The organism is Streptomyces sp. NPDC044063 (assembly GCF_056434285.1).
The window spans coordinates 164500-205710 of record NZ_JBWKFM010000014.1; the positions used below are offsets into that span (position 1 = coordinate 164500).

A 41211-nucleotide genomic window follows, 5' to 3' on the forward strand; every position below is an offset into this window, starting at 1 on the left:
CCGCCGCCCGGCGGCTCCTCGCGGGTCCAGACGACGGGGCGGGCCGTGGGGCGGCGCGGCCCGACCACGACCGTGCGCCCGGCACCGGCGCAGGCGCCCAGGACCCGGTCCAGCAGCGTCCGGCCGCCGACCCGCACCCCGGGCTTGTCCGCCCCGCCGAGGCGCCGTGCGGCGCCTCCGGCGAGCACTACCGCGTCGTAAACCGTCATCCGTCGAGTATGGCCGCGGCCCGGGGGTCGCGGGCCGGTCGGGCCGCCCCCGTCGGACCGTCCGCGTCAGCCGTCCAGGTCAGCCGTCCGCGTCGGGCCACCCGTACCGCCCGCGTCGGACCGTGTCAGACCGTCCGCAGCAGCACCGCGGGCTGCTCCACGCAGTCGGCCACGTACCGGAGGAACCCGCCGGCCGTTCCGCCGTCGCACACCCTGTGGTCGAAGGTGAAGGACAGCTGCACCACCTGCCGCACCGCCAGCTCGCCCTCGTGCACCCAGGGCTTGGGGGCTATCCGGCCGACGCCGAGCATGGCCGCCTCCGGGTGGTTGATGATGGGCGTGGAGCCGTCGACGCCGAACACCCCGTAGTTGTTCAGGGTGAACGTGCCGCCCGTCAGCTCGGCCGGGCTGAGCTTGCCCGCCCGGGCGGCCTCGGTGAGCCGGGCCATCTCGACCGACAGCTCGACGGCGTTGCGCGCGCCGGCGTCCCGTACGACCGGCACGACCAGGCCCCGGTCGGTCTGGGCCGCGAACCCCAGGTGGACGTCGGCCAGCCGGACGATCTCCTGCGCCTCGACATCGACGGTCGCGTTGAGCTCCGGGTATTTCGCCAGCGCCGCCGTGCAGATGCGCGCCAGGAGGGCCAGCAGGGACACCTTGGCCCCTCCGGAGGCGTTCATCGCGCGGCGGGCCGCCAGCAGCTCGGTGGCGTCCGCGTCCACCCAGCAGGTCGCGTCGGGTATCTCCCGGCGGCTGCGGCTGAGCTTCTCCGCCGCGACGCCGCGCGCGCCGCGCAGCGGGACGCGCGGTCCGTCGGCCGTCCGGCGGCCCGCCGGGCCGCGGCGGCCGGTCCGGGCACCCGTACGGGCCGCGGGGCCGGCGGGCGCCTCCAGGGGCGCCGGGGCCGCGGACACCACCCGGGCCGCCTCGGCCGCCCGGTCGACGTCGGCGCGCAGGATCAGCCCGTCGGGGCCGCTGCCGCGCACATGGGCGAGGTCGACGCCGCGCTCACGGGCGAGCCGGCGGACCAGCGGGGAGATGACCGCCAGGGTGGTGGGCACGGGGACCCGCTCGGCGGCGGGCGCTCCGTCGCGGGCGGTGGGCCGGACCCTGCGGCGCCGCGCGGCGGGCGCCTGCGTGCCGTAGCCGACGAGCACATTGCCCGAGCCACCGCCGTCCTCGCCACTGTCGTCACCACCGCTGTCGCCGTCGCCGGCCACGCCGGCGGGGGCGTCCGGGGCGTCCGGGGAGCGTTCGCCCACCGCGACCGTCAGCAGCGGTGCCCCGACGGGCAGTTCCGTGCCCTCGTCGCCGAAGCGGGCGGTGACCACGCCCCCGTAGGGACAGGGGACCTCCACCATCGCCTTCGCCGTCTCGACCTCGACCACGGGCTGGTCGACGGTGACGACGTCGCCGACGGCCACCAGCCAGCGGACGACCTGTGCCTCCGTGAGTCCTTCACCCAGGTCGGGCAGCGTGAACTCGCGCACGACGGCCATCAGCGCGCACCACTCTCATCCTCGTCGACGGTCCATTCCGATTCCCACTGCAACCGCGCCACCGCGTCCAGCACCCGGTCCACGCCGGGGAGATGGTGCTTCTCCAGCATGGGCGGCGGATACGGGATGTCGAACCCCGCGACGCGCAGCACCGGTGCCTCCAGGTGGTGGAAGCAGCGCTCGGTGACCCGGGCGGCGATCTCCCCACCGGGACCGCCGAAGCCGGGGGCCTCGTGGACGACCACGGCCCGGCCGGTGCGGCGCACGGAGGCGCAGACGGTCTCCTCGTCGAAGGGCACCAGCGACCTCAGGTCGACGACCTCCAGGTCCCAGCCCTCGGCCGTGGCCGCCTCCGCCGCCTCCATGCACACGGGCACCGAGGGCCCGTAGGTGATGAGCGTCGCGGAAGTGCCGGGGCGGCGGACGACCGCGCGGCCGATGCCGGGCACCGGCTCGGGGTGCTCCGGGTCCCAGTCGGCCCGGGACCAGTAGAGCCGCTTGGGCTCCAGGAAGATCACCGGGTCGTCCGAGGCGATCGCGGCGCGCAGCAGTCCGTAGGCGTCGGCCACGGTGGCGGGGGCGACCACGTGGAGGCCCGGTGTGGCCAGGTAGTAGGCCTCGGAGGAGTCGCTGTGGTGCTCGACGCCGCCGATGCCGCCGCCGTAGGGGACGCGCACGGTGATGGGCATGGGCAGGGCGCCGCGGGTGCGGTTGCGCATGCGGGAGACGTGGCTGATGAGCTGCTCGAGCGCGGGATAGGCGAAGGCGTCGAACTGCATCTCCACGACGGGCCGCAGCCCGTACATGGCCATGCCGATGGCCGTGCCGAGGATGCCGGCCTCGGCCAGCGGCGTGTCCGTGCAGCGGTCCTCGCCGAACTCCTTGGCGAGCCCGTCGGTGATCCGGAAGACGCCGCCCAGGGTGCCGACGTCCTCGCCGAGGACGTGGACGGCAGGGTCGTCGGTCATGGCGTCGCGCAGGGCGCGGCCGAGGGCCTGCGCCATGGTGACGGGCTTGCGGCCGGTGGCGGCGGGCGCGGTGGTCATCGCTGCCTTCCTTCCTGGGGGCCGCCCTCCTGGAGGCTGCCCGGGAGCTCCCCCGCGGCAGTCAGCTCAGCACGCAATTGTGCTTGCTGCCGGCGCAGTTGGGCAGTCTGCTCGGCGTAAACATGTGTGAACAATTCCATCGGGTCGAGCACCGGGTCGCGATGCATGCGCTCGCGCAGATCGGCGGCCATGTGCTCGGCGGCGTCCCGCGCGGCCCGTATCCCGTCCTCGTCGAGGAGGCCGCGACGGGTGAGCTCGCGCTCCACCAGGTCGACCGGGTCGTGGGCGCGCCAGGCCTCGACCTCGGCGTCGCTGCGGTAGCGGGTGGCGTCGTCGGCGTTGGTGTGGGCGTCGACGCGGTACGTGACGGCCTCGACCAGGGTGGGCCCGCCGCCGGCGCGGGCCCGGTGCACGGCCTCGGTGAGGACCTCATGGACGGCCGGGGCGTCGTTGCCGTCGACCAGGCGACCGGGCATGCCGTAGCCGACGGCCTTGTGGGCGAGGGAGGGCGCGGCGGTCTGCTTGGCGAGCGGGACGGAGATCGCGAAGCCGTTGTTCTGGACGAGGAAGACGACCGGGGCCCGCCAGACGGCGGCGAAGTTGAGCGCCTCGTGGAAGTCGCCCTCGCTGGTGCCGCCATCACCGACCATGGCCAGCGCGACGACGTCGTCGCCCTTGAGCCGCGCGGCGTGGGCGAGGCCGACCGCGTGGGGCAGCTGGGTGGCCAGCGGGGTGCACAGGGGGGCGACGCGGTGCTCGTGGGGGTCGTACCCCGTGTGCCAGTCGCCGCGCAGCAGGGTCAAGGCCTGGACGGGGTCCAGGCCGCGGACGACGGCGGCCAGGGTGTCGCGGTAGCTGGGGAAGAGCCAGTCGCGCTCCTCCAGGACCAGGGCGGCCGCGACCTCGCAGGCCTCCTGCCCGGTGGAGGAGGGGTAGACCGCCAGCCGGCCCTGCCGGGTCAGAGCGGTGGCCTGGGTGTTGTAGCGCCGGCCGCGCACGAGGTGGCCGTGCAGCAGCTTCAGCAGCTCCGGGTCCACGCGGTCGGCGGCCTCGGTGCCCAGCAGACGGTAGGGCTCCGCGTCGGGCAGCAGCGGCGCGGGGTCGGTACGGGGTTGCCAGGCCGGGGGCGGGGTGGGCCGGTACGAGCCGGGCTGCTCCAGAACCGTCATGGCGAGCACCTCCTCTTGGGGACGAGCTTGACCGGAAAGCGTCCTGCGCTCTCCCTACCGATTGTTCGGTCGTCGGCACTTTTTGGCTACAGGCGGCCCGAGCCTGTGGACAAACGGTTCTCCACAGCCTGAGATATGGGCAGGGCGTCCATGAAGGGGAGGCATGGCGGTATGCCGGACGAACAGATGGCCATGTCGGGCGGCAGGCCACCCGCCCGTCCGCTCGACGAGATCGACCGCTCGATCCTGCGCATGCTCCAGGCCGACGGCCGGGCCTCGATACGGTCCGTGGCCGAGCGGGTGCACGTGTCCCGGGCGAACGCCTACGCCCGTATCAACCGGCTCATCGACGACGGGGTCATCCGCGGCTTCGGCGCCCGGATCGACCAGGAGCGGGCCGGGCACGGCGCGTCGGCGTACATCACGATGAAGATCGTCCAGAATTCCTGGCGGACGGTCCGCGAACAGCTCAGGGAGCTGCCGGGGGTCGCCCACATCGCCCTGGTCAGCGGCGATTTCGATGTCCTGATGCTGGTGCACACCAAGGACAACCGGGCGCTGCGCGAGCTGGTGCTGACCCGCATCCAGGCGATCGACGACGTGCTGAGCACCCGGACGCTGCTGGTCTTCGAGGAGACGGACCTCAAGGAGGACCGCCACGCCGACCGGGACCGTCCCCTCGACGTGGACCGTTAGCGATAGTGGACCGTCAGCGATACACGCGCAGGCCGGAGAACGCCGTGTGGACGACGGCGTCGGCGACCTCGTCGCTGGTGGCGGCGTTGCCGCGGTCCGGGCGGTACCACTCGACGACCGAGTTGATCATGCCGAAGAGCAGCCGGGTGGCGAGCCGGACGTCCACGTCCGGCCGGAGGTCGCCGTCCGCGGCGGCCTCCTTCAGCAGCGCGGCGACCCGGTGGTCGAACTCGCGCCGGCGCTCCATGGCCCACCGCTCGGTGCCGGTGTTGCCCCGCACGCGCAGCAGCAGCGTCACATAGGGCAGCTCGGCCAGGAGCACGCCCACCGTGCGCCGGGTGACGTACTCCAGCCGGTCGATCGCCGGTCCGTTCACCGCCCCGGGCTCGTCCAGGACGGCGAAGAGGCCGTCGAGAGCGCGGCTTATCGCCAGCCGGAGCAGCTCTTCCTTGCTCTTCACGTGGTGGTAGATGGAGGACTTGGAGATCCCGGCCGCCTTGGAGAGGTGCTCCATGGACGTGCCGTCGTAGCCGCGCTCGTTGAACACCGTGACGGCGACCGCGAGCAGCGATTCGGGCGTGTAGGTGTCTCGCTTGGCCATGGTCATGATTACAGCAGGCTCTCTTCGACGGCCGCACGGCGGCGGAGGGGCTGGCAGGCGGCGTAGCGGCCGCCCGGGTACTCGTGGTCCATGTTCCGCAGGAACTGTTCGAGCCAGTCGGTGTCCAGCTCGCGGGCCCACTCCAGGGGGCCGCGAGGATAGTTCACGCCCGCGCGCATGGCGATGTCGACGTCCTCGCGGCTCGCCACGCCCCGCCCCACGGCGTCCTCGGCGAAGTCGACGAGCAGGGCGACCGTCCGGGCGACGATCATGCCCGGGGCGTCCCCGATGACGCTGACCTTCTTGCCGAGGGCCTGGAACAGGCCGATGGCCGCCCGCACGTCCTCCTCCGGGGCCGTCTCGGACGGGGCGAGGGCGACCCGGGCACAGGAGCGGTAGTCGAGCGCGAGGTCGAAGTGGATGCGCGCCGGGGCGGCCTGCGACGTGGCCGCCTCGCCCCGGGTGAGCGTGAGCCGAGTGCCGCCGGGCAGGGCGATATACCAGTCGTCCCCGTGCGGAGCGCGGTCCGCGGCGACCTTGACGCCCGCGTCCTCGATCATGGCGCGGAGCGGTGCGCACACGCCCGGGGGCGTGCCGTGCCAGCCGATCTCCGCGGGCGCCTCGCACGGCGCGGCGGTGTGCGGCTCGGGCCGCACGGCGCCCTCGCCGTGGTCATACCAACCACGGCCCGTCTTGCGCCCCAGCAGCCCGGCCTGCACCAGGCGCCCCTGGGCCAGCGACGGCGTGAACTTCGGGTCGTGGAAGAAGGCCTCGTACACCGAATGGGTGACGGCGTTGTTCACATCCTGGCCGATGAGGTCGGTGAGTTCGAAGGGGCCCATGGGGAAGCCGCCGCACTCCCGCAGCACCGCGTCGATGGTCGCGTGGTCGGCCCCGCCCTCCTCGTACACCCGGAAGGCCTCGGCGTAGAAGGGCCGGGCGAGCCGGTTGACGATGAAGCCGGGGGTGTCCGCGCAGCGCACCGGCGTCTTGCCCCAGGCTGCCGCGGTGGCGTGCGCGCGGTCGGCGGCCGCCGCGTCCGTGGCGAGGCCGCTGACGACCTCCACCAGCGGCATCAGCGGGGCGGGGTTGAAGAAGTGCAGACCGACGAGACGTCCGGGCCGGCGCAGGGCGCCGCCGACGGCGGTGACGGCGAGGGAGGACGTGTTGGTGGCGAGCAGGCAGTCGTCCGGGACGACCGATTCCAGCTGTGCGAACAGCTTCTGTTTGACGTCGAGTTGTTCGAGAATCGCCTCGATGACGAGCGCCGAGTCGGCGAGTTCGGCGAGCTCCTCGGCGGGGCGCAGGCGCTCCAGCGCCGCGTCCCGGCGAGCGGCGCCGAGCTTTCCCTTCTCCACGAGGCGGCCGAGGCGGGCGGCGATGCCGCGTCCGGCCTCCGCCGCGCGGCCCGGTGCCGCGTCGTACAGCCGCACGGTGTGCCCCGCGAGCAGGGCGACCTGGGCGATGCCCTGGCCCATGGTCCCGGTACCGACGACCGAGACGGTGCGGGCCGGGTCGATTGCGGTCATGGCAGTGATCCTCCCCGATGAGTTGTCCACAGGTTCGCCGGGCCCCCTTGTCCCGACCGATCGTTCGGTTACTGTATCCACCGGGGGTGCTGTCGGTCCCCCGTATCGGAGCCCCGCTCGACGAGGAGTTGGTCAGTCGTGACCGCCGCACTCACCACCGCGCAGTTGACCGAGAAGCACCTCCCGACGCTCGACCAGGCGCTGGCCGCGATCCGCGCCCGCGCGTACTGGTCCCCGTACCCCGAGCACCCCAAGGCCTACGGCCCCGAGGGCGTGCCCGGCAGCCTGGACGCCGCCGCGGGCAAGGCCGCCTTCGACGCCCTGCTCGGCGGGCGCTTCGAGCTGGACCAGCCCGGCACCGACGGCTGGACGGCCACGGAGTCCTCGCCCTACGGCCTGGAGCTGCGCGTGGAGTATCCGCACGCCGACATCGATGTCCTGCTGCCGGCCCAGCGGGCGGCCATGCCCGCGTGGCGGGACGCCGGCCCCAAGGCCCGGGCGGCCGTCTGTCTGGAGATCCTGGCCCGGATCAACGCCCGGACGCACGAGTTCGCGCACGCCGTCATGCACACCAGCGGACAGGCGTTCATGATGGCCTTCCAGGCCGGCGGCCCGCACGCCCAGGACCGCGCCCTTGAGGCGGTCGCCTACGCCTACGACGCCCAGACCGCCGTGCCCGCCTCCGCCCGGTGGGTCAAGCCGCAGGGCAAGCGCGACCCCCTGGAGCTCGACAAGCGGTTCACGGCCGTTCCCCGCGGCGTCTCGCTGGTCATCGGCTGCAACACCTTCCCCACGTGGAACGGCTTCCCCGGGCTCTTCGCCTCGCTCGCCACCGGCAACGCGGTGCTGGTCAAGCCGCATCCGCGCGCGGTGCTGCCGCTCGCGCTCACCGTGCGCATCGCCCGCGAGGTGCTGGGGGAGGCCGGGTTCTCCCCCGACCTGGTGGCGCTGGCGGCCGAGCGGGACGGCGAGGGGATCGCCCGGACCCTGGCCGTGCGCCCGGAGATCCGCATCATCGATTACACCGGCTCCACCGCCTTCGGCGACTGGCTGGAGGAGAACGCCCTCCAGGCCCAGGTCTTCACGGAGAAGGCCGGGGTCAACACGGTGATCGTGGAATCCACCGACGACTACCGCGGCATGCTCTCCAACCTCGCGTTCTCCCTGTCGCTCTACAGCGGCCAGATGTGCACCACCCCGCAGAACCTCCTCGTCCCGCGCGACGGCATCGGCACCGACGCCGGGCACAAGACCTTCGACGAGGTGGTGTCCGACCTGGCCGGCGCGGTGGACGGGCTGCTGGGCGACGACGCCCGGGCCAACGCCCTGCTGGGCGCCATCGTCAACGACGGCGTGAAGTCCCGCCTCGACGACGCCGCGCGCCTCGGCGAGGTCGTGCTGGCCTCCCGGCCCGTGGCCAACCCCGAGTTCCCCGGGGCCACGGTCCGCACCCCCGTCATCGTCAAGCTGGACGGGGCGAAGCCGGACAGCGAGGCGGTCTACCGCTCGGAGTGCTTCGGGCCGGTGTCCTTCGCCGTCGCCGTCGACTCGGCGGCGGACGCCGTGGAGCTGCTGCGCTCCACGATCCGTGACAAGGGCGCCATGACGGTCGGCGCCTACACGACGTCGCCGGACGTCGAGCGGATGGTGGAGGAGGCCTGCCTGGAGGAGTGCGCCCAGCTCTCCCTCAACCTCACCGGCGGGGTGTACGTCAACCAGACCGCCGCCTTCTCCGACTTCCACGGCTCGGGCGGCAACCCGGCGGCCAACGCCACGCTGTGCGACGGGGCGTTCGTGGCGCCGCGCTTCCGGATGGTGGAGGTGCGCCGGCAGGGCTGAGCGGTCCACGGGCCGGCTCAGGCGCCGCCCGGCCCGCCCCAGTGGAAGAGCGCCATGGCGACGCTGGTGGCGAGGTTGTAGCTGGACACCTGGGGCCGCATGGGTAGGGCGACCAGCCGGGTCGCCCGTTCCCTGAGGTCCGGGGAGATGCCGTGGCGCTCGGAGCCGAAGGCGATCAGCGCGTCGTCGGGGAGGGGGACGGACCGGATGTCGTCGCCCTCCGGGTCCAGCACGTACAGCGGCCCGGGCGGCAGCTCCTCCAGGGGCAGCCGCTCGACGGCCGTGGCGTAGTGGAGGCCGGCGCCCGACCGCACGGCGTTGGGGTGCCACGGGTCCATGTCGCCGGTGGTGACCACGCCGGTGGCGCCGAAGCCGGCCGCCAGACGCACGACCGCGCCCACGTTGCCGAGGTTGCGGGGGTTGTCCAGGACGACGACGGGCGCCGTCCGGGGCAGCCGTGACATGGCGTCGAGGTTGGCCCGGCGGTCCCGGCGGCCGGCCAGGGCGGCCACGCCCGTCGGATGGACCCGGGGCACGAGCTCGCGCAGCGTCCGCCCGGGCACCTCGACCAGCAGCTCGTCGAGGACGCCCGTCAGGTCGTCGGCGAGATCCGCCGCGAGCGCCAGCGTGGCCGTTTTGTCGCCGGTGAGGGCCACCCGCACCGGGGCCCCGAAGCGCAGGGCGTGCTTGAGCGCGTGGAAGCCGTCGAGCAGCACGGCGTCGCCGGCGGCGGCCGCCCACTGTCGCAGCGCGGCGGTGCCGGCGTCGTCCTCGGTCATGCCGATCAGCCTACGGGGCGGTCCTCTCCGCCTCCGGCGGCGCCTCCTGGCGCGTGCCGGGAACGGCCGGACGGGTTTCCTCCCCGGCGGGCGGCGCGGCAGCCGGGGAAACCGACGGCTCGGTGGGCACCGCGGACCGCCGGCCGGGGCGGGCGCGGGCGGACAGCCGGAGCACCGCGTCCCCCAGCCGCCTCAGGAAGGACGTGGGCAGGAAGACCGCGTCCGCCACGATCATCGCCAGGGAGAAGAACGGCAGCCCGAGCAGCACGGCGATGCCCACGTGCTCGGCCATCATCAGCGCCAGCAGGACGTTCTTGACGCGCCGGTTCAGCAGCGTGAAGGGGAACGCCACCTGCGCGGCCACCGTGCCGTAGCTCAGCAGCAGCACCACGACCCCGCCGGCCGCGAGCAGATGGGAGAGCCCGGGCCAGGGCGAGAAGTAGTCGAGGTGCATCGGGTAGTAGAGCGCGGTGCCGTCCTGCCAGCGCGAGCCCTGCACCTTGTACCAGCCGGCTGTGGCGTAGATCAGGCAGACCTCGACCATGACCACCAGCAGGGCGGCGTTGTGCGCCAGATGGGCCAGCGCGTCCAGGACGGCACGGGGCTCGCCGGGAGCACGTCCGGCCAGCCACCACAGGGCGTGGACCACCCACAGTCCCCACAGGGCGGCCGCCCAGCCGATGCCGGGCAGCGGGCCGCCCGCGGTCCACGCCAGTCCGGCCGCGCCGGCGCTCTGGGCGGCGAGGAGGGCGAGACCGCAGAACGTCCACAGCACGATGCCGGTCACGTCCGGGTCCGCGGGGCTCCCCTCCGGCCGTCCTGCCCGGCGTGCGGCGCGCCGGGCGTCGAGCGACCAGACCTGCCCGCAGCGGGTGAGGACCATGTACATGGCCATCAGATGGACGACGTTGTCGCCGCCGTCCCCGACGAAGACGCTGCGGTTCTGCAGCGACAGCACGCCCACCATGAACAACACGGACATGGTGCGGGTGCGCCAGCCGAGCATCAGCAGCGCGCTGGAGACGATGGCCAGCAGGTAGACCGTCTCGAACCAGGCGCCGCCGCGGGACCACATCAGCGCGGTGAAGGCGTGGTTGCCGGTGGTCAGTTCCCGGGCCAGGTCCCAGCCCCAGGGCGCGTCGGGACCGTAGAGCTCGTGGCGGTTGGGCCACTCGCGCAGCAGGAAGCACAGCCAGACGAAGGAGATCCCCACCCGGAGCAGGGCCGTCTGGTACGCGCCGAGGGAGGAGCCGGTGACGCGGGCGAAACCGCGCTGGAGGGTGGCGTTCATCGCTGCCCCGCCTTCGCCAGGTCGGCGCTGGTGACCGGCCACCAGGGCAGCACCCGGTGGACCGGCCGGGTGTCGGCCTTCTCGTCGCTCCACGGCGGCGGGGCGACGGCCACGGTCACCGACCGCACCTGGACGCGGTCGACCGGCCGGCCGCCCCGTTCGGCGCCCAGCCGGGAGACGACGAGGCGGCGCACATAGGCCTCGGAGAGGCGGCCGCGCGGGCCGGTGGGCCGCTCCTGCCCGTCGTGGGTGCCGGCGTAGAAGTCCCAGGCGCGGCGGAGTTCGTTCTGATGGACGTGGCTGGGCAGGGGGTTGTGGAGGATCGCGGCGCCGTCGCGGGCGGACAGGTCGGTCCAGGGCGTCACGGTGACGCCGCCGTCGGGTCCGCGCAGCTCGGCACGGGCCTGGACGGCGATGTTCTGCTGCAGCGGGTTGGGCGCGAAGAACTTCCAGTTCTGTTCGAACTCGGGGAGGACGTAGTCGTCGATCTCCGCCGCGTGCCGCTTGCTGATGGTGTTCTGGGGCGCCACGTGCAGGAACACCATCGCCAGGTGCGCGGCCGTGACCACCGCCACCACCGCCGCGCCGGCCGCGACGACGACGCGTGACAGGGGGGACAGCCCGTCCGGTCCGGCGCCGCCGCCCGGCCGCTCGCCTCCGACGTCCGTCTCCATACCCGCCCCGATTCGTGTGTGCCGCGTGTGTGCCGCGCCCCGTGCGGCGCGTCCTATGCCATGTGCACGCCGGGTGGGCGTGCACCCGAACGGTACCGACGACGTCCCACGAGGCACAGCGCCCACGGGTTTTCCACAGGCTTGACACGTCACCGGGCTCGCTCCACCATTGAACCGAACGATCGGTCGGTAGGGAGTTTCGGCACCAACGACACGAGGGGGCACGGCATGACCACGACTGCGCCGGAGGCACGAGCGCCGGAGGCGGTGTTCGACGCCGCTGTCGCCGCCGACGAGCGCATCGAGCCACGCGACTGGATGCCCGACGCGTATCGCGCCACCCTCGTCCGGCAGATCGCCCAGCACGCCCACTCCGAGATCATCGGCATGCAGCCCGAGGCCAACTGGATCACCCGCGCGCCCTCGCTGCGGCGCAAGGCCATCCTGATGGCCAAGGTCCAGGACGAGGCCGGCCACGGCCTGTATCTCTACAGCGCGGCGGAGACCCTGGGCACCAGCCGCGAGGAGCTGCTCGACAAGCTCCACAGCGGCCGCCAGCGCTACTCCTCGATCTTCAACTACCCCACGCTGACCTGGGCGGACGTCGGCGCCATCGGCTGGCTCGTGGACGGCGCGGCCATCACCAACCAGGTGCCCCTGTGCCGCTGTTCCTACGGCCCCTACGCCCGGGCCATGGTCCGCGTCTGCAAGGAGGAGTCCTTCCACCAGCGCCAGGGGTACGAGCTCCTGCTGGCCCTCAGCCGGGGCACCGAGGCCCAGCACGCCATGGCCCAGGACGCGGTGGACCGCTGGTGGTGGCCCTCCCTGATGATGTTCGGACCACCCGACGACGAGTCCGCGCACTCCGCCCAGTCCATGGCCTGGAAGATCAAGCGCCACTCCAACGACGAGCTGCGCCAGCGCTTCGTCGACATCTGCGTCCCCCAGGCCGAGTCCCTCGGACTCACCCTCCCCGACCCGGACCTCCGGTGGAACGAGGCCCGTGGCCACTACGACTTCGGCCCCATCGACTGGGAGGAGTTCCACCAGGTCCTCCGGGGCAACGGCCCCTGCAACGACCAGCGGCTCGCCCAGCGCCGGCGGGCCCACGAGGAAGGCGCCTGGGTGCGCGAGGCGGCCGCGGCGTACGCGGCCCGGCATGGGAAGGCGAGCGCATGACCGGCACCGACTGGCCGCTGTGGGAGGTGTTCGTGCGCAGCAGGCGCGGCCTGTCGCACACCCACGCCGGCAGCCTCCACGCACCCGACGCGGAGATGGCCCTGCGGAACGCCCGCGACCTCTACACCCGCCGCGGCGAGGGCGTCTCGATCTGGGTGGTGCCCGCCGCCGCGGTCACCGCCTCCTCCCCCGACGAGAAGGACCCCTTCTTCGAGCCCGCGGCCGACAAGCCCTACCGCCACCCCACCTTCTACGACATCCCCGAGGGGGTGCAGCACCTGTGAAGGCCGCACTGGCTCTGGGCGACGACGCCCTCGTGCTCGCCCACCGGCTGGGTGAGTGGGCCGGGCACGCCCCCGTGCTCGAGGAGGAGGTCGCCCTCGCCAACATCGCCCTCGACCTGCTCGGACAGGCCCGCGTGCTGCTCTCCCTCGCCGGCGACGAGGACGAGCTCGCCTACCTCCGCGAGGAACGCTCCTTCCGCAACGTTCAGCTCGTCGAGCAGCCCAACGGCGACTTCGCCCACACCATCGCCCGCCAGCTCTACTTCTCCGCCTACCAGGAGCTGCTCTACGAACAGCTGGCCGACGAGGGCCGCTCCGCGTTCGCGCCGCTCGCGGCGAAGGCGGTCAAGGAGGTCGCCTACCACCGCGACCACGCCACGCACTGGACCCTTCGCCTGGGCGACGGCACGGCCGAGAGCCACGAGCGCATGCAGCGCGCCCTGAACGCCCTCTGGCGGTACACCGGCGAGCTCTTCGAACCGGTCGAGGGGCTCCCCGTGGACTGGTCCGCGCTGCGCGACGGCTGGCTGAGCACGGTCACCGACGTGGTCTCCCGCGCCACCCTCGCCCTGCCCGACGGCCCCGCGGCCGGCGCGTGGTCGGCGGGCGCGGGCCGCCAGGGCGTCCACACCGAGCCCTTCGGTCGCATGCTCGCCGAGATGCAGCACCTCCACCGCAGCCACCCGGGGGCGTCATGGTGAGCGCCCCCACCCCCCTGGAGGAGGAGCTCCGCGCGCTGGCCGGGGCCGTCCCCGACCCCGAGCTGCCCGTGCTCACCCTGGCCGAGCTCGGCGTGCTGCGCGACCTCCACATCACGGGGCCCGGCCGGGTGGAGGTGGAGCTCACCCCCACGTACACCGGCTGCCCCGCCATCGAGGCGATGTCGGCGGACATCGAGCGGGTGCTGCGCGACCGCGGCCAGAGCGAGGTCACCGTCCGCACGGTCCTCTCCCCGGCCTGGTCCACGGACGACATCAGCGCCGAAGGGCGGCGCAAGCTGGCCGAGTTCGGCATCGCTCCCCCGGGCCCGGCGAGCCGGCCGGGCGGCCCGGTCCCGGTCGCCCTCGCCATCCGCTGCCCCCACTGCGGCTCCACCGACACCACCCTGCTCAGCCGCTTCTCCTCCACCGCCTGCAAGGCCCTGCGCCGCTGCGAGGCATGCCGCGAACCGTTCGACCACTTCAAGGAGTTGTAGATGGCAGCGGCCCGCCATGGCGCCTTCCACTCCCTGCGAGTGGCGGCCGTCGACCCGCTCACCGACGACTCGGTCGCCGTCACCCTCGCCGTGCCCCCGGCACTGCGCGAGGACTTCCGCCACCTCCCCGGCCAGCACCTGGCCCTGCGCCGCACCGTCGACGGCCGGGAGATACGCCGCACCTACTCCCTCTGCGGGCAGGCCCCCGGCCCCGAGGGGCCGCGGACCCTGCGGGTGGCCGTGCGGCTGGTGGACGGCGGCGCGTTCTCCACGTACGCCCTCAAGGAGCTGGCCCCGGGCGACACGGTGGAGGTGATGGCCCCCGCCGGCCGGTTCGTGCTCGAACCCCGCCCCGGCCACTTCGCCGCCGTCGTCGGCGGCAGCGGGATCACGCCCGTGCTGTCCATGGTCTCCACGCTGCTGGCCCGGGAGCCCGAAGCCCGGTTCAGCCTGGTCCGCGGCGACCGCACGACGGCGTCGACGATGTTCCTGGACGAGGTGGCCGACCTCAAGGACCGCTATCCCGACCGGTTCCAGCTCATACAGACGCTCTCCCGCGAGGAGCGGCAGGCCGGCCCCGCTTCCGGGCGGCTGGACGCCGAGCGGCTGACCCGGATGCTGCCCGCGCTGCTGCCGGTGGAGACGGTCGACGGCTGGTTCCTGTGCGGCCCCCACGGCCTGGTGCTGGGCGCCGAGGAGGCGCTGCGCGCCCTGGGCGTGGCCCGCGAGCGGATCCACGAGGAGATCTTCCACGTGGAGGACGCCCCCGGCGAACGGACCACCGGCGCCGCGCCCGCCCCCGAGCACAGCGCCGTGACCGCCACGCTGGACGGGCGCAGCGGCAGCTGGCCGGTGCGGGACGGCGAGTCCCTGCTGGAGACGGTGCTGCGCAACCGCCCCGACGCGCCGTACGCCTGCAAGGGCGGCGTGTGCGGGACGTGCCGGGCGTTCCTGGTGTCGGGCGAGGTGCGGATGGACCGCAACTTCGCGCTGGAGCGGGAGGAGTTGGACTCCGGCTACGTGCTGGCGTGCCAGTCTCATCCGGTCACGGAGCGGGTGGAGCTGGACTTCGACCGCTGACACCGCCGACTCCGCTGACACCGCCGACTCCACCGACTCCACCGGCAGACGGCTCGCTCCCGGCCGTTCCCAATTGCCGCCCACTGCCTTAATGTGACGATCCGTCAGATCATCCGTACGGCACCCCTGGGCTGCGAGCGGAGGGCCGGACCGTGGACTTCACCTTCACCGAGGAACAGCAGGCGGCGGCGGAGGCGGCACGGGCCGTCCTCTCCGGCGTCTCCCCCGACGCCGTGCCCAGCCCGGCGCTGGTGCCGGGCGCCGTCGCCGAGGACTTCGACCGCTCCCTGTGGCGCCGCCTGGCCGAAGCCGACCTGCTGAGCCTGATGGTCCCGTCCCGGCACGGCGGCGCGGGGCTCGGGCCGATCGCGCTGTGCCTGGTGCTGCGCGAGGCCGGGAAGGCGCTGGCGCGCGTCCCCCTGCTGGAGACGAGCGCGGCGGCGCTGACGCTGCGCGAACACGGCGGCACCGGGCCGGAGCGGCTGCTGCGCGCGATCGGCCGCGGCGAGCTGGTGGTGACCGCCGCCGCCACCGGCCGCACGGGCCACGACGCCGCCGAGCGGGCCGTCACCGCCCGCCCCGACGGCCGCGCCCACTGGCGCCTGGACGGCGCGCAGACGGCCGTCCCCTGGGCGCGGAGCGCCGATCGCGTCCTGCTGCCCGCGCACACCGGCGACGACCACGCCGTCCTCGCCCTCGTCCCCCCGGACCGCCCCGGAGTGACCCTCGCCGACCAGGTCTCCACCAACGGCGAGCACTACGACCACATCCAGCTGGAATCCGTCCGCGTCCGCGCCGACGAGCTGATCACCGCGCCCGGGGCGTGGGAGCTGCTGCGCTCCGTGCTGACCGCCGGCACCTGCGCCCTCGCGCTCGGTGTGGGCGAGGCGGCCGCGGCCATGACCAGCGCGTACGCGAGCAAGCGCGAGCAGTTCGGGGTGCCCATCGCCACGTTCCAGGCGGTGGCCGTCCAGGCCGCCGACCGCTACATCGACCTGCGCGCGATGGAGGCCACCCTCTGGCAGACCGCCTGGCGCCTGGAGCCGGGCACGACGGGCCCGTTGCCGGTGGCCGCCGACCTCGCCGTGGCCAAGGTCTGGGCCGCCGAGGGCGTACGCCGCGTCGTCCAGACCGCTCAGCACCTGCACGGCGGCTTCGGCGCGGACACCGAGTACGCCCTCCACCGCTACCACGCGTGGGCCAAGCAGCTGGAGCTCCAGCTCGGCCCGGCGGCCGCCCACGCGGAGGCCCTGGGCGACCTGCTGGCCGCCCAGGACACCCAGGACACCCAGGAGGATGCCCAGGACACCCAGGAGGATGCCCGAGGCGCCCAGGAGGACGCCCGAGGCGCGTCCTAGACGACCACGCCCGGGGCGCCGTCGGCGGTCACCACCGGGCGGCCCGCGGCCTCCCAGACCTGCATGCCGCCCTCGACGTTCGCCGCGTCCAGGCCCTGCTGCACCAGATAGGCCGTGACCTGCGCCGAACGCCCGCCGGACCGGCAGATGACGTTGATGCGACCGCCGTCGGGGGCCTTCTCGGTCAGCTCACCGAAGCGCGCCACGAAGTCGCTCATGGGGATGTGGAGCGCGCCCTCGGCGTGCCCCGCCTGCCACTCGTCGTCCTCACGGACGTCCAGCAGGAAGTCGTCCTTCGAGAGGGCGTCGACGCCGACCGTGGGAATCCCGGAACCAAAAACCATGCCCCCGACGCTACCCGACCCACGGGACACCGCCCCCGGCCCGGGGGACTCCCTAGCCCGTCAAGGAGGCCAGATGAGCCTCGCGCTCGGCGATCTGGACGACCAGACCGTCGGCGATCTCCGCCAGCAGCCCGTCCGGGTCCTCCGGCGCCATCCTTATCATCGCGCCGATCGCGGAGGCCTCCAGCTCGGCCGCCACCGTCGACAGCATCTCCTTGCGCTCGGCCAGCCACTCCAGCCGTACGTACAGCTCCTCGGCGTGGCTGGGCCGCCGCTGCGCGGGCACCGGACCGGCGGCCCACTCCGCGGTCAGCTCGGCCAGCAGCGCCTCGTTGCCCTCGGCGTAGGCGGCGTTGACCCGGACGACGAAGGCCTCACGACGCACCCGGTCGGCCTCGTCGAGCGCCAGGTCGGGGTGGGCCTTGCGGACCAGGTCGCGATAGGCGCGGCGCACCTCGTCGCTGGGCCGCACCCGCCGCGGCGGCTGGACCGGCTTCTCGGTCAGCATGGCCTGCGCCTCCGGCGAGAGCCCCTCGCCGTCCAGCCAGCCGCCGAACAGCTCCTCCACCCCCGGCATGGGCTGCACCAGCCCGCGCGCCTCACGGGCCCGCTTCAGGTCCTCGGCGTCGCCGGTGCGGGCGGCGACGGCCTCGGCGATCAGCGCGTCCAGCTCGTCGAGGCGGGCGTACATCGGGCCCAGTCGCTGGTGGTGCAGCCGGGAGAAGTTCTCCACCTCCACCCGGAAGGTCTCCACCGCGATCTCGAACTCGATCAGGGCCTGTTCGGCGGCCCGTACGGCACGCTCCAGCCGCGCGGTGTCCTCGGCGGGGCCGGTGTCGGCACTCTGCTCAGCTTCCGGGTTCATCACCAGCCCAGCGTACGAGGTGGCCCCCACCCCCGGACACGCCTTCCGGCCGACCACCGGCCTGCCCGACCACCGGACCGGTCACCATCGGCCCGGCCCACCGATCACCGGACCGCCCGGCCGCACGCCCCGCCGACCGCCCGCCTACACGCCCAGCTCCGCCGCCACCCGGCCCGCGCGCACCGCGGCCAGCAGGTCGGCGTGGTCGGCCTCCGTGCGGTCGGCGTAGGCCACGGCGAAGGCCGCCACGGCCTCGTCGAGCTCCTCGTTCTTCCCGCAGTAGCCGGCTATCAGCCGCGGGTCCGCGCTGTGGGCGTGCGCCCGGGCCAGGAGCGCGCCGGTCATCCGCCCGTAGTCGTCGAGCTCGTCGCTGGCCAGGGCGGCCGGGTCGACGCTGCCCTTGCGGTTGCGGAACTGCCGCACCTGGTACGGACGCCCCTCGACGGTCGTCCAGCCCAGCAGCACATCGCTGACCACCTGCATCGACTTCTGCCCCAGCACCACGCGCCGCCCCTCGTGCCCCTCGTCCGGGACCTCGAAGCCCGCGGTGCGCGCGTACGGCAGCAGCACCGAGGGCCGGGCCTCCTTCACCTGGAGGACCAGCGCCTCGCCACGGTGGTCGAGCAGCAGCACCACGTACGAGCGCAGCCCCACACTGCCGGTGCCGACGACGCGGAACGCCACGTCCTGCACCTCGTAGCGCGCCAGCAGGGGCAGCAGGTCCGGCGGCAGGGTGCCCGTGTACGTACCCAGCGCGGCGGCGACGGCCGCGGCCTCCCGGTCCGGCACCCGGCGCAGCACCGGCGGCGCGTCCACGAACCGCCGCCCGCCGGCGGCGTCCTTCTCCGTCGCCCTGGCCGCGAAGCGCGCGCTGGTGTTGCGCCGGGCCTTCTCCCCGACCCGCTCCAGCGTGCCCACGAGCTGGTGGGCGTCGGCGTGGGAGACGAGCGCCTCGTCGGCGATGGCGTTCCACGCCTCGACGGCCGGCATACGGGCCAGCAGCCGCATGGTGTGGCGGTAGGCCCCCACGGCGTCCCGGGCGGCCTCCCGGCAGGTGAGCTCGTCGGCGCCGGCCTCCCGCCCGGCCAGCACCAGCGAGGCGGCGAGCCTCTTGACGTCCCACTCCCACGGCCCGTACACGGTCTCGTCGAAGTCGTTGAGATCGATGATCAGTTCGCCGCGGGCGTCACCGTAGAGCCCGAAGTTGGCCGCGTGGGCGTCGCCGCACAGCTGCGCGCCGACCCCGGTGACGGCGGTGGCCGCCAGGTCGTGGCCCATGAGACCGGCCGAGCCGCGCAGGAAGGCGAAGGGCGAGGCGGCCATGCGCCCGACGCGTATCGGCGTCAGCTCGGCCAGCCGCCCGGCGTTGGCGGCCTCGACGGACTCCACGGCGCCGGGTCGCCCGTCACCGGGCTTCCAGTCCCCGTGCGCCGCGCGCGGCACCCTCTCCCGCAGCGCCTTACCGGCGGCCTTCCCTCCGGTCCGCGCCGCCTGACCGGCGACCGGACGAGCGAACCCAGGTACGTACGGCAGTCGCGACATCGCGGCGCCACCTCCCCCTTCACCGCGGCGCGGCGACCCACCCCCGCGCGGCGTCCCGGCGTCAACTGCCGAGAAAGGTACCCGCCCGGTACACGGCCCATGACGGCGGAGGACGACGGAGGAGAGAAGGAGAAGGGAAGGAGGAACGGACCACGAAGTGATCATGGACACGTCCGAGGGCGACGGGCGATCGAAGGACGACGGGTGGCAGGGTGACCGGGTGGCCGGGTGACCACCCTGAACCCGCACATAACGAAACAGACCCCCTCGGTGACTTCCGTCACCGAGAGGGTCTGATCCTCTGTGCGCGAGGGGGGAGTTGAACCCCCACGCCCTTGCGGGCACTGGAACCTGAATCCAGCGCGTCTGCCTATTCCGCCACCCGCGCATGGGTGCGTCTTCCGGTCTTGGGCGTTTCCTCCGGCGTTTCCGCCGTTTTCCTGCCCGTCGGCCTTCCGACATGCAGAACATTAGCACGCCCCTGGGGGTGGGTTCACACTCGTCGTCCCCGGCCCACGCTCAGGGGGGCCGCGAGGACGGCTCCGGTTGCGGGACACTGGCGTCAGGGCGGCTCTACGATCCCCCCGTGGGAATCGTGGGCGACCGTAGGTCGCCGGCAGGGCGACACTCGTCACTCATGGCGTCGAAGGGGAACCAGCTGTTTTCCCGACGCGTGGATACGATCAGTAAGCAGTATCAGGAACGACACTGAGCATCAGAGACGTCACTGAGGGAAGGAGGTGCCCCGTGGGAGTACTGAAGCGCTTCGAGCAGCGACTCGAGGGTCTCGTGAACGGCACCTTCGCCAAGGTGTTCAAGTCCGAGGTGCAGCCGGTCGAGATCGCGGGCGCACTCCAGCGGGAGTGCGACAACAACGCGACCATCTGGAACCGCGACCGCACCGTCGTCCCGAACGACTTCATCGTGGAGCTGAGCGCGCCCGACTTCGAGCGGCTGAGCCCCTACTCGGGACAGCTCGGCGACGAGTTGTCCGGCATGGTCCGCGACTACGCCAAACAGCAGCGGTACACCTTCATGGGGACGATCAAGGTCCACCTGGAGAAGGCCGACGACCTCGACACCGGTCTGTACCGGGTCCGCAGCCGCACCCTCGCCTCCAGCGAGTCGCAGGACCCGCAGGCGCGGCAGCAGGCCGCCGCCCCGCGCGGCGGCGCCCCCACCGCCGGGGCCGGATACGCCTCGCCCGCCGGTGCGCCGCCCATGCCCTCCTCGCCGCCGCCCGGCGTCCGCCCCCTGCCGCGCACCGGCGGTCCGGGGCCGGGAGCCGTGCCGGGCACCCAGACGCGCCGCTGGATCGAGATCAACGGCACCCGTCACCAAATCTCGCGGTCCACCCTCGTCCTGGGCCGCAGCACCGAAGCGGACGTACGCATCGACGACCCCGGCGTCTCCCGCCGGCACTGCGAAATCCGGGTCGGCACCCCCGCGACGGTCCAGGACCTGGGGTCGACCAACGGCATCGTGGTGGACGGGCAGCACACCACGCGCGCTACGCTCCGCGACGGCTCACGCATCGTCGTGGGCAGCACCACCATCGTTTATCGGCAAGCCGAAGGGTGAAGCGGGGGCAATGTCAGAGCTGACCCTCACGGTCATGCGGTTGGGTTTCCTCGCCGTACTGTGGCTGTTCGTCATCGTGGCCGTCCAGGTCATTCGCAGCGATCTTTTCGGCACCCGCGTGACCCAGCGCGGCTCGCGCCGGGCCGGCGCCGGTGACGGCCGCGCCCAGCGCGCCCCCGCCGCGCCGCCCCAGCAGCGCCAGCAGCAGGCGCCGCCGGCCGGTGGCGGCCGGCGCGCGGACCGTGGCCGCCGCGGCGCGCCCACCAAGCTCGTGGTCTCCGAGGGCACCCTCACCGGCACCACGGTGGCCCTGCAGGGCCAGACCATCTCCCTCGGCCGCGCGCACGACTCGACGATCGTGCTGGACGACGACTACGCCTCCAGCAGGCATGCCAGGATCTACCCCGACCGCGACGGCCAGTGGATCGTCGAGGACCTCGGGTCGACCAACGGCACCTATCTCGACCGGACCCGGCTGACCACCCCGACCCCGATCCCGCTCGGCGCGCCGATCCGTATCGGCAAGACCGTCATCGAGCTGCGGAAGTAGTAGGACCATGACGACCGGAGGGTGGGCAGCGTGGCTGGGAAGGGGCTGTACCCGGAGCCGACGGGCGAGGTGCGCATGAGTCTGTCACTGCGCTTCGCCGCCGGATCGCACAAGGGCATGATCCGGGAGGGCAACGAGGACTCCGGTTACGCCGGCCCCCGCCTGCTCGCCATCGCCGACGGCATGGGCGGCCAGGCCGCCGGTGAGGTCGCCTCCTCCGAGGTGATCTCCACCCTGGTCCAGCTCGACGACGACGTCCCGGGCTCGGACATCCTCACCTCCCTCGGCAGCGCCGTGCAGCGCGCCAACGACCAGCTGCGTGTCATGGTCGAGGAGGACCCCCAGCTGGAGGGCATGGGCACCACGCTCACGGCCCTGCTGTGGACCGGTCAGCGCCTCGGCCTCGTACACGTCGGCGACTCCCGCGCGTACCTGCTGCGCGACGGCGTCCTCACGCAGATCACCCAGGACCACACCTGGGTGCAGCGCCTGGTCGACGAGGGCCGGATCACCGAGGAGGAGGCCACCACCCACCCGCAGCGCTCCCTGCTGATGCGCGCGCTGGGCAGTGGCGACCACGTCGAGCCGGACCTGTCGATCCGCGAGGTGCGCGTCGGCGACCGCTATCTGATCTGCTCGGACGGGCTCTCCGGCGTCGTCAGCCATCAGACGATGGAGGAGACGCTCGCCAGCTACCAGGGCCCGCACGAGACCGTGCAGGAGCTGATCCAGCTCGCCCTGCGCGGCGGCGGCCCGGACAACATCACCTGCATCGTCGCCGACGTCCTCGACGTCGACGGCGGTGACACCCTGGCCGGCCAGCTCAACGACACCCCGGTGATCGTGGGCGCGGTCGCCGAGAACCAGATGCAGCTCGGCGACGCCGGCGCCATGCAGACCCCGGCCGGCCGGGCCGCCGAGCACGCCCGCGCGCACCGGCCGGTGCCGCAGCAGGACGCCTCGGGCGGCTTCGGCCCGCCGGGCAGCGGCGACGCGGCGATGGGCGGCGGCATGCCGGACGGCTCCTTCGGGCCGTTCACCGACGAGGACTTCGTCAAGCCGCGCCGCAAGGGCACCTGGGTCAAGCGGTCACTGATCTTCGCGCTCGCGCTGGGCGTCATCGGCGGCGGCCTCTACGGCGGCTACCAGTGGACGCAGACGCAGTACTACGTGGGCGCCAAGGACAACGACCACGTGGCCGTCTACCAGGGCATCAACCAGGACCTGGCCTGGGTCAGCCTCAGCCGGCTCCACCAGGACCATCCCGAGATCGAACTCAAGTACCTCCCGGTCGACCAGCGCAGCCGTGTGGTGGACACCATCACGGTCGGCAGCCGCGACCAGGCCCTCCAGAAGGTCAAGGAGCTCGGCACGCTCGCCGGCGCCTGCAAGAAGGAGGACGAGCGCCGCAAGGCCGAGGCGCAGCAGCGGGAGAGCGAGAAGCAGAACAGCGACCGCACCGGCGGCACGGCCAAGGAGCCGAACGCCACCGAGACCCGCGGCGGCACCGCCGCCCAGGCCGGCCCGGCACCGTCCCCGGGTCCCACCCTCAGCGAGGAAGAGCAGAAGTTGGTCCCGCAGTGCAGCAGCGCGTCGCAGTGAAGCCGTAGGGGGCCATCAAGCCATGTCAGCCATCTCTCCCATGCCGAACATGCCCAACACCACCAACACCACGACGATCAGTACCGAGGGCCCGCCGAGCCGGCGCAACACCGAGCTGGCGCTGCTGGCCTTCGCCGTGCTGATCCCGTGCTTCGCCTACGCCAACGTGGGCCTCGCCATGGACGGCGAGATGCCCTCCGGTCTGCTCGGCTACGGCGTCGGCCTCGGCCTGATGGCGGGCGTCGGGCACCTGGTGGTGCGGAAGTTCGCCAAGTACGCCGACCCCCTGCTGCTGCCGCTGGCCACGCTGCTCAACGGCATCGGTCTGGTCATCATCTGGCGGCTCGACCAGTCGCCGCGGCTCCAGGCCCGGAAGTTCTTCACGGCCAGCGCCACCAACCAGCTGATGTTCTCGGCACTGGGCATCGCGCTGTTCGTGGCCGTGCTGATCGTCCTGAAGGACCACCGCATCCTTCAGCGCTACACCTACATCTCGATGGTGGGCGCGCTGATCCTGCTGGTCGCGCCGATGTTCTTCCCCGCGAAGTTCGGCGCGCGCATCTGGATCACCATCCCCGGCCTGGGCTCGATCCAGCCCGGTGAGTTCGCGAAGATCGTCCTGTCGATCTTCTTCGCCGGCTATCTGATGGTGAAGCGCGACGCGCTGGCGCTGGCCAGCCGCCGCTTCATGGGCCTGTACCTGCCGCGCGGCCGTGACCTCGGCCCGATCCTTGCGGTCTGGGCCTTCTCGATCCTCATCCTGGTCTTCGAGACCGACCTCGGTACGTCCCTGCTGTTCTTCGGCATGTTCGTCGTGATGCTGTACGTCGCGACCGAGCGCACCAGCTGGATCGTCTTCGGTCTGCTGATGTCCGCGGTCGGCGCGGTGGCGGTGTCCACCTTCGAGCACCACGTCCAGCAGCGCGTCGACGCCTGGCTGCACCCCTTCGACGCGTTCAAGGACGGCAGCTCCGACCAGATCGCCCAGGCCCTGATGGCCTTCGGCTCGGGCGGCGTCTTCGGCACCGGCTGGGGCCAGGGCCACTCGGACCTCATCGGCTTCGCCGCCAACTCCGACTTCATCCTGGCCACGGTCGGCGAGGAGCTGGGCCTGGCGGGCGTCATGGCCATACTGCTGGTCTACGGGCTGATCGTGGAGCGCGGCGTGCGTACCGCGCTGGCCGCCCGGGACCCCTTCGGCAAGCTGCTCGCCACGGGTCTGTCCGGCGCCTTCGCCATCCAGGTCTTCGTGGTCGCCGGTGGCGTCATGGGCCTCATCCCGCTGACCGGTATGACCATGCCGTTCATGGCGCAGGGTGGTTCCTCGGTCATCGCCAACTGGGCATTGATCGCCGTTCTCATCAAGATCAGCGACACCGCCCGGCGCCCGGCGCCCGCGCCCGCCCCGTCCCCCGACGCCGAGATGACCCAGGTGGTCCGCCCGTGAACAAGCCCGTGCGCCGGATCGCCATCTTCTGCGGTCTGCTCATCCTCGCGCTGATGATCCGGGACAACTGGATCCAGTTCGTCCAGGCCGACGAGCTCAAGGCCAACAAGCACAACCGCCGGGTGACGATCGCCCGCTACAGCCAGCCGCGCGGCAACATCATCGTCGACGGCCAGGCCGTGACCGGCTCCCAGGAGACCGGCGGCATCGACTTCAAGTACAAGCGCACCTACAAGAACGGCCCCATGTGGGCGCCGGTCACGGGCTACAGCTCGCAGGTGTTCGACGCCAACCAGATCGAGAAGCTCGAGGACAAGGTCCTCACGGGCGACGACGACCGGCTGTTCTTCAACCGCACGGTCGACATGATCACCGGCAAGGGCAAGAAGGGCGGTGACGTGATCACCACCCTGAACACCAAGGCCCAGGAGGCCGCCTTCAAGGGCCTGGGCGACAAGAAGGGCGCCGTCGCCGCCATCGACCCGCGCACCGGCAAGATCCTGGCGCTCGCCTCGACGCCCTCGTACGACCCCTCGACCATCGCCGGGGCGCAGGACGACAAGGCATGGAAGGACCTCCAGGCCGACAAGAACCAGCCCATGCTGAACCGGGCGCTGAAGCAGACCTACCCGCCGGGCTCCACCTTCAAGGTCGTCACGGCCGCCGCGGCGCTGGAGAACGGCCTGTACTCGGACGTCGACTCCAAGACCGACTCGCCGCTGCCGTGGATCCTCCCGGACACCCGGGTGGCGCTGGAGAACGAGGGCAAGATCCCCTGCAAGGACGCCTCGCTGCGCGTGGCCCTGCAGTACTCCTGCAACACCGTCTTCGGCAAGGTCAGCGCCGACCTGGGCAACAAGAAGATGATGGCGACGGCCGAGAAGTTCGGCTTCAACAAGCCGATCGACACGCCCGTGCGCGCCGTCCCCAGCGTCTACCCCAAGGACAACCGCCCGCAGAACGCCATGGCCGGCATCGGCCAGGCCTCGAACCGCGCCACCCCGCTGCAGATGGCCATGGTGGCCGCGGCCGTCGCCAACAACGGCAAGCTCATGGAGCCGTACATGGTCGACAAGCTGCGCGCCCCGAACCTCAACGTCATCGAGCACCACCAGCCGAAGCAGATGAACCAGCCGCTGTCCGCGGCGAACGCGCAGAAGCTGCAGAGCATCATGGAGACGGTGGTCAAGGAGGGCACCGGAACCGCGGCGCAGATCGACGGCGTCACGGTGGGTGGAAAGACCGGTACCGCCCAGCACGGTGTCGACAACAGCGGCAACCCCTACGCGTGGTTCATCTCCTACGCGAAGACCGGCGACGGTTCGCCGGTGGCCGTCGCGGTCGTCATCGAGGGCTCGGAGACCGTCCGTGACGACATCGCCGGTGGCAAGCTCGCCGCGCCGATCGCGAAGAACGTGATGCAGGCGGTACTCAGCACGGAGAAGTGATCCGGCTCACCCGCCGCTTCCGGAGCGCCCCCGTCTGTACCGGTCGTATATCAGGTGACGGTGGTGCCCGGAAGGCGCCCATCGCGCCGGGTACGGTATGCCGGACAGCACACCGCCGGACCCACGCCGGTGAGGTCAGGAACACGGAAGGGCTGGAGCTATGGAAGAGCCGCGTCGCCTCGGCGGCCGGTACGAGCTGGGCTCGGTGCTCGGCCGCGGTGGCATGGCCGAGGTCTACCTCGCGCATGACACCCGGCTCGGCCGCACCGTCGCCGTGAAGACGCTGCGGGTCGACCTGGCCCGTGATCCGTCCTTCCAGGCCCGGTTCCGCCGTGAGGCCCAGTCGGCCGCCTCGCTCAACCACCCGTCGATCGTCGCCGTGTACGACACGGGCGAGGACTACGTGGACGGGGTGTCGATCCCGTACATCGTCATGGAGTACGTCGACGGGTCCACCCTGCGCGAGCTGCTGCACTCCGGCCGCAAGCTGCTGCCCGAGCGGTCGCTGGAGATGACCATCGGCGTGCTCCAGGCCCTGGAGTACTCCCACCGGGCCGGCATCGTCCACCGTGACATCAAGCCCGCCAACGTCATGCTGACCCGCACCGGAACGGTGAAGGTCATGGACTTCGGCATCGCCCGCGCGATGGGCGAGTCCGGCATGACGATGACCCAGACCGCGGCCGTGATCGGCACCGCCCAGTACCTCTCCCCGGAGCAGGCCAAGGGCGAGCAGGTCGACGCGCGGTCCGACCTCTACTCCACCGGCTGCCTGCTCTACGAGCTGCTGACGGTCCGGCCCCCGTTCGTGGGCGACTCGCCGGTGGCCGTCGCGTACCAGCACGTGCGGGAGGAGCCGAACCCGCCGAGCACGTACGACCCCGAGATCACGCCGGAGATGGACGCCATCGTCCTCAAGGCGCTGACCAAGGACCCCGACTACCGCTACCAGTCGGCCGACGAGATGCGCGCCGACATCGAGGCGGCCCTGGAGGGCCAGCCGGTGGCGGCCACCGCCTCCATGGGCGTCGTCGGCTACGGCGCGGACGAGCCCACCACCATGCTGCGGGCGCACGAGCCCGCCGGCCAGACCTCGATGATGCCGCCCGTCGCCGACGGCGGGGGCTACGGAGGCTACGACGACCGCTCCGGCGGCCGGCGGGGCGCCGGGGGCGGCAAGAAGAACAACCTCTCGACGATCCTGCTGATCGTCGCGGGCATCCTGGTGCTCGTCGGTGCCATCTTCATCGGCCGTTCGATCTTCAGCGGCGGCGGCAGCAACGACGAGGTCACCGTCCCCAAGCTGGTCGGCGAGACGCTGCCGGAGGCGAAGAAGCTCGGGGAGAACGGCGACTTCAAGGTCGTCGAGGACGGCAAGGCCTTCTGCGACCAGGACAAGGGCAAGATCTGCAAGCAGAACCCGGACGTCGGCGGCAAGGTCAAGCGCGGCGGTGACGTGAAGGTCGTCGTCTCGCAGGGCGCCGAGAAGATCGTCGTACCGGACGTCCGGGGCCAGCAGTTCGACAACGCGAGCAAGCAGCTCGAGGACAAGGGCTTCACCGTCAAGAAGAAGGAAGAGGAGTCCGGCCAGACTCCCGGCGTGGTGACCGACCAGGACCCCAAGGGCGACGAGAAGGCCCCCAAGGGCACCGAGATCACCCTGACGGTCGCCGTGGCCGCCGCCACCAAGACGGTCCCGTCGGTGGTCGGCCAGCCCTTCGACACCGCCAAGAAGCAGATCAGCGACCTCGGCTTCAAGGTGGTCAAGGAGGAGGAGGACTCCGCGACCGTCCCGGCCGGCTCGGTGACCCGCCAGAGCCCCGACGGCAACACCTCGGCCCGGGCGGGCTCGACGGTCACCCTGTACGTCTCCAAGGGCGGCGGGAAGGTCACCGTGCCGGGCGTCACCCAGCAGAAGCTGAAGGACGCCAAGAAGGCGCTCACGGACGCGGGGCTGAAGGTCGGCAACGTCTTCGGCCCGCAGGACGACAACGCCGTGGTCGTCACCGCCGACCCGGCGGCCGGCAGCCAGGTCGCCAAGGACACCCCGGTGAACCTGATGACGCAGTCCTCGCCCCAGCCCGGCACCGGTGGCCAGACCGCCGGCCAGACCGGCGGCCAGACCGGCGGCCAGGACACCGGCGGCCTCTTCGGCGGCTTCATCGGCGGCCGGCGCAGCTGACCCGGCGCAACCGACCCGAGGACGGCCGTACGGCCGCGTACACCACGCCGGAGCCCCGGCACCCTCTCCCAGGGTGCCGGGGCTCCGTCGTGCCGTGTGGGCGCCGCTAGCGCAGTTCCTTCGGCGGGGTGCGGTCGGCGTCGACCTTCTCCGTGCGCTGGAGCTCGGCCCAGACGACGTAGCGGTAGTCGGAGGTGTAGACCGGCGTGCAGGTCGTCAGGGTGAGGAAGCGGCCCGGCTTGGTCCTCCCGGACTCCTTGGGGACCGGGTTGATCACGTCGGTGTCGAAGCGCGAGGTCTCCTTGAGGTCGGCGAAGACCTTGTAGACGTACCAGGTGTCGCGCGTCTCGAAGACGACCGGGTCGCCGGTCCTGACCTTGTCGATGTTGTGGAACTTCGCGCCGTGGCCGTCGCGGTGGGCGGCCAGGGTGAAGTTGCCCCGTGGGTCCCAGGGCATGGCCGCCTTCACCGGCTCGCGGTAGAAGCCGGCGACGCCCTCGTTGAGGACCTTGCTGCCGGTGCCGGGCTTGACCAGCACCTCGCCGTTACGCATCGACGGGACGTGGAGGAAGCCGATGCCGTCCTTGGTGTCCAGGGCGCCGGGGCCGGAGGGGGCCTTGGCCCAGCTGTCGCGCACCTGGTTGCCCTGCTTCTTCGCCTCGCGATCGGCCAGGACGTTCGTCCACCACAGGGAGTAGACGACGAAGAGGGCCAGGATCACGCCTGCTGTGATCAGCAGTTCACCGATGACACTGACGGTCGTGGCGATGCGCCCCCGTACACGGTCGGTCTGTGCCACAGACGTTCGTACCCCGCTTCGCTTTTCCCGTGTGTCTCAGTTGACGAGCGCGTCCGGCTTTCCTTTGCTCCGGGGCCGCTCGTCGACCATCTTGCCCCACACGATCATGCGGTACGTACTGGTGAACTCGGGGGTGCAGGTGGTGAGCGTGATGTACCGGCCGGGCCCCCGGAAGCCCGAACCGGCGGGCACGGGCCGGATGACCCGCACGTTCGCGGGCGACGTCTGATCCAGACGGCTCGTCATCTCATAGGTGTAGAAGGCGCTCCGGGTCTCCACGACGATCTTGTCGCCGGGGGTCAGCCGGTTGACGTAGCGGAACGGTTCGCCGTGGGTGTTGCGATGGCCGGCGAGCGCGAAGTTGCCCTGCCGGTCCCAGGGCATGGCGGACTTCAGGGCCGGGTCCGCGTAGTGGCCGACCATCCCCCGGTCGAGCACCTTCTGCTTGCCGACGCCCTCGGCGATCGGCGCCTTCACGTCCAGCTTCGGGATGTAGAGGATGGCGAATCCCTGGCCCGGCGAGAACTCCCCCGCGTCCCGGTCGGCCCCGGCATCGCCGCCGGCCCAGCTGTGCTGGAGGTCCTTGGCCGCGCCGCCGGCCTGCCGCTGCGCGATGACGTTCGTCCACCACAGCTGGTAGGCGACGAACAGCAGCATCACGACGCCGAGGGTGATGAACAGCTCGCCCACGAACCGGCTCACGATCACCCCGGGGCTGTCCCGGCGGGCGCGTGCGGCCCGCCGGGCGGCGCGACGGCGCTCCGCGCGCCCGCCGGTGGCGACGGGCGCGGGTGCGGGCTCGACCCGGCGCAGCGTCATCGTCGGGTCGTCCTCGGGGGGCAACGGCTGCGAGAGGGACCCCGTGCCGTACGTGAGGCGCGTGGCGCCGTGCGGCTCGCGCGGGGCCGCCGTACTCCAGGGGTCCTGCTCGGGCCGCAGCGTGGTCACGCTCCGGCCTTGCCCACCACCGGGGCGAGACCCGCCGAGCGCTCCACCGCCCCGGTGTCACCGCAGGCGGCGAGCCAGTTGGCGAGCATCCGGTGGCCCCATTCGGTGAGCACCGACTCGGGGTGGAACTGCACGCCCTCGACCGGCAGGTCGCGGTGGCGCAGGCCCATCGCCACGCCGGTGTCGGTCCAGGCGGTGATCTCCAGCTCGTCCGGCCAGCTGTCCCGCTCGACCGCCAGCGAGTGGTAGCGGGTGGCGGTGAAGGGCGAGGGGAGGCCCTGGAAGACGCCCTTGCCCTCGTGGGTGACCGGGGAGGTCTTGCCGTGCAGCAGCTCGGGGGCGCGGTCGACGACGCCGCCGTAGGCCACGGCCATCGACTGCATGCCCAGGCAGACACCGAAGACCGGCACACCGGTGTTCGCGCAGTGGCGCACCATGTCGATGCACACACCGGCCTGTTCGGGCGCTCCGGGGCCGGGCGACAGCAGGACGCCGTCGAAGCCGTCCTGGGCGTGGCCGGGCTCGACCTCGTCGTTGCGCCGGACCTCGCACTCGGCGCCGAGCTGGTAGAGGTACTGGACGAGGTTGAAGACGAAGCTGTCGTAGTTGTCCACGACGAGGATGCGCGCGCTCACCGCTCTTACCGCCATTCCGTCATTGCGCCGCCGGCGGGCATGCCGTTGTCCACGGTCACGTCGTTGAACGGCAGCAGGGGCTCCGCCCAGGGGAAGACGTACTGGAAGAGGACGTAGACCGTCCCCAGCACGAGCAGCAGCGAGATCAGCGCTTTCACCCCTGCGTTGCCCGGCAGATGACGCCAGATCCAGACGTACATGCTCTACCCACTCGCCGATGGTCGGTTCAGTACTGTGCGGCACCAGACTAAGGGGCGACACGCCGGGAGCGGGGGTCAGCCGGACAAAGCCGCGGGGCGTCCGGCGCTGACCGGACGGGTCTCCTCCAGATGGCCCCAGACGATCAGCCGGTGGCTGTGCCCCCACTCCGGATCGCAGGTGGTGAGCGTCAGATAGCGGCCGGGCGCGCGGTAGCCGGCCGCGGCGGGGACGGGGTCGAGGACGGCGGTGTCGGTGGGCAGGGTGCGGTGGGGGCGGGTGTCGACGCGGTACGTGAACCAGGTCGTCCCGTCGCCGAGCACCACGGCGTCGCCGGGGCGCAGCTCGTCGAGGTCCTTGAAGGGGTCGCCGTAGGTGCGGCGGTGGCCGGCGACCGCGAAGTTCCCGGTCTCGCCGAGGCGGGCGCTGCGGGCGTAGTGGCCGAGGCCCTTCTTCAGCAGCTCGGTGCCGGTGCCCTGGAGGACGGGTTTGACCCAGCCGGAGCCGAAGCGGGGGACGCGCATCACGGCGAAGGACGCGCCGGAGGGGTACTCCGTACGGGGGCCGGAAGGGGCGGGTGCCCGGGATGCGCCGCCGGCCGGGGGTGGTGCCCCCGGGTCCGGCTCACCGGCGCCGGGCGGGGCCGTGGGGTCGCCGGGGCCGGTACGGGTGCCGCCGACGGGCGCGTCCGGGCCGGACGCGGGTGCCGTGCCGGCGGGGGCGGGTCCGCCGGTGTCCGGTGGGGCGGTGGCGGCCCAGCGCTTCTCCAGGCCGTCCAGTTCGTGCCGCATCGCCCCGTCGGCGCGGACGGAGGTCCACTGGAGGACGTACACCACGAACAGGACGATCAACGTGCCGGCGGTCAGACACAGTTCGCTGAGCGTGCGGACGACGAGCCGTAACCCCATCGCCTGCTCCCTCCCGGGTCACCCCACGGGCTTGGCGTAGTGGAGATCCACTGTGCCCGAGTATCCGGGCAGAGTCACCGCGTTGTGCTCGTCGACTTTCCAGCCGAGGCCGTAGGCGGCGACGTACTGCTGGTAGTTCTGGAGGGCGGGGGACTCGCCGAGGGCCTTGCGCAGGGCGCCGCGGTCGCCGACGGCGGTCACCTTGTAGGGCGGGGAGTAGACGCGGCCCTGGAGGATGAGGGTGTTGCCGACGCAGCGGACGGCGCTGGTGGAGATCAGCCGCTGGTCCATGACCTGGACACCCTTGGCGCCGCCCTTCCACAGGGCGTTCACGACGGCCTGGAGGTCCTGCTGATGGATGACCAGGTCGTTGGGCTGGGGCTGGGGGACGCCGGGGATCCGGGCGGTGGCGTTGGGCGGCGCGTCCGTGAGGGTGACGGTCAGTCCGGGGCCGCCGAGCGGGCGGGTGCCGGCCAGGGTCTCCAGGGCGGTGAGCTTGCGGTCCTGGGCCGTGCCGCCGGAGTCGCGCCGGGCGAGGGCGTCGACCTGGGCCCGGGCGGCGGCCGCGCCGTCCTCCAGGTCGCCGTTCTTGCGGCTGCGTTCCCGGATGAGGTCCGAGAGGCGCAACATGGAGTCGTCGGTACGGATGTTGGTGCCCTGTGCGGTGTTGAAGCTCATCCAGAAGATGAGGCCGGCCAGCGCGAAGACCCCGCCGGTCAGCAGCCGGACGGGGCGGAACCGCCGGACGGGCGCACTGGTGGAGTCGGCAGAATTACTCAACGTACCCTTATCCTCTCCGACGCCGCGGAAGCACTACGCTAACGGACGCCCGGGGGAAGGAAGCGCTCCCGTCGCTCCCGCCCCGGCGGACAGGCCCTTGTAAATCCCAGCGCGGTCACGCAGCGCATCGACAGGAGAGTTCCCTCGTGCCGAAGTCACGGATCCGCAAGAAAGACGACTTCACGCCGCCGCAGGCGAAGCAGCAGCAGAACATCAAGCTGTCCACCGGCCGCGGCTGGGTGGCGCCGCTGATGCTCGCGATGTTCCTGATCGGGCTGGCCTGGATCGTCGTCTTCTACGTGACGAGCGGCGACATGCCGGTGAAATCCCTGCACAACTGGAACATCGTGGTCGGATTCGGCTTCATCGCCGCGGGGTTCGTCGTCTCCACGCAGTGGAAGTAGGAGCTCTGCCCTGAGCCTTCCGGGGAGTTATCCACACCCTCGTCCACAGTGGGGAAAAACTCAGACTGTCTGTGGATAACTTCCTCGAAGTTGACGCCGGTGTGACTGATCGCAAGCGCTGCGTATCGATGGTCACACCGGCGTCTTTCCGTAGAGTCCCAGCTCAGAGCGGTTGGCGAAGTCCCGAACACATGTTCCCCACATCGTGCACAGGATTCCCCGCCCGTTGTGGACAACCTGTGCGCCCACCGATGTGGGTGAGGGCCGCCGCACCCGCCGGGCAGCGGCTCAGACCGGCAGTTGGAGCGTCCGCACGCCCACCACGGCGATGATCGCCAGCAGGGCCGCCGCGCAGGTGAGGCGCTGGACCAGCACCCGGTGCTCCCGGGGGGCGTGCACCATGCCGTACGCCACCGCCGTGCCCACCACCAGGCCGCCCACATGGGCCTCCCAGGCGATGTTGCTCCAGGTGAATGTGAAGACCAGGTTGAGCCCGAGCAGGATGAGCACCGGGCGCATGTCGTAGTTCAGCCGGCGCAGCAGCACGGCCGTGGCGCCCAGCAGACCGAAGATCGCGCCGGAGGCGCCCAGCGAGGGCTGGTTCGGGGCCGCGATCAGATACGTCAGCGCGCTGCCGCCGAGGCCCGACAGCAGGTAGAGCGCGAGGAAGCGGACCCGGCCGAGGGCCGCCTCCAGCGGCGGGCCGAGCCACCACAGCGAGAGCATGTTGAAGGCGATGTGCATGGGTGCCTGGTGGAGGAAGACCGCCGTCAGCAGGCGGTACCACTGCCCCTCCGCCACGCCCTCCATCGGGCCGCCCGGCTCCAGCTGGGCCCGGCCGAACAGCTCCATGGCGTCGAGCAGCGCGCTGTCCGTCGCCAGCACCGCGATCCACACGGCGACGTTGATCCCCAGCAGGACCTTGGTCACCAGCCGGGGGTCCTCCACCCGGGTGCTTCCCGCGAGCGTGCGCGGCGCGTTCGCCCGGGGGTCGTGACCCGTACCGGAACCGCCGCTCACGCACTCCGGGCACTGGAAGCCCACCGAGGCGCTCACCATGCAGTCCGGGCAGATGGGGCGCTCGCAGCGGGTGCAGCGGATGCCGGTCTCCCGGTCCGGGTGCCGGTAACAGCAGACGGCCTGCTCGTTCATGCTCTCCCCTTGCCCCTGTCGCGGGCCGGTTGCCCTGTCACGGCCCGGTGTGCCCGGTCCGGGTCGCGGCCGCCTCTTCACCGCGCGGCCCCGCCCGTCATACGGACGGGCGGGGCGGCAGGTTCCCGTGGGACCGAGGGCGTCGGCTTCCCCCGGTACCGGTGGTGTCAGCGCTGCTCGACGACGACCGTCTCGATGACGACGTCCGTCACCGGGCGGTCGGTGCGGGGGTTGGTGGCGGTCTCGGCGATGGCGTCGACGACCTTCTTCGAGGCCTCGTCGGCGACCTCGCCGAAGATCGTGTGCTTGCCGGTCAGCCACACGGTGGGGGAGACGGTGATGAAGAACTGCGAGCCGTTGGTGCCCGGGCCGGCGTTGGCCATGGCGAGCAGGTACGGCTTGGTGAAGGCCAGGTCGGGGTGGAACTCGTCGGCGAACTTGTAGCCCGGGCCGCCGGTGCCGTTGCCCAGCGGGTCACCGCCCTGGATCATGAACCCCTCGATGACGCGGTGGAAGACCGTGCCGTCGTACAGCTTGTCGGTGCTCGGCTTCCCCGTCTCCGGGTGCACCCACTCGCGCTTGCCCTCGGCGAGCTCGACGAAGTTCCTGACCGTCTTCGGTGCATAGTCCTTGAGGAGGCGGATGAGGATGTCGCCCTGGTTGGTCTTCAGGGTGGCGTAGAGCTGCTCGGCCACGATCTACCTTCCATAGTCTTCGCTGACGGCACACGATCCTCGCACGCCCGGTTCGCGGCGAGTAACCACCAAAGCCCGGCGCGCGGCGGCGAACCGTGGCATCGTCGACCGCAGCTCCCCCATGACCCGGATGCCCGCTCGCACATGCCGCACCGCCCATCGGCAGGCATGATTTTCCAATGGGTGGAAAGGCGACAAACCATACGCCACCGAGGAGGAGGTTCTCGTGACCCGCAAGGACAGCGTGCGCGCCGCGACCTGCAGTGCCAAGGACAGCGTGCGCCATGCCGCGGACGTGGTGGCGCCCTACGCCGACGCCACGAAGGACGCGGCTCTGCACTACGCGCATGAGGCCCGTACGCGGCTCGCGCCGATGGTCGCCGAGGCGGCCCACCAGGCCCGGTCGCAGTACGACGCGCACCTCCAGCCCCGCATCGAGCACGCGCGGGACGCCCTGCCGCCCAAGCTCGACCAGGCCGCCGTGCGGGCCCGCGCGGTGGCCGAGCCGGTACGGGACGAGGCCCTCTCCCGGGGGACGGCCGCGCTCGCCGCGCTGCGCGGAGAGGTGTCGGCCGACGACGTGCGCCGGCTCTGCAAGCGCCGGGACCGGCGCGGCCGGGCCGGCCGGGTGGCCAAGCGGCTGCTCGTGCTGGGCATCCTCGCGGGCGGCGCGGTCGCCGCGTGGAAGTGGTGGGACAAGCAGGCCAACCCCGACTGGCTGGTCGAGCCCCCGGAGGCCACCGAACCCGCCGACCGCTCCTCGCTGAGCTCCGTCGACGGCAGCGGCGGCGTGTCCGTCCTCGACCCCGAGGTCCAGGCCAAGCAGGACCGCGCCGACACCGAGGCGTCCCCCACGGACGAGGACGGCCCCCGGCACTGAGGGCACTGACGGCTGGGACGGCCCCGGAGGCCACGAGAGGCCGGAGGTGGCGGGCCATGCCCGCCACCTCCGGCCGTCACCGCCGCGCTCAGTACGCGCCGACCCGCCCTCGCCTCACCGCGAGGCAGCCGACCGTGCCGTCGTGGCCGACCGAGGTCACCAGCCCCAGCTCGCCCGGCTCGCCGTCGCTGGTCTCCCAATGCCCGAGGAGAGCAGCGAGCTGCAGCGCGCCGCTCGCGCTGTAGGTCTCGCCGAGCACGTCCTGCACGCGCAGCACCTCAGCGGCCGAGTCCGCGCCCAGCGCTTGTCCACGGCCCCGCGCCTCGACAGCCCGCCAGCCGCGCCGGCCGGTGGCACCGGCCGACACCACGCGCACCTCGTCCGCCGTGGCACCGGCTGCCTTCAGGGCGTCCTCGACGCACCGGGCCAGTCCGGCAGCGACCCACTGCGGGCCCTGCTCCGGGTCACGGAAACCGATCTCGCAGGCGACGACGCTCGCCAGGGCGCGCGTCGCGGGGGAGAGCGCGGCGTCGGAGCGCTCCAGCACGAAGACCGCGCTGCCTTCGCCCACCACACCGTCCTCGCCCAGCACCCCGGCACGCTGCCAGGCCCACGCCGTGTGCGGGCTCAGTTCCTCGACGCCGCCCACCAGCAGCCGCTCACTATGGCCGTTGACCAGGGCGTTACGGGCGTAGCGCAGGGCGGTGAGGCTGGAGAGCTGCCCACCGGCGAGGCTGGCGTTCACCCCGGTGAACGAGTGCCGCATGGCGAACGCGCTGGCCGGGCTGTTCATCAGGATGCCCGGGAACAGCGCGGGGCTGACCAGATAAGGGCGCTCCTGCTCGTAGGTCTCGCGGAAGAACTCGCCGAAGGCGCGAGCGCTGCCGGTGCTCGTGCCGAGCACCACACCGGTCCGCCCCCGGCGCTCGGCCGGGATCTCCTCCATGAGGCTGTCCACAGCCATCTCGCAGGCGGACATGCCGAGCTTGGCGGTCCGGCTGTGGTTGCGGAGGCCCTTGCGGCCGAGGTACTCCTCCGGCTGGAAACCGGGCACGGGCAGCAGACCCAGCGGCAGTGGGCCCTCGAAACCGGCGGCGGCGAGATCGTCGGCGCCCGCCTCGGGAACCGCCCCACCGCGGACGGCCTCGATCAGCGCCTTGAGACCGGCTCCCGCCGGGCTGAGAACTCCGTAGCCGACGATGTCCGTGGTCACCGCGGTGGATACCAGGTTGTTCTTCACGCCACCTCCCCGAGCATGACGATCGCGTTGTTGCCGCCGAAGGCAAAGCCGTGGTTCTGGGCCACGCGGACCCGTGCGGGCCGCGACTCGCGCGGCACGCAGTCCAGATCCGGACCGAGCTCCGGGTCGACGTCGCGGACGGTGGCGGTGGGCGGCAGGAAGCCGTCGTACACCGCCATGCAGGAAATCAGCGCACCGAAGCCGCTGGCCGCCCCCATGGTGTGGCCGAGCATCGACTTGATGGAGCTGATGGGCGGAATCCGGTCACCGAACACCTCGCGCGCCGCCGCGACCTCCGTCGTGTCGTTGGCCCGGGTGCCGGTCCCGTGGGCACACACGTAGTCGACGTCCTCGGGTTCCACGTGGGCGTTGCGGTGGGCACGGCGGATGCACTCGGCGATGCCGTCCCGGTCGGGCTGGGTGGGGTGCTTGGCATCGCACGTGATGCCGTAGCCGAGCACCTCTGCGTAGATGCGCGCCCCGCGCTCCACGGCCCGGTCCAGCGGTTCCAGCAGCAGGGCCACTCCGCCTTCGGCGGTCAGGATGCCGCTGCGGCGCTCGTCGAAGGGACGGCACAGGTCGTCGGCGATGGCACCCAGGCGGTGGAATCCGGCATGAGTGGCCCGGTTCACGGCGTCGGCGCCACCGCAGATCATGTAGTCGGCCGCACCGCTGCGCACCATGTCGTAGCCGTAGCCGATGGCGTAGTTGCTCGCCGAGCAGGCCGTACCTATCGTCTGGGCCTCACCGGTGAGGCCGAGCTCGGTGTTGACCGCCGTGGCGATGCGGTTGGTGGGCGCCTGTTCGACCAGGGACGGTTCCAGGCCGGCCAGGCCGCCGTCGAGCCACTGCTCGGTCAGCTGCTGGAATACCCGGGCCTCGCCGTTGGTCGTACCCATGCTGCTGCCGGCGCGGGCCGCCGCGAGCTGGTCGGCGCTCAGACCCGCGTCCTCCACCGCGAGCCGGGCGGCCGCCGCGGCGAACTGCGCGCTGCGCCCCCACCGCTCGTGGGCCACCCGCTCGAGCAGCAGCTCGGGACGGAAGTCCCGCACCTCACCGGCGAGCGTGTGCTCGAAGCCTCCGGCGTCAAAGGCCTGGATCGGCGAAATACCGCTGCTCGCACGCTTGATGCCGTCCGTGAACGCCGCGGCGCCGATGCCCAGGCTACTGACGGCGCCGAGACCCGTGACCACGACGCGCGTGGTGTTCTCAGCCAATTACGTGTTCCTTTCGACGCCGACCCGGTAAGGAACGAACATCCGAACCCAGTCGTCCGAGAAATCAATTCGATTCGATCGAAGACCCCCGGACCCGGTGCACGCAACCGTGACCATAGATGCGGGGTCCACGTACCGAAAGTGACATGGCGTGTGCCCATGGGGGCAGGGCACCCTGGCCACTCGGGCATCCCGGCCGCATTTCCGAATCATTTTTAGCGGCCGTCCACCTCACTTTTATGCCACCCCTGCAAAGTCGCTTCCCGACAGCCCTCCACATGTCGTTAAGCGACGGAATCTGGAAGCAGGGATGACCGTAACTAGCGAATCCGGCGCCGAGGCCGCGCCCCGCCGCCGGCTGGCTTTCGAACGTACCGTGGCACGGCACCTCGTCCATCGTGCCTCGGTGGCAGAGGTGTTCGTCACCGACTCCCTGCCGAACGGCACGGACCGGTTCCGCGCGGCCGCCCAGCTGCCGCTGTCACACGGCTATTACCAGGACCACCTTCAGGCGCCGGCCCGGTTCGACGTCCTGCTGCTGCTGGAGGCCGCCCGGCAGGCGTCCACCCACGGCGCCCACCTCCACCTGGACCTCCCACTCAACACCACGTTCCTCGTCCACGGCTGGTCCCTGCACCTGGACGCCCCGGAGGCGCTGCTCGTAGGGGACCGTCCCGGCGAGCTGGAGCTGGCCGAGACCGTCACCCGCACCGTGGGACGCGGCGGCCGTCTACGGGCCCTGCGCTTCGACATGGAACTCGCCGTGCGCGACCGTGTCGTGGGCCGCGCCCACATCGAGGTCGGCGCGACGACGTCCGAGGAGTACGAGAAGCTGCGCTTCCTGCAGCGCCGGACCACCCCGCCGCTCACCTCGCAGCAGTCGGACCGACCGGGCGGCGATCCGGTCGACGCCGCGCGCGTCGGCCGGCTCAACCCGGCCAACGTCGTGCTCAGCGAGCCGGTGGTGCGCGAAGGGGTCCTCACCGCCGCGCTCTCCCCACGCTTCGACAACCGGAGCCTGTTCGACCACGTCTACGACCACTACCCGGCGATGGTGCTGACGGAGGCGGCCCGGCAGCTGTCCTTCCTGGCCCTGACCGAGGGCGACGGCGGCACGGCCGGGACCGCCGTGATCACGGGCGTCGAGGCGCGCTTCACCCGCTACGCCGAGCTGGACGGCCCGATCGAGGTCAGTACCCCCGTCGCGACCGGCGCGGGCCGGCACACACGGGAGTTCCCGGTGACCTTCGTCCAGGACGGCCAGACGATCGCCGAGATCGGCTTCACCCTTCGAGGAGAGACAGCATGACCAGCGGCACCGGTAAGCCCCTCGTCCGGGCCATTTGGACCGACTTCCGTGGCGTCCTCACCCCGCCGCTGCGCGAGACCATGGACGCCTTCAGCCGCAGGCGCGGGCTGACGCTGGAGCAGTTGACCGGGGCCATGCGCGCGGTCGGCGACACCTACGGCCTGGACATGATGGCCCCGCTGGACATTCCGCTGGTCGGCGAGGCGGAGTGGGCCAAGAAGGTGGAGGCCGAGCTGGTCGCCCGGTACGGCGTGGAGGCCGACCTCAGCGACTTCGGCGCGAAGTGGTTCCAGCACCGGGAGATCAACGAGGCGTGGCTGGAGCGGATCCGGCGGGCCCACGACGCCGGGGTGTTCGTCGGCCTCATCTCCAACATGCCCCCCGAGTGGGACCGGCACTGGCGCACGATGGTGGCTCCGGAGGGCCTCTTCGACGAGCTGGTGCTCTCCTTCGAGACCGGCACCCGCAAGCCCGAGCCCGACGTCTACGCGATGGCGGAGAAGCTCGCGAACGCGGCCCCGCACGAGTGCGTGCTGATCGACGACACCGCCGCCAACTGCGTCGGCGCCGAGGCCGTCGGCTGGCAGGCCATCCACTTCACCGACACCGACGCCGCCATCGCGCGCCTCGACCACCTGCTGGCCTGAACCGACAGCCGGTCCCGACGCCACCCAACGACCCACTGGAGTACCACTGATGTCCCGAACCGTCCTGGTCACCGGCGGCAACCGCGGAATCGGGCTGTCCATCGCCCGCTCCTTCGCGGACAACGGCGACAAGGTCGTCGTCACCCACCGCTCGGGCGAGCCTCCGGAGGGGCTCGCCGGGGTGCGGTGCGACGTCACCGACTCCGACTCGCTGCGGCGCGGCGTGGAGGAGGTGGCGGAGCGCTTCGGCCCGGTCGAGGTGCTGGTGGCCAACGCGGGCATCACCCGCGACGGGCTGTCCCCGATGATGCGCGAGGAGGACTTCTCGGAGGTCATCGACACCAACCTGGTGGGTGCCTTCCGGGCAGCACGGCTGGTCGCCCCCGGCATGATCAGCGCCAAGCGCGGCCGGATCGTCTTCGTCTCGTCGGTGATGGGCTTCATGGGCTCGCCCGGCCAGACCAACTACGCCGCCTCCAAGTCCGGCATGCTCGGCCTGGCCCGTTCCCTCGCCTGGGAGCTGGGCAAGCGCAACATCACGGTCAACCTCGTCACTCCCGGCCTCATCGAGACCGACATGATCAAGGCGGTCACCGACAAGCGCCGTACGGGTCTGCTGGGTCAGACGCCGCTGGGCCGCACCGGCACCGCCGACGAGGTCGCCGACGCCGTGCGCTTCCTGGCCAGCGACGCCGCCGCCTACATCACCGGTGCCGCGCTGCCCGTCAGCGGCGGGCTCGCCATGGGGCAGTAGCTCCCGGCCCCTCCCTTTTCGTCAATCCTTTTCAACCCCGAAGGAGTTCGTGATGACCAACGAGGACGTTCTCGAGATCGCCATCGCCATGGGCGAGATCTTCAACGACGGCAACGAGGGCACGGCCCAGCGCCTGGTGGCCGAGGGCTTTGTCGACTACGAGGCCCCGGAGGGTGCCCCGACCGGCCCGGACGCCTACGCCAACACCGCCCGCTGGATGCGCGGCGTGTGGAAGGACGCCCGCTGGGAGATCGTCGACGCCTTCGCCAGCGGCGACAAGGCGACGCTGCGCGTGGTCTTCTCCGGCATCCACGTGGGTGAGTTCATGGGCATCGCGCCGACCCACAAGCGCGTCGAGGTGCAGCACATCCACATCTACCGCATCGCCGACGGCAAGGTCCACGAGCACTGGGCCGTGCGCGACGACATCGAGCTGGCCCGCCAGCTGGGCGTCTGGGACCGCCCGAAGGTCGGCGCCCCGGTCCCGGCCGCGTAAGGCCGGCGACAAACGCTGCGACGACGGCGGGGGGGGGGGGGGGGGGGGGGGGGGGGGGGGGGGGGGGGGTGGTTGGGGGGGGGGGGGGGGGGGGGGGGGGTGGGGGGGGGGGGCGGGGGGGTGGGGGGGGGGGGGTTTTTTATGGGTGGTACGCGCTAGT

Annotated in this window: 41 protein-coding genes, 1 tRNA gene and 1 pseudogene (1 of these 43 only partly in view); 20 read left to right on the forward strand and 23 right to left on the reverse strand. The window is 72.1% G+C overall.

Annotated elements, in window-relative coordinates:
* From AC07BS_RS19395 to pdhA, 4 genes are all read right to left on the reverse strand, one after another.
* Nucleotides 1–209, reverse strand: the 5' portion of a protein-coding gene (locus AC07BS_RS19395; protein WP_478933352.1) for an NTP transferase domain-containing protein. 673 nt of this gene lie to the left of the window's left edge; only the first 209 of its 882 coding nucleotides appear in the window; the start codon lies at nt 207–209; its stop codon lies off the left edge, out of view.
* Nucleotides 210–334: 125 nt separating this feature from the next.
* The gene (locus AC07BS_RS19400) at nt 335–1708 is read right to left on the reverse strand and encodes a dihydrolipoamide acetyltransferase family protein (protein ID WP_478933354.1); all 1374 of its coding nucleotides are present in this window, start codon (nt 1706–1708) and stop codon (nt 335–337) included.
* Nucleotides 1708–2754 (reverse strand): alpha-ketoacid dehydrogenase subunit beta, encoded by a 1047-nt coding sequence (locus tag AC07BS_RS19405; protein WP_478933356.1) that lies wholly within the window; start codon nt 2752–2754, stop codon nt 1708–1710. The genes AC07BS_RS19400 and AC07BS_RS19405 overlap by 1 nt, the downstream gene beginning before the upstream one ends.
* Nucleotides 2751–3923 (reverse strand): pyruvate dehydrogenase (acetyl-transferring) E1 component subunit alpha, encoded by a 1173-nt coding sequence (pdhA, locus tag AC07BS_RS19410; protein WP_478933358.1) that lies wholly within the window; start codon nt 3921–3923, stop codon nt 2751–2753. The genes AC07BS_RS19405 and pdhA overlap by 4 nt, the downstream gene beginning before the upstream one ends.
* A 171-nt stretch (nt 3924–4094) precedes the next feature.
* On the opposite strand from pdhA, the gene AC07BS_RS19415 reads away from it, so the two are divergent.
* Nucleotides 4095–4619 carry an Lrp/AsnC family transcriptional regulator gene (locus tag AC07BS_RS19415; RefSeq protein ID WP_478649118.1) on the forward strand — a complete coding sequence of 175 codons (525 nt, stop codon included), beginning with the start codon at nt 4095–4097 and terminating at the stop codon, nt 4617–4619.
* A 13-nt stretch (nt 4620–4632) separates the two neighbouring features.
* Here AC07BS_RS19415 and AC07BS_RS19420 read toward each other — a convergent pair whose 3' ends face one another.
* Both AC07BS_RS19420 and AC07BS_RS19425 read right to left on the reverse strand, forming a co-directional pair.
* On the reverse strand, nt 4633–5226 hold the full coding sequence (locus tag AC07BS_RS19420) for a TetR/AcrR family transcriptional regulator (RefSeq protein WP_478933360.1): 594 nt from the start codon (nt 5224–5226) through the stop codon (nt 4633–4635).
* Nucleotides 5227–5228: 2 nt separating this feature from the next.
* Entirely contained in the window at nt 5229–6749 is a 1521-nt protein-coding gene (locus AC07BS_RS19425) for a 3-hydroxyacyl-CoA dehydrogenase (RefSeq protein WP_478933362.1), read from the reverse strand.
* A 138-nt stretch (nt 6750–6887) separates the two neighbouring features.
* Here AC07BS_RS19425 and paaN point away from each other — a divergent pair, with 138 nt between their 5' ends.
* The gene (paaN, locus tag AC07BS_RS19430; protein ID WP_478933363.1) at nt 6888–8588 is read left to right on the forward strand and encodes a phenylacetic acid degradation protein PaaN; all 1701 of its coding nucleotides are present in this window, start codon (nt 6888–6890) and stop codon (nt 8586–8588) included.
* Nucleotides 8589–8605: 17 nt separating this feature from the next.
* Here the strand turns inward: paaN and AC07BS_RS19435 are convergent, their stop codons facing one another.
* From AC07BS_RS19435 to AC07BS_RS19445, 3 genes are read right to left on the reverse strand one after another with little or no spacing between them, the layout of a single operon-like run.
* Nucleotides 8606–9367, reverse strand: a complete 762-nt coding sequence (locus tag AC07BS_RS19435) for a TrmH family RNA methyltransferase (protein WP_478933365.1) — start codon at nt 9365–9367, stop codon at nt 8606–8608.
* Between the two features lie 10 nt (nt 9368–9377).
* Entirely contained in the window at nt 9378–10658 is a 1281-nt protein-coding gene (locus AC07BS_RS19440) for an HTTM domain-containing protein (RefSeq protein ID WP_478933367.1), read from the reverse strand.
* Nucleotides 10655–11332 carry a DUF5819 family protein gene (locus AC07BS_RS19445; RefSeq protein WP_478933369.1) on the reverse strand — a complete coding sequence of 226 codons (678 nt, stop codon included), beginning with the start codon at nt 11330–11332 and terminating at the stop codon, nt 10655–10657. Before AC07BS_RS19445 ends, AC07BS_RS19440 begins: the two co-directional genes overlap by 4 nt.
* 228 nt (nt 11333–11560) lie before the next feature.
* Here AC07BS_RS19445 and paaA point away from each other — a divergent pair, with 228 nt between their 5' ends.
* The 6 genes from paaA to AC07BS_RS19475 all read left to right on the forward strand — a co-directional run bounded on the left by paaA (nt 11561) and on the right by AC07BS_RS19475 (nt 16428).
* On the forward strand, nt 11561–12511 hold the full coding sequence (gene paaA / locus AC07BS_RS19450; protein WP_478649133.1) for a 1,2-phenylacetyl-CoA epoxidase subunit PaaA: 951 nt from the start codon (nt 11561–11563) through the stop codon (nt 12509–12511).
* Nucleotides 12508–12795 carry a 1,2-phenylacetyl-CoA epoxidase subunit PaaB gene (gene paaB, locus AC07BS_RS19455; RefSeq protein WP_478649135.1) on the forward strand — a complete coding sequence of 96 codons (288 nt, stop codon included), beginning with the start codon at nt 12508–12510 and terminating at the stop codon, nt 12793–12795. Before paaA ends, paaB begins: the two co-directional genes overlap by 4 nt.
* A complete protein-coding gene (paaC, locus tag AC07BS_RS19460) occupies nt 12792–13496 on the forward strand; it encodes a 1,2-phenylacetyl-CoA epoxidase subunit PaaC (protein WP_478933372.1) in 705 nt (234 codons plus the stop codon). Before paaB ends, paaC begins: the two co-directional genes overlap by 4 nt.
* Nucleotides 13490–13990 (forward strand): 1,2-phenylacetyl-CoA epoxidase subunit PaaD, encoded by a 501-nt coding sequence (gene paaD, locus AC07BS_RS19465; protein WP_478649141.1) that lies wholly within the window; start codon nt 13490–13492, stop codon nt 13988–13990. Before paaC ends, paaD begins: the two co-directional genes overlap by 7 nt.
* On the forward strand, nt 13991–15070 hold the full coding sequence (locus tag AC07BS_RS19470) for a 2Fe-2S iron-sulfur cluster-binding protein (protein ID WP_478649144.1): 1080 nt from the start codon (nt 13991–13993) through the stop codon (nt 15068–15070).
* A gap of 152 nt (nt 15071–15222) precedes the next feature.
* Nucleotides 15223–16428 carry an acyl-CoA dehydrogenase family protein gene (locus tag AC07BS_RS19475; RefSeq protein WP_478933374.1) on the forward strand — a complete coding sequence of 402 codons (1206 nt, stop codon included), beginning with the start codon at nt 15223–15225 and terminating at the stop codon, nt 16426–16428.
* Here the strand turns inward: AC07BS_RS19475 and AC07BS_RS19480 are convergent.
* The 4 genes from AC07BS_RS19480 to AC07BS_RS19495 form a co-directional block, all read right to left on the reverse strand.
* Nucleotides 16425–16772, reverse strand: a complete 348-nt coding sequence (locus AC07BS_RS19480; RefSeq protein WP_478649149.1) for a rhodanese-like domain-containing protein — start codon at nt 16770–16772, stop codon at nt 16425–16427. The genes AC07BS_RS19475 and AC07BS_RS19480 overlap by 4 nt on opposite strands.
* Nucleotides 16773–16824: 52 nt before the next feature.
* A complete protein-coding gene (locus tag AC07BS_RS19485; RefSeq protein ID WP_478649151.1) occupies nt 16825–17637 on the reverse strand; it encodes a J domain-containing protein in 813 nt (270 codons plus the stop codon).
* Between the two features lie 144 nt (nt 17638–17781).
* Nucleotides 17782–19179, reverse strand: a complete 1398-nt coding sequence (locus tag AC07BS_RS19490) for a DUF2252 domain-containing protein (protein ID WP_478933376.1) — start codon at nt 19177–19179, stop codon at nt 17782–17784.
* A gap of 304 nt (nt 19180–19483) precedes the next feature.
* Nucleotides 19484–19567: transfer RNA gene (locus AC07BS_RS19495), tRNA-Leu, on the reverse strand.
* Nucleotides 19568–19926: 359 nt separating this feature from the next.
* On the opposite strand from AC07BS_RS19495, the gene AC07BS_RS19500 reads away from it, so the two are divergent.
* From AC07BS_RS19500 to pknB, 6 genes are all read left to right on the forward strand, one after another.
* Complete coding sequence (locus AC07BS_RS19500) at nt 19927–20760, forward strand: FhaA domain-containing protein (RefSeq protein ID WP_478933378.1); 834 nt, start codon at nt 19927–19929, stop codon at nt 20758–20760.
* Between the two features lie 10 nt (nt 20761–20770).
* On the forward strand, nt 20771–21310 hold the full coding sequence (locus AC07BS_RS19505) for an FHA domain-containing protein FhaB/FipA (RefSeq protein WP_478649158.1): 540 nt from the start codon (nt 20771–20773) through the stop codon (nt 21308–21310).
* Nucleotides 21311–21385: 75 nt separating this feature from the next.
* Complete coding sequence (locus AC07BS_RS19510; protein ID WP_478649160.1) at nt 21386–22912, forward strand: PP2C family protein-serine/threonine phosphatase; 1527 nt, start codon at nt 21386–21388, stop codon at nt 22910–22912.
* 49 nt (nt 22913–22961) lie between these two features.
* On the forward strand, nt 22962–24359 hold the full coding sequence (locus tag AC07BS_RS19515) for an FtsW/RodA/SpoVE family cell cycle protein (RefSeq protein WP_478649163.1): 1398 nt from the start codon (nt 22962–22964) through the stop codon (nt 24357–24359).
* Nucleotides 24356–25807, forward strand: coding sequence for a penicillin-binding transpeptidase domain-containing protein (locus AC07BS_RS19520; protein ID WP_478649166.1), 1452 nt, complete (start codon nt 24356–24358; stop codon nt 25805–25807). The genes AC07BS_RS19515 and AC07BS_RS19520 overlap by 4 nt, the downstream gene beginning before the upstream one ends.
* A 160-nt stretch (nt 25808–25967) precedes the next feature.
* Nucleotides 25968–27989, forward strand: coding sequence for a Stk1 family PASTA domain-containing Ser/Thr kinase (gene pknB / locus AC07BS_RS19525; protein ID WP_478933381.1), 2022 nt, complete (start codon nt 25968–25970; stop codon nt 27987–27989).
* Nucleotides 27990–28095: 106 nt separating this feature from the next.
* On the opposite strand, the gene AC07BS_RS19530 is transcribed toward pknB, so the two are convergent.
* The 6 genes and pseudogenes from AC07BS_RS19530 to AC07BS_RS19555 all read right to left on the reverse strand — a co-directional run bounded on the left by AC07BS_RS19530 (nt 28096) and on the right by AC07BS_RS19555 (nt 32257).
* The gene (locus AC07BS_RS19530; RefSeq protein WP_478649171.1) at nt 28096–28788 is read right to left on the reverse strand and encodes a class E sortase; all 693 of its coding nucleotides are present in this window, start codon (nt 28786–28788) and stop codon (nt 28096–28098) included.
* A 36-nt stretch (nt 28789–28824) separates the two neighbouring features.
* A pseudogene (locus AC07BS_RS19535) lies at nt 28825–29772 on the reverse strand (class E sortase); the annotation flags it as partial.
* On the reverse strand, nt 29733–30371 hold the full coding sequence (locus AC07BS_RS19540; RefSeq protein WP_478649174.1) for an aminodeoxychorismate/anthranilate synthase component II: 639 nt from the start codon (nt 30369–30371) through the stop codon (nt 29733–29735). The gene AC07BS_RS19540 and the pseudogene AC07BS_RS19535, both read right to left, overlap by 40 nt.
* A 5-nt stretch (nt 30372–30376) precedes the next feature.
* Complete coding sequence (locus AC07BS_RS19545; protein ID WP_478649176.1) at nt 30377–30571, reverse strand: hypothetical protein; 195 nt, start codon at nt 30569–30571, stop codon at nt 30377–30379.
* A 75-nt stretch (nt 30572–30646) separates the two neighbouring features.
* The gene (locus AC07BS_RS19550) at nt 30647–31477 is read right to left on the reverse strand and encodes a class E sortase (RefSeq protein WP_478933384.1); all 831 of its coding nucleotides are present in this window, start codon (nt 31475–31477) and stop codon (nt 30647–30649) included.
* Between the two features lie 18 nt (nt 31478–31495).
* Nucleotides 31496–32257 (reverse strand): DUF881 domain-containing protein, encoded by a 762-nt coding sequence (locus AC07BS_RS19555; protein ID WP_478649182.1) that lies wholly within the window; start codon nt 32255–32257, stop codon nt 31496–31498.
* A gap of 146 nt (nt 32258–32403) precedes the next feature.
* On the opposite strand from AC07BS_RS19555, the gene crgA reads away from it, so the two are divergent.
* Entirely contained in the window at nt 32404–32661 is a 258-nt protein-coding gene (crgA, locus tag AC07BS_RS19560) for a cell division protein CrgA (protein ID WP_478649184.1), read from the forward strand.
* A 288-nt stretch (nt 32662–32949) separates the two neighbouring features.
* Here the strand turns inward: crgA and AC07BS_RS19565 are convergent, their stop codons facing one another.
* A complete protein-coding gene (locus AC07BS_RS19565) occupies nt 32950–33813 on the reverse strand; it encodes a rhomboid family intramembrane serine protease (RefSeq protein ID WP_478933387.1) in 864 nt (287 codons plus the stop codon).
* A 167-nt stretch (nt 33814–33980) separates the two neighbouring features.
* On the reverse strand, nt 33981–34508 hold the full coding sequence (locus tag AC07BS_RS19570) for a peptidylprolyl isomerase (RefSeq protein WP_478933389.1): 528 nt from the start codon (nt 34506–34508) through the stop codon (nt 33981–33983).
* Nucleotides 34509–34734: 226 nt separating this feature from the next.
* On the opposite strand from AC07BS_RS19570, the gene AC07BS_RS19575 reads away from it, so the two are divergent.
* Nucleotides 34735–35388, forward strand: a complete 654-nt coding sequence (locus tag AC07BS_RS19575) for a DUF5324 family protein (protein WP_478649190.1) — start codon at nt 34735–34737, stop codon at nt 35386–35388.
* Nucleotides 35389–35476: 88 nt separating this feature from the next.
* On the opposite strand, the gene AC07BS_RS19580 is transcribed toward AC07BS_RS19575, so the two are convergent.
* Together AC07BS_RS19580 and AC07BS_RS19585 are read right to left on the reverse strand one after the other, a co-directional pair.
* Nucleotides 35477–36628 carry a beta-ketoacyl synthase N-terminal-like domain-containing protein gene (locus AC07BS_RS19580; protein WP_478649192.1) on the reverse strand — a complete coding sequence of 384 codons (1152 nt, stop codon included), beginning with the start codon at nt 36626–36628 and terminating at the stop codon, nt 35477–35479.
* Complete coding sequence (locus tag AC07BS_RS19585) at nt 36625–37845, reverse strand: beta-ketoacyl-[acyl-carrier-protein] synthase family protein (RefSeq protein WP_478933392.1); 1221 nt, start codon at nt 37843–37845, stop codon at nt 36625–36627. The genes AC07BS_RS19580 and AC07BS_RS19585 overlap by 4 nt, the downstream gene beginning before the upstream one ends.
* Nucleotides 37846–38155: 310 nt before the next feature.
* On the opposite strand from AC07BS_RS19585, the gene AC07BS_RS19590 reads away from it, so the two are divergent.
* From AC07BS_RS19590 to AC07BS_RS19605, 4 genes are read left to right on the forward strand one after another with little or no spacing between them, the layout of a single operon-like run.
* Nucleotides 38156–39154 (forward strand): ScbA/BarX family gamma-butyrolactone biosynthesis protein, encoded by a 999-nt coding sequence (locus AC07BS_RS19590; protein ID WP_478933394.1) that lies wholly within the window; start codon nt 38156–38158, stop codon nt 39152–39154.
* Nucleotides 39151–39801, forward strand: a complete 651-nt coding sequence (locus AC07BS_RS19595; protein ID WP_478649200.1) for an HAD-IA family hydrolase — start codon at nt 39151–39153, stop codon at nt 39799–39801. The genes AC07BS_RS19590 and AC07BS_RS19595 overlap by 4 nt, the downstream gene beginning before the upstream one ends.
* A 49-nt stretch (nt 39802–39850) precedes the next feature.
* Nucleotides 39851–40555: a 3-oxoacyl-ACP reductase FabG gene (fabG, locus tag AC07BS_RS19600; protein ID WP_478649203.1), complete on the forward strand. Its 705-nt coding sequence runs from the start codon at nt 39851–39853 to the stop codon at nt 40553–40555.
* A gap of 52 nt (nt 40556–40607) precedes the next feature.
* The gene (locus tag AC07BS_RS19605) at nt 40608–41051 is read left to right on the forward strand and encodes an ester cyclase (RefSeq protein WP_478649205.1); all 444 of its coding nucleotides are present in this window, start codon (nt 40608–40610) and stop codon (nt 41049–41051) included.
* Nucleotides 41052–41211 lie beyond the last annotated feature (160 nt).

Bases quoted from the DNA above. Each gene is read 5' to 3' on its own strand.
- AC07BS_RS19400 (WP_478933354.1), bottom strand. From the start codon at position 1,708: ATGGCCGTCGTGCGCGAGTTCACGCTGCCCGACCTGGGTGAAGGACTC.
- AC07BS_RS19405 (WP_478933356.1), bottom strand. From the start codon at position 2,754: ATGACCACCGCGCCCGCCGCCACCGGCCGCAAGCCCGTCACCATGGCG.
- pdhA (WP_478933358.1), bottom strand. From the start codon at position 3,923: ATGACGGTTCTGGAGCAGCCCGGCTCGTACCGGCCCACCCCGCCCCCG.
- AC07BS_RS19415 (WP_478649118.1), top strand. From the start codon at position 4,095: ATGCCGGACGAACAGATGGCCATGTCGGGCGGCAGGCCACCCGCCCGT.
- AC07BS_RS19420 (WP_478933360.1), bottom strand. From the start codon at position 5,226: ATGACCATGGCCAAGCGAGACACCTACACGCCCGAATCGCTGCTCGCG.
- AC07BS_RS19425 (WP_478933362.1), bottom strand. From the start codon at position 6,749: ATGACCGCAATCGACCCGGCCCGCACCGTCTCGGTCGTCGGTACCGGG.
- AC07BS_RS19435 (WP_478933365.1), bottom strand. From the start codon at position 9,367: ATGACCGAGGACGACGCCGGCACCGCCGCGCTGCGACAGTGGGCGGCC.
- AC07BS_RS19440 (WP_478933367.1), bottom strand. From the start codon at position 10,658: ATGAACGCCACCCTCCAGCGCGGTTTCGCCCGCGTCACCGGCTCCTCC.
- AC07BS_RS19445 (WP_478933369.1), bottom strand. From the start codon at position 11,332: ATGGAGACGGACGTCGGAGGCGAGCGGCCGGGCGGCGGCGCCGGACCG.
- paaA (WP_478649133.1), top strand. From the start codon at position 11,561: ATGACCACGACTGCGCCGGAGGCACGAGCGCCGGAGGCGGTGTTCGAC.
- paaB (WP_478649135.1), top strand. From the start codon at position 12,508: ATGACCGGCACCGACTGGCCGCTGTGGGAGGTGTTCGTGCGCAGCAGG.
- paaD (WP_478649141.1), top strand. From the start codon at position 13,490: ATGGTGAGCGCCCCCACCCCCCTGGAGGAGGAGCTCCGCGCGCTGGCC.
- AC07BS_RS19470 (WP_478649144.1), top strand. From the start codon at position 13,991: ATGGCAGCGGCCCGCCATGGCGCCTTCCACTCCCTGCGAGTGGCGGCC.
- AC07BS_RS19480 (WP_478649149.1), bottom strand. From the start codon at position 16,772: ATGGTTTTTGGTTCCGGGATTCCCACGGTCGGCGTCGACGCCCTCTCG.
- AC07BS_RS19485 (WP_478649151.1), bottom strand. From the start codon at position 17,637: ATGAACCCGGAAGCTGAGCAGAGTGCCGACACCGGCCCCGCCGAGGAC.
- AC07BS_RS19490 (WP_478933376.1), bottom strand. From the start codon at position 19,179: ATGTCGCGACTGCCGTACGTACCTGGGTTCGCTCGTCCGGTCGCCGGT.
- AC07BS_RS19505 (WP_478649158.1), top strand. From the start codon at position 20,771: ATGTCAGAGCTGACCCTCACGGTCATGCGGTTGGGTTTCCTCGCCGTA.
- AC07BS_RS19510 (WP_478649160.1), top strand. From the start codon at position 21,386: ATGAGTCTGTCACTGCGCTTCGCCGCCGGATCGCACAAGGGCATGATC.
- AC07BS_RS19515 (WP_478649163.1), top strand. From the start codon at position 22,962: ATGCCCAACACCACCAACACCACGACGATCAGTACCGAGGGCCCGCCG.
- pknB (WP_478933381.1), top strand. From the start codon at position 25,968: ATGGAAGAGCCGCGTCGCCTCGGCGGCCGGTACGAGCTGGGCTCGGTG.
- AC07BS_RS19545 (WP_478649176.1), bottom strand. From the start codon at position 30,571: ATGTACGTCTGGATCTGGCGTCATCTGCCGGGCAACGCAGGGGTGAAA.
- AC07BS_RS19550 (WP_478933384.1), bottom strand. From the start codon at position 31,477: ATGGGGTTACGGCTCGTCGTCCGCACGCTCAGCGAACTGTGTCTGACC.
- AC07BS_RS19565 (WP_478933387.1), bottom strand. From the start codon at position 33,813: ATGAACGAGCAGGCCGTCTGCTGTTACCGGCACCCGGACCGGGAGACC.
- AC07BS_RS19590 (WP_478933394.1), top strand. From the start codon at position 38,156: ATGACCGTAACTAGCGAATCCGGCGCCGAGGCCGCGCCCCGCCGCCGG.
- AC07BS_RS19595 (WP_478649200.1), top strand. From the start codon at position 39,151: ATGACCAGCGGCACCGGTAAGCCCCTCGTCCGGGCCATTTGGACCGAC.
- fabG (WP_478649203.1), top strand. From the start codon at position 39,851: ATGTCCCGAACCGTCCTGGTCACCGGCGGCAACCGCGGAATCGGGCTG.
- AC07BS_RS19605 (WP_478649205.1), top strand. From the start codon at position 40,608: ATGACCAACGAGGACGTTCTCGAGATCGCCATCGCCATGGGCGAGATC.